This window comes from Ralstonia sp. VS2407 (assembly GCF_052950655.1).
The window spans coordinates 1-55627 of record NZ_JBRFVG010000012.1; the positions used below are offsets into that span (position 1 = coordinate 1).

Consider the following 55627-nt stretch of genomic DNA (forward strand, 5'->3'; position numbering starts at 1 on the left):
AACTACATCGAGATGTTCTACAACCCAACACGGCGCCATTCGAGCGCCAACGGACTATCACCGGTAGAGTTCGAACAACGTCATTCCCAACGGCTCGGGGGTGTCTAGGAAAGTCGGGGCGATTCACACCGCCATGCGCACCCACGGCCAATGCCGACCGGGCATGTTGCGTGAGGAGCTTCAGCACCTCTCCGCACACGCGTTCCCGCCGGCGTTTATCAAAGGCTTTATGGATGCGATTGATGCGTACGTGTCGATGTCGCTCGGAGGGCGCGATGTCGATCCGCAGACGTGGGATGTATTAGCTGCCGTAGAGCGGCGGGGCTACAGCCAATAACAAGAGCTTGACGCATTCCCGTGACGGGCGGGAATGCCTGTGTGGACTCGGCGTGGCAGCGCGTTGGCTGCTGGATTTGCTTGCTTCTGGCCATCAGCGGTCAGTCGACAAGCGAGGCTTCGTGGCCGAAAATCAGCGTGCCAAATGCTGAAACTAAGCTAGACCAGCCGCCCCGAGGGCATATGACGATGGAAATCGTAGTCCGTAGATCGAAGTGGGGGAGGATTAAGCTGCTGATCGGCACCTCCGCGATGGCGGCGGTCTTCATCCTCATTTGCTTTGCTGCTTATCCGTCTTCCTTCGCCGGAGCCTCATCGGGAGTCTTCGGCGTTGTGTTCTGCTTCATCTCGCTTGCACTGATTCTCAACCTCGCGAATGGACGTCCTGACTGCATCATCAGTGACGACGGAATCATGGTGCCACGCTCAGGCTTCTCGCCGCAGTTATCGCAGATACCTTGGACTATGGTTAAAAGCGCGGAGTTGATAGATCTTGCTCCCGCTAGCGCATTGCTTGCGCGGGAGGGAGCATTCGGCGAGCCAGTGGTCCGATTGAATCTGGCGAGGCGATTCACTTTCAGCAATCGCTACTCGATATTGGTGGGTGAGGCGAACCTTCCCGCTGGCGAGATCTACGCCCAAATTCTCAAGAGAATGGCGAAGGACAGCATTAATGAGGGGCGATAAATGCGCCGGAAACTCGGCTTCTTGCTTACTGCTGCGGTCTGCATCATGGCGCACGCCGAAGAGGCCAGTCAGCCAGCTTGGAGCGCCGCCCCGCAAGCGTATGCCACTGTCAGCAACATCTTCGCAGCGGGGGCTCCATTCAATCGGGCGCTTGTTGTTGACCAAGTGTTTGTTGAGGAGACCCCCGGCAAGGACTTGCGTTTCTGGTTCCTCTTTTATGGCCCCAACTACCGGATTTATTCTGAGGCTGGTGAGGCCAGAGCAATCAAACAGGGCGAGTTCTTATACAGCGCGAACGGCGACTCCACCTGCGATTTACTGTTCCGGTTGCGGCCTGAACACACGCTACACATCGAGGGGCGAGCAAGGCATGACGGAACCCAGAGTGCCGCACGATTCTGCCCCCGTCCAATCACTCTTCCCTTCAAGCCCTAGATGCCGGTAAGGACAGTCATGACCACATTCATCGTTATCGCGCTTTTTCTGCTTCTCCTACTATGGTCGGCATTCGTTGGACGGGGGTTGCCTAAACCGTTTAGCCTCAGGGCCTGTCAGGGAACGAGTTGGCGCCGAGCTTTCCCGTCTGCCTCAAAGTTTGAGATTCGCGAATTCTTACTCGTGTTTGTAGGCGCGTTCGCGCTGCCCGACAGGCAGAAGCTGATGCTCCGGCCGGACGATGAAATCCTGGCCATATATCGAGCGCTATATCCATCTCAATGGACCCCTGACGCGCTTGAGCTTGAAGCCTTGGCTAATGATGTCGAGAAGAAGTATGGGTTGGAGTTTCGCCGTATCTGGAACGAAAAGCTGAGCCTCGGAGAGCTGTTTGCGTTGACGCAGCAGCATTCGCATGGGATGCCGGTCAGTCCCCCAAATGCATTCCCGTGACAGGCGGGAATGCCTGGGTTAGGTCGGAGTGGCAGCTAGGCGTTGGCTGGTGAAGCTGTCTACCGAGCATGAATCGCCGCCACGAAAGCCGATAGAAATCCGCGCATTTCGGCTTGCCGCTCAGGCAGCATCAGCAGGGTTTTGATTTCGTCTGGCGTTTTTCCGATCAACGGGATGCGCAGAAATACGTCTTCGAGAAACTGATCGCTGACGGTGGACAGCACCAGCCGGAGCGATGTGAGCATGTCGTCGCCACGATGAGATGCATGGGCGAGCGCAATGGGTTTCCCGATGACTTCGAATCGCGAGACCATCCAATCGATGACGTTCTTGAGCCCTCCCGGAATCGCGCGAACGTATTCGGGGCTGGCAATAATGATGCCGTCGCATCCGGACACGAGTGCCAGGAATTCCAGCACTGCGGTGGGTGTCTGGGGCCCTTCCAGGTCAGGAGAAAAGACCGGCAAGGTGTCGAGGCGATGGAATACCAATAGCTCAACCCCCTCAGGGGCAACGTCTTTCAATCCGAGCAGTAGCGCCGTGTTGACGGAATCGCGGCGGGCACTGCCGGAGATGGTTAGGAGCTTCATCTGGTTTTCCTTTGGAGACATCCTGCTGCGCCCAAGGCAATCCGTTTCGATACGCTCGAAACGTCCCGCCGCCCCTCAGCCAAACTTGCGCGCCGCATCGCGCGCCAGGCCAGAACCGATCCCGCCGAACAAGTCGCCCTCAACGCGCCGCGCCGACGGCAGCACTTGCGCCAGCTGCTCGCGCAGCAACGGCACCCCGCTGGAGCCGCCGGCAAAGAGAATGGTATCGACCGCTTCCGCTGCCACGCCCGCCGTCTTCAGCATGGCCTGCACCGTCGAGACCGTCTTGCCGACCAGCCTCCCGATCGACTGGTCGAAATCGTCGCGCGTAACGGGCTGCTTCAATTCGGGCGCGATGCGGTGCAGGTCGATCTCCGCCACCGGGGCGTCCGACAGCGCGATCTTCGCGGCTTCCACCTGAATGGCCAGCCAGTGGCCGGCGCGCTCTCGGATCAGGCGGATCAGGCGGTCGAGTTTTTCGGTGTCGGCGGCATCTCGGTAGTTGTCCATCACCACCGTCCAGGCCTTGCGCGTGTACACGTGGTTGATGGTGTGCCAGCTCGCCAGGTCGAAATACTGGCCGGACGGCATCGCCTTGCCGTTGCGCAGCGTGCTGTTCAGGCCCAGCAGCGGCATCACGCTGGCCAGGCTCAAGGCGCGGTCGAAGTCGGTGCCGCCAATGTGAACGCCGCCGTTGGCGAGGATGTCTTCGCGGCGGTCAAGGCGTTTCGCGCGGTCGGGCGACAGGCGCACCAGGGAGAAGTCCGACGTGCCGCCGCCAATGTCCGCCACCAGCACAAGTTCTTCCCCGCTGATGCCGGCCTCGTAGTCGAACGCGGCGGCGATGGGCTCGTACTGAAAGGCGATCTCGTCGAAGCCGGCGTCGCGCGCGATTTCAGAGAGCGTGTCTTCGGCGAGCTGGTCGGCCTTGGGGTCTTCGTCGATGAAGAACACCGGGCGGCCCAGCACGGCGCGGCGGAATTCATGGCCGGCCGCGCGCTCGGCACGCCGCTTGAGTTCGCCAATGAAATGCGCCAGCAGCTTGCGAAAGGGCATGGCCTGGCCCATGACCTCGGTGCTGTCGTCCATCATCGACGTGCCGAGCAGGCTCTTGAGCGAGCGCATCAGGCGGCCCTCGTAGCCGGCCAGATAGTCGGCCAGCGCGGCACGTCCGTAGCTGACCGTCGGGTCTTCGGCATGAAAGAAGATGACGGAAGGCAGCGTAGCTTTGCCGTCTTCGAGCGGCAGCAGGGTGGGGGCGTCCGGTCTCAGCCAGCCGACGGTGGAGTTGGACGTGCCGAAATCGACGCCGCAGGCGTTTGACATCATAGGATTGTGGCTTCTGGAGTGCAGCAGGAGGCATGCGCCTGCACGGGATATCAGGAGCGGGTGCCACCGGCGAAGGGGCGCTATTGTAGTGGCTTTGTGCGACGGATCAACGCCGGTGGCCGGTGTTGCGGGAACGGAGTCGCTGCATCGAACGACTGCGGCGAATATTAAGAAGCAGAAACAAAGCGGGCCTTGCCGAAGCGTCCGCGTAAATCGATCCTGACCGTTTCAGCGGGCCGTGTGGTCACGTCGGACGCTTCAAGAATACGGCTTCAATGTGCGCACGGTCGGGCGTGCCGAACTGATCGGCAAAAAACTTGGCCGTGTCGCGGAACTCAACAGCCGTGCCATGAAACGGGTCGCGGATCGATAGATGAAATTGTCCGTTCGCTTCTCGAATGCCGTCCAGCATCACCATGTGCCCGGATTTCCGAAGGATGCATGGCCCCATTTCATTGAGCTTGCTCGCTAGATCGCGCCACGCCTGTTTGCGGCTCGAGTGCACAGCGCCAAACAGGCCCGTCTTGTAGCTGAGGTCGTGTTCCACCAGGATCGGGGTGCATCCGGTACGGCGGCGTAACGAAGCCATCATGTCGGCGGTTTCACGGGTTTTGCCAAGGGCTGCTTCGTAACCGTGGGCGGTCTCCCGGTTGATGTGTCCATGGTCAAACATCATCATCAATTCGCAGGCTTCCGTGCAGTCACGAAAACCCGGCTGCGGGACCAGCACCTTGCCGTTCCCAAGCGGATATGCCTTGAATTGCCAGCCCACTTGAATGGGGCTGACGGCGTTGCCGTTCACCTCAAACGCTGCGTGCTTGGCATCGGCGGCTAGGTTGATGCCGCCCATGCGCTTAGTGACGTACTTGGCCGGAACGTCGTAAATGATCCCTTTCCCCAACTGCGAGAAGTAGCGGTCGTTGTCGCCCTCCGCGCGCGGGAACCGCCGGACGGCACCGTCGCTGCAACGGACCATAGGCTCTGCCATGGGCGCGTACTTGATATCCGGCGGGATGCCATAGGCGGCGGGCGGGCGCTCATACATGGCCCCGACGATTGTCGAGATGCCCCTGAAGTGCGAGAACTCAGCGGCGGGATAGACCGACCGATGCGGCCCTTCGGGCAAGACCGGAGAATTGGGCGGGCTCTGCCGTGACGACGATGCTTCGCCAACGGCCGTTCTGCTGCCACTTGGCAACGTGGCGCTGAGTGGACGTCTTGGCAAAGGTGCCCGGCGACGCATGGGCCCGTCTGCGAGTGAACGCATGCCCGCGCGCCGTCCAGCCGGCATGCCGTCGGGCCGCTGCAGCACGCGCCCAGAGCGCTGCGGAGAATTTGTCGAGACTGGCTGACCTGCAGCGGCGGCATCCTGTTCCAGTTCAAGGCCGCTGATTCTTTGATGAAGCTCGGCGTATGCGGCCGGATCATGCGGCACATGGTTGAACTTGGTGTCCATACGGAAATCCGTCAAGCATGAATGGCAGTCGATGCTGCCACGCAGGCGGGGCACTACGCCCACCCACTGGCGAAGCAAGGGAGCCGTGGGCGAATGGCCCACTGCGATGGGCTACCCGATAGCTCGGTGCGCTGCCGAACACATGCCCCCGACAGGCATACCGCGTGCTGCGCTTGCGAGGTCCGGGGCCGATGACCGCGCCCCGCCAATTCGTTCAACGCGCGGGGGCAACAGATGAGCTACGCCCGTTTCGGAGCCATGATCGTGGTGTCCACGGTCGTCATGTTCGGTCTGATGTACTTGAACACCTACGAGATCGAGCACGTTCTATTCAGTCAGACACGCATGTGGATGGCGCTGATCATGGGGGCGGCAATGAGCGCCATCATGCTCGCGTTCATGTGGAACATGTACGCCAAAGCCGCGGTGAACGTGGCGATTCTGCTCGTGAGTGCGGTCGTGTTTGGCGGCGCGCTGTGGCTAGTGCGGAGTCAGCAGACTGTGGGGGATGTGTCGTACATGCAGGCGATGATTCCTCACCACTCCATCGCCATCATGACCAGTGAGCGCGCGCACATTAAAGACCCACGCGTGCGCAAGCTGGCAGACGGCATCATTCGGGCGCAGGTGAAGGAAATTGGCGAGATGAAGGCCCTGATCGCAGATCTGAAGCAGAACCCGCCGCCTGCCGGTGCGCCCGATATCCCGAGTTACCGCAAGCGCGGAGATCCGCCGCCCCGGCCGGAATGAGCGCTACGCCCGCGAGGATTCTGCAGCGTTGGCCAGTTTCGCCATTGCCTGCGTTGCTGAACGAAGCGCTTTATCGCCCATCTGCTCGGCAAGTTCCGCTCTGGCCGAACTCCACACCGGGAGCGCATCGGCCACGAGCCGACGCCCCGATGTCGTGAGGGTCAACTGCTTTCCAGCCCGGCCGCGTCCGCCGGTGGCATGGAGCAAATCCCGGCTTTCCAGATTCTGGACAGATCGGCTGAGGGTAGTGGGGTCGACCCCGGCCTTATCCGCCAGCTCGACCAGCGTCGTGCCCTCGGCCTCACCGATTCCGACCAAGAGGCTGAACTGCTCCGCCGTGAGCCCGAGCGGCTTGAAACAGGCGTTGTAGTAACGCGTGAGTGCGCGCGCCGTTGCGCGTGCCTGGAAGCCCGGGCACTCCGCTGCAACGTTCTTCAAAGCCTCTGGATCAAAACCCTTCATGCCTACCTCGTTTGACAATCGTGCCTGCCATCAATACTGTATATGCATTATTTAGGAGGCACAATGCCGGCATACGTACACGTCAATCTACGCATCCTCGACGCTGCCAAGCAGGCGGCGCTTGCTCCGCGCTTTCAAGCTGCGCTGCAAGACGCGGGTGGGCGAATCCTGCATTTCGGCCCGGTCGCGCAGGTTCTGGAGGGCGATGAAGACCCGTTGCCGATGGCTGGCGTGTTCGAGTTCCCGACGCTGGCCCAAGCGCTGGCTTTCTACAATTCCGAGACCTATGCGCCGATCAAGGCGGATCGTCAGGAGGCCCAGCAAGCGCGGATGTTCGTTGTCGAAACGCTGTCGTGATCGGCCGCTTCCGGCCAGTCACGTACGTTGTCGGTTCGCTCGAAACATGCAAGCCACTGTGGAGGATGGAAGAATGCCGACGAACTGCTGGGACTACGTTCAGACATGACGGTCGACAGCGCGAGGGAGAAAACATGGGCCGTTCTCGATGTTGCTGGGGGCCGCGATGTCGATCCGAAAACGTTGCATGTGGTAGCCGCCATAAAGCGCAGGGGCGACAACCCATTGCAATGGTTTGACGCCTTCCCGTGACGGGCCGGGAAGGCTGGGGCAAGGTGAGGGTGGCAGTCCCCCCTCCCCACACATCAGAGAGCAGACGTTGGTCCAATGACGTCAGCGCCTCCAATGCTTCAAGAGGCCCGAGACACCCTCAGTTTGCGGAGGCGTCATCCTTGCAGCAGCGGTCCCGCTGAGAATTGTTGAATTGCCTCGGCAGGGCCCTTTCCATAGACTCCGCCCCTGGAAAATTAAGGGGAGGCTCCTCCCTCTCCCTGATCGTCCATGCAGTCCTAGCTAGCCTCGGCCACCCGTCCCGGCCGGGGCCTTTTTTTGTCAGATGGCATGCTGACGCCGCCACCTTCGGCCCCTTCTTCATTGACGCCAGCGGCATCGCTTTCGCTGCATGCGGGAATCGGCTGCTGAATACCTAATCGCAGTTCACGAAAGCTGCATCAGGCAGCTTACGGCCAGGAGCGGCTGGTCGACATCCTCAACGCGGTTCTGGACAACTCCCGTGCAGCCGTTCCCCGAATCTGACTCTGACTAGAATGGGGTCCCGCCTACAGATGACCTCTCGAATGACGACAAAACAAAGAGTTGCCACTGCGCTGCTTGGCGCGCTCGCCTGGATCATCATCGACCAGGCGACGAAGGCCTTGTTCAAGCAAATATTGACGCCTGGCGAAGTCGTGTCATTGCTGTCAGGAAGCCTGCTCGTTCTACCCACCTATAACCACGGCGCGTTCCTAAGCCTGGGGGCGGGAATGTCGGATGCGACGCGCAATATCGTCTTCATCTATGGCGTCCTGGCGATTCTGGTCGGCCTGTTCGTGTGGGTGCTGCGCTCGCCCACGCTCCGCCGTACCGAAGTCATTGCGGCAGCTTGCATTCTGGGTGGAGGGCTCAGCAACCTGTTCGATCGTTGTGTCTACGATGGCCGGGTTTTTGATTTTCTGAACATGGGCATCGGCCAGTTACGAACAGGGGTGTTCAACGTCGCAGACATCGGAATCATGCTCGGCGTGGCGCTCCTTCTCTTCCGTGGTGTAAAGCGCGGACCAACCCTGCCGGGCGCGTCGACGGCCTGAGGGGTGAAGGGCCCGAGCCAACATCGCGTAGGCGAATCGAAACGCCAGCCGGCTATGCGTCTGCACCGCGGTGCTCGCTGTCGAAATTCAGCCTCGCTTCTCGGAAGCGGTCCGCATTCTCGACGATCCAGGTCCACAACGGGACCATGCGAACGAGCAGCTCCATGCCCGTGTCGGACAGCTCGTACTCCACCCTGGGCGGTATCTCTTCAAAGTCGTGACGGACCACCAAGCCGTCACGCTCGAGCTGTCGCAACGTGCGCGTCAACATGCGTTGAGTCACGCCATGCATGCGCCTGCCGATTTCTGCATGGCGCAGTCTGCCGTACACGCCCAGCGTGTGGACGACGCCGAGTGACCAACGGCTTCCGGCATGGGCGAGCACCTCTCGCCGCAATCCATCATCGTCGTCTCTCAGGCCGTCACATACGGTCTGCGAATAGTTGAGAAGTTCGTCTCGATCCAACTGCGTGGCTCCCAGTATCACGCGTGTGCCTTCTTCCACGCACACCCATGCATCGCTAGACTGCCGCAACTCATTCCTTGGCAGGCTAGATGATGAATCAAACAGATCCTAACGCTACGTCCCAAAACATTCTGGTGCTCGGTGCCGGTGAACTCGGTCTCCCTGTACTGCGCAATCTTGCACGCCGCGCGAAGGGCGTGGACGGCGCGAAGATCAGCGTGCTGCTGCGTGCAAGCGCCGTTGAGTCCAGCGCACCCGGCAAGCAACAAGATATCGCTCAGATCCGAGGTCTCGGGATCGAGATCGTCGTGGGCGATCTTGTGAAAAGCTCCATCGACGAGCTTGCCGACGTCTTCGCGCAATATGACACCGTCATCGGCTGCGCGGGTTATGCAGCCGGCATCGACACGCCGATGAAGTTGGCGCGTGCCGCGTTGCAGGCACGTATCCCGAGGTACTTCCCATGGCAGTTTGGCGTGGACTTTGATGTGATCGGTCGCGGCAGTCCGCAGGACATTTTCGATGCGCAGTTGGATGTGCGCGAACTGCTGCGCGGTCAGCACCAGACCGAGTGGGTCATCATCTCGACCGGCATGTTCATGAGCTACCTGTTTGAGCCGGACTTTGGTGTTGTCGACCTGCAAAACCATGCGGTTCACGCCCTCGGCAGCCTGGACACCGCTGTGACGCTGACAACGCCCGATGACATCGGCGCGCTCACTGCCGAGATCGTGTTCGCTCAACCACGTATCCGCAACGAGATCGTCTATCTGGCCGGCGACACCGTGACCTACGGTGAAGTCGCGGACAAGCTGCAAGCGGCCCTCGGTCGTCCCTTCGGCCGCTCAGAGTGGACCGAGCAGTATTTGCTCGACGAGTTGGCACGCGACCCGCACAACATGATGCGCAAGTATCGTGCGGCTTTTGCCCAAGGGCGGGGTGTCGCATGGGACAAGCGCGGGACGTTCAATCAACGCCACGCCATTCCTGTCACTGACGTGGCAGCGTGGATCCATGCAAACCTTGCGTCGGGCCGCAACGCGCAATCGTGAGGCGGGCCGCCGGAGCGTGGCTGTTCAGCGTGCAGCCTTCGAGTTGTCCGCGCCCGGCTGCGAATTCCGTGTGAGTCGGTCGGCACCGTTTTACTCGGATGGCGAGCCTTTCGCGGAATAGCTTGCAAGCAGCGCCATACAGCGCTCCCGCAGAAAGGCACTCAGCGCTTTGATGGCGGGTGTCAGTTGCGCACGGTGGGCGCAAATCAAATGCAGCGGCGCGGGCTCGCCGTATTCCTGCGGAAAGATCTCGACCAATCGGCCGGCCTTCAAATCGTTGATGAGATCCAGTCGCGATTTATAGAGCAGGCCTTCGCCTGCGATGGCCCAGCGGCGCACCGCATCGGCATCGTCGCTGACGCGATTTCCGGTGACTGCCACGGTGCGTTCGCCGCCGGGCAGCGTAAAGCGCCAGCGTTCGTGGACTTGCTCGCTCCAGATGTACCGAAGGCAGTTGTGTTGCCGCAGGTCGTCCACCTTGGCCGGGGCGCCATGTCGTTCGATGTACGACGGCGCTGCGCACAACGCACGCCGGTTGTTGTCGAGCAGTTTGATGGCCAGCAGGGATGAATCGGGCAGCGCCCCGTAGCGCACGGCAAAGTCCAGCGGCTGGCGGATGAGGTCGGCCGACCGGTCGCTCAGTTTCAGGTGCACTGACAAACCGGGGTGCTCGTGCTGAAAATCGTCGAGCCACGGCAGCAGCAGGTTTCTCCCGAAATCGGACGGAGCAGACAGTCGCAACGGGCCGGAGAGTGCTTCCCGGCCACCGGCCAGCGCCTGTTCGCCTTGCTCCCGCGCGCCCAGCATGACGCGCGCATGCGGCAGGTAGCGCTCTCCAGCCTCTGACAGCTGCATGCTGCGTGTGGACCGGGTGAACAGGCGCGCATCCAGCGCCTTTTCCAGCCGCTGCACAGATGCGCTTGCCTGCGCGGGCGCGATGTTCAGCTGGCGGGCCGCCTCGGAGAAGCTGCCGGCGTCGGCCGTGTGCACGAAGATTTGCACGTCATCGAGGCGGATGATTTTCATTGAAATGCCGAAAGTGTTTGGGCGCGTAGCCCGTTTATCCGCATATCGCTGAAAGATAGCATGGCCCTCATTCACTTCCTGGAGAACGTGCATGAAAGCCATCGGTTTCTATCAGAACCACCCGATCAGCCATCCCCAGGCGCTGCAAGACATCGAGTTGCCGACGCCTGAACTTCGCGACCACGATCTGCTGGTGGAAGTCAAAGCGGTGTCCGTCAACCCGGTTGATACCAAGATCCGGCGTGGCGGAGACATTCCAGGAGGGCAGGCGCGTATTGCCGGCTGGGACGCTGCGGGCATCGTCCGCGCGACTGGCCCGCTGGCCACCCGCTTCAAGCCGGGTGACCGTGTCTGGTATGCCGGCGACATTACGCGGCCTGGCACCAACAGCGAACTGCATGCCGTGGACGAACGCATCGTGGGCCCCATGCCGGCATCGCTGGATTTTGCGCAGGCCGCATCGCTGCCGCTGACAGCCATCACTGCGTGGGAACTGCTGTTTGATCGACTGCGGGTCCAGGCGGCCGATCCGACGGAGAACAGCGTGCTGCTGGTGACCGGAGCGGCCGGTGGTGTCGGTTCCATCCTGACCCAGCTGGCACGCGCGCTGACGGGGATGACCGTGATCGGCACGGCTTCGCGGCCCGAAACCCGTGAATGGGTGTTGGCGCATGGTGCACACCACGTCATCGATCACCGTCAACCGTGGGCGCCCCAACTGGCAGCGCTTGGCATTGATCACGTGACGCATGTGGCTGGGCTGAACCAGAGCGCCGCTCACGTACCGCAGATCGCCGCTGTGCTGCGCCCCGAGGGGCAATTCGCCCTCATCGACGACCCGGCGGATCTGGATATCGGCCCGTTCAAGGGGAAATCCATTTCGATTCACTGGGAGCTGATGTTCACCCGCGCCATGTTCACCACCGCCACGATCGCCCGACAACACGCGTTGCTGCGCCGTGTGGCCGAACTGGTCGATCGCGGCGACATCAAGCACACCCTGACGCAGCGTATCGATGGCATCAACGCCGCGAACTTGATCAAGGCGCATGCGCTGGTGGAAGCCGGAAACATGATCGGCAAAGTCGTTGTTGCCAACGGCTGAACCCTGCAGACATCTGACAAGGAGCCTCACCATGACACTCCCTATCGTCCCCACGGCAACGATCAGCCTGGAAGCCGCGCAGGCCTTGTTGGCAGAGGCACGCCGTGCCTGTGCTGCGCGCGGGTTTGCCGCGACCATCGCCATTACCGATGCAGGCGGCCACCTGCGCGCGTTCGAGCGTGCGGACGCCGCGCCTTTCCTGACCGCTGAGGTTGCCATCAACAAGGCATGGACGGCAGCCTCGTTCGGCATGAGCACGCACCAATGGAACCAGTACATGGCCGAGGCCGCCGTTGCCCCGCTGGCGCACCACCCGCGCCTGATGCCGGTGGGCGGCGGCGTGCCGATCTTTTACGAGGGTCGGCTGGTGGGCGGCATCGGTATCTCTGGGGGCAGCGCTGCCCAGGACCACGAGGCGGCCGAGGAAGCATTGCGCAAGGCAGGGCTTCTGTCTTGAGCTGTGAGCCCGCCTACGCGCTGTTCCTCGGCGTTTGCAACGAGGCATGGGCGGTGACAACCCGCCCAGCCGATTACTTCAACCGCGCCTTCAGTTCTTCGCTGGCTTGATGCAGCGCTGCACGCGTTGCCGGCACGCCGGCCAGCGCATTGAGCAAGCCGAAGTCGTGGATCATGCCGTTGTAGCGCGTGGCGGTCACATCCACGCCCGCTGCATCGAGCTTGCGTGCGTAGGCTTCGCCCTCATCGCGCAACACATCCTTTTCGGCCGTGATCACCAGCGTGGGCGGCAGCCCCTTCAACTGATCGGGCGTCGCCAGCAGCGGCGATGCGTAGATCTCCTGACGCTGCACCGGGTCGGTCGTGTAGGCGTTCCAGAACCACTGCATCATCGGCTTCGTCAGGAAGTGCCCCTGCGCAAATTCGTCGTACGACGCGTTCTCGAAGCTGGCATCCGTGACCGGCCAGAACAGCACTTGCGCGCGCAGTGCGGGCGTGCCGTGCGCCTTGGCCATCAGCGCCACCACGGTCGCCATGTTGCCGCCCACGCTGTTGCCCGCAATGGCCAGCCGCTTGCCGTCTACGCCGATTTGCGCGCCGTTTTCTGCCACCCATTTGGTGGCGGCGTAGATCTGGTTGATTGCCACCGGATAACGCGCCTCGGGCGACGGTGTGTAGTTGACGAAGACGGCGACGGCGCCGGAGTCGGCCACCAGGTCACGCACAAAGCGCTCATGCGTGGGGAAGTCCCCCAGCACCCAGCCCCCGCCGTGAACGAAGATGAAGCCGGGTAACGTACCTTTCGCGCCGGCCGGGCGCACGATGGTCAGGCTGATCGGCTTGCCATCCACGGTGATGGTTTTCTGGCTGACGTCAGCGGGCGGCAGCGACACCTTTGCCGCGGCTTGCGCGCCCACCAGTACGGCGCGCGCATCGGCGGGCGACAGCGTTTCCAGCGGCTGTCCACCGCCAGCGGCCAGGGCGTCGAGGAACGCCTGGGTGTTGCGCTCCACGCCGGGGCTGCCCGCAGCAAGGGCGACGCTTGCTGCCAAAGAGAGCAGGGTGCCGGCGGCAAATTTGGTGATGCGGTTCATGGCAGTGCTTCCAATCGGTTGGTTGGGGAATGGTGTGAATGGACGTGCGGGTCAGATCAGGCTCAGGCGCACGTCGATGTTGCCGCGCGTGGCGTTGGAATACGGGCAGACGATGTGCGCGCGGTCGATCAGCGTTTGCGCTTCGGCGCGGTCCATGCCGGGCAGGCTGATCTTCAGGTCCACTTCAATGCCAAAGCCGTTCGGAATGGCACCGATGCCAACGCTGCCCTGCACGGACACATCCGCCGGTACGCGGATCTTGTCGCGCGCACCAACAAACTTCATTGCACCGAGGAAACACGCGCTGTAGCCGGCCGCGAACAGCTGCTCCGGGTTGGTCCCTTCGCCGCCTGCACCGCCCAGTTCGGCGGGGGTGGTCAGCCGGACTTCGAGCCGGCCATCGTCGGTGATGGCGCGGCCATCGCGGCCGCCGGTGGCACGAGCATTGGCACGGTAGAGGACGTTTTCGATCGACATGGTGATTCTCCTTAGGGAGGGGTTGAGGTGCGTGCATCGGCTGTCGAGGCCGTGCCGCATTGCTTGCTATTAAATAGCGTGCTACTTAATGGGTTTAAAAAAACGGACGCGGTCAGGCGCCCGTCGGCGATACGTGTGTGCTCAGGCGGCGTTCTTGAAGAGCCGTCCTCGCAATGCATTCAACTGTGTGCGCAACTCTTCCAACTCGCCGGGCGCACACTCCATGGCCGTAGCCATGCATGCCGGCACTTTCTCGGCCCGCTTCTCCAGCGCCTTGCCGGCCGCCGTGAGCGAGATGATCACGCGCCGCTCGTCCTCGGCCGAGCGTTGTCGCTCGATCAGCCCGGATGCTTCCAGCCGCTTCAGCAGCGGGGTGAGCGTGGCGGAGTCGAGAAACAGCCGCTCGCCAATCTGCGACACCGTCTGCGCATCCTGTTCCCACAGCACCAGCATGACGAGGTACTGCGAGTACGTCAGGTCCAGCGCCTTGAGCAGCGGCCGGTAAGCCTTGTTAATCCCGATCATGGTCGAGTACAGGGCAAAGCAGAGCTGCTCGTCCAGGGCGAGGTCGCGGCGTGCGGAGGAGGGCTTGCGTGTGTTCATGAACGCAAATATAGATAGTGCACTACTGAATTGCAAGCTATTTTTCTGTGAATTGTTCAGTGCCGGATGGGAGCTACGCTTTTGTCTCCTGGTGACAAACAACGATTGCCCGAGAGCACCGTGCCAGATGCGCGGGCGCGCAAGTAGCGCGCCCGCTTGCAAGGCAAACAACGGCCGGTGATGTGGTCAGCCGGCCTGCACCTCGATACGCCGCGGCTTGGCTTCGTCGCGGCGCGGGATCGTCAGCTTGAGAACCCCGTCGCGCAGCTGCGCATCGATGCGCGAAGCGTCAAAGTCGGGGCTCAGCACAAAGGTGCGCGAGAAATGCGGGTGCCGTACTTCGCCGTGCTGCAGCCGCAGCCCCGCCGGTGTGGGCACCATCAATTCGGCATCGACGGTGAGCGTGCCGTCCTGCACGCGAATATCAAGCTTCTCGCGCGGCACGCCTGGCAGGTCTGCATATAGCGTGATGCCCTGGCGGTTCTCGAAGATGTCGACCGGGGGCGCCATGTGGGTCTGCCGGGCGGCCGCCTGTTCAGCCATCTGCTTTGCAGCCGCAGCCTTGCCGGGCTGTGCATGGGTCGCCAATTGGGTGGTGTCGTTCATGATGTGCTCCTTCATGCTTGTCCCGGGCGCGGCTCAGCCTTGCACCGTAATCTGACGCGGCTTCGATGCCTCCGACTTGCCGACGCTGATGGTCAGGCAGCCGTTGACGTACCGCGCGCTGACTTTGTCGGGGTCGACGTCCTGTGGCAGCTCAATCACACGGCGGAAGGCACCCGTGAAGCGCTCGTCGGCATACACGCGCGTCTCTTCGGTGAGCTGGAAATCGGGGCGCTTGCGCTCGCCGCTGATGGTCAGCAGCCCCTTGTCGATCGAGACATCGATCTGCGCGGGGTCGAGCCCCGGGGCGAACGCGACGATCTCGACCGAGTCATCGGTGCTGCCAATGTTGACGGGAGGAAAAGTGCCGAGGCGCGTGGCGCGCAGGCTTGCGGGTGCCCCCGCAAAAAGAGTGGCCATCTGCCGTTGCAGGCGATCGAATTCGCCCAGCAGATCGGTGCCAAAAAACAGATCGCTCATGGCTGGCTCCTGAAGGGCCCGCACGGAGACTGAACCGAACTACGCGCTCCAGTTCATCGGTCCGTGGCGGGCCACTGACAAACAAATCGAAACACGCAGCGCGAAAACCGCGACTGCATTGACGACACCTAAAATAAGGAAGCAAGGAGAAATTTCAAGAGGCCATTGGGTGCTGGACGAAGAACACACGCGCAAACGCGTGCTACGTCGCCCTATCGCCAAAGGCTTGCCAGCCCCCGCCCAAGCACTGGCCCGGTCCAGAGAGGCCCCTATTGCCGGCACATCCGGCACAGGGTAAAAATCGGTCTATTGCCCAATGTCGACCCGGAGTCGCCTACCCCCATGGACCAACCAGCCAAGCTCAATGCCGATTCCCTGGGCGTCGTCGAATCGGTGATCATGGGCATTGCCGGCACGGCACCGGCCTACAGCATCGAGATTACGACTTCCACCATCATCGGGACGGCTGGTACGCAGTCACCGGCGAGCATTCTGGTCTGCGGGTTGATCATGTTTGGCATCGCCTACGCGTTCATCAATATGAATCGCGCCCTGGCGAGCGCCGGCACCTCATATTCGTGGGTGAGCATGGTGTTCGGGCGTGCGCTCGGCTTCCTTGCCGGCTGGGCGCTTCTGGTGCTGTGCTGTGTGTTCATGGTGTCGGCGATGATTCCGGCGGCAAATGCCACGCTGCTCATCTTTGATCGGCCCATGATGAACAACGTGCACTACGTGACGCTGATCGCTGCGGCATGGCTCACGGTTGTCAGCGCGGTGGTCGTCAAGGGCATCAAGCTCACCAGCTACGTGCAGGTGCTGATGACGATTGTCGAGGGCATCATCCTGCTCGTGATCATCGTCGCGAGTTTCATCGTGTTCCCGCATACGCCAGCGCATCCGTTCTCGTGGGTCTGGTTCTGGCCCTTCACGTTCACGCCCCAGATGTTCGCCAACGGCGCGTTGGTGGCCATCTTCTTCTTTTACGGCTGGGACGTGACGATGAACCTCAGCGAAGAGACGCGGGACGCCAACCACACGCCCGGTCGGGCTGCGTTCTGGTCGATGGTGTTCTTGATGGCGTTCTTTCTCATCTTCATCGTCATTACGCAGCTTGGACTGTCCGACACCGAGATCCAGCACTACAACACGAACATCATCTTCGCCATTGCAGAGAAGTTGTTTGGGCCGACCTGGGGCTACGTCGCCATCGTTGCGGTATTGCTGAGCACGGTGGGAACGGTTGAAACCCAGATGTTGCAGTTCACGCGCACGCTGTTTGCCAAAAGCCGCGACGGCGCACTTCACGCGCGCTATGCGCGACTGCATCCTGTTTGGCGCACGCCCCACATCGCCATCTTCTTCATCTGGATTACCGGGCTTGCCTTGCTGTTCGTGTCGTCTTATCTGCCGACGATCAACGTCATCCTGCAGGATTCGATTACCGCCATCGGCTTCCAGATCTGCTTCTACCTCGGGCTTACCGGGCTTGCCTGCGGCTGGTATTACCGCAAGGTGCTGACACAGGGGCCGTGGGTCGCCATCACCCATGTCATCTGGCCGGTCGCGAGCGGGCTCTTCCTGTTTTTCATCGCGCTCTACAGCATCCCGACCTTCGACTGGGTCACCAACCTCGTCGGCATGGGGGGCATCGCCATCGGCGTGATCCCGCTGCTGCTGAACCGCAAAAAGATCTGGGTGGCTTCCAGAGCCTGAGCAGCACTGCACGCACGACAATCGGCGGCGCCGGATGCTGTCAGCCTGCGCTGACAGCGCCTGCGGGATTGACCTACAGAAACAAGGGCACGCCCGGACAAGACAATTGGCGTCCCCTGATAGCGGCGGCCGGGCGCCCCTCCGATACTGAACCTGTCGGCACCCGGCTCTCGATAAAGGTCATTGTCATGGACGACTATTGCACGCTGTGCGGACGGCGCGGGCATTCTGCGTCGCACTGCCCATGGGGTTCGTATATGCGGATCGGTCGCTGTTCTCTGCTTCTGTCGAAGGACGGCCGCTCATCTACGTTTCGAAGACTCCCCACTTGATGCGAGCCCATATGCGTTCGTGGGCAAAGTAGGCGATCGACGTGTAGATATTGCTGGCGATCATGAAACCGACTGCCAGGTGAACCGTACCGGTCAGCAGATAAAGGGTGCCGAAGTCCAGGCACATGATCACGATCCGATATGTCGCGGCCTTGATCACAGAACGACGAGCGCTGACGGTTCGCACCATGATGTTCCCTCCTGATCCCGCGCATCGATGCCTGGTAGCGCCGATCAATGAATGCCTTCCGGTTTGGCTACCGCACGGTCTCGGGGAGCGGTGCCGAACATTGCGCCACCGCTGATCGCTGCCGCAGCAATGTCACAACGCGCGTCGCCAGCACCAAACCGCACGATATGATTCCAGTCATAGTGCGCGGTAGACGGTAACGCCAGACTGCACTGCATCCGACACGGGAGACATTCATGCCGCGCACATCAGTGGCTTATCTACTCGCCGCATTGCTGACGGCAGGAATACTGTCGTGCCCCGCGATTGCCGACACGCCGGCGCGGCAGCAGGAGGTCGCTCAGCGGGGGGCGGACGTCATGCCATTTTCCCTCTCGGCAACCACCCACATCTTTACCAAGACGGCCGACGGCGGTGTCCAGCAGGTCGTGACCAAGCGGGACGATCCCAGCCAGGCTGCGCTGATCCGCCAGCACTTGGCAATGATCGCTCGGCAATTCTCCGACGGCGACTTCGAAGGGCCGGAGCATATCCATGGCAATGCCATGCCCGGATTGGCGGCACTGCGCGCAGCAAAGCCTGGTGAGCTCAAAATAAGCTATCGCGAGCTGTCCAACGGCGCCGAGATCATCTATCAGAGCGGTCAGCGTCGCCTGGTTACCGCGCTGCACCAGTGGTTTGATGCCCAATTGGCCGATCACGGCCATGACGCCATGGCGGGGCACGACTCCGGTTCAAGGCATCACCACGCGATGGGTGCGGAAAAGCCCGAGTAACACTGCCGTGGCCAAAGCCGCCTGGAGGCAGCGTGTTGCTGCGGCATGACGAAGCGGGCAGTGAGTCCATGACATTGCAGGCCGCCGAGTGGGCAACTCCGTCGTCAAAGCGTGCCTGCCCGGCGCCCAATACCGCTGCGACGAAGCGCCGCTCGTCACCGGCAGGGCTTTCTATTCAAGTTCAACCGCTTTTCGCGGAATCGAAAGCTCGATGCGGTACCCGCCGTGTGGCTGCGGCCCTGCGGTGAAAGTCCCGCCCAGGCGGCGCACGCGGTCACGAATGCCCGCGATACCTGATGACGGCGGCCGCCCGGCTGCCGGTTCGGTTGAGCGCGTGAGAACAGCGCCATCGTTGCGAATCGTCAGCTCGCAACTGGACCGGTCGCATCGGAGATCGATCACCACTTCCGTTGCCGAAGTCGCGTGCTGGGCAACATTGGTCAGCCCCTCTTGCACGATTCTGAACAGCGCAGTGGAGGCGGTGTCGTTGAACGCTACCGCATGCGTGTTGCAATTCAGCGCGACCCGCAGGCCGGTATGTTGGCCGAAGTCGGTCACGAGCCAGTCGAGCGCGGGGAGCAGCCCAAGGTCGTCGAGGATGGTCGGCCGCAGCCCAGCGGCCAGACGCCGGACCGACGCCAGTGCATGGTCGATGGCACTGCTCATTGTCTGAGTTCTTTCGCGCGCATACGCCTGGGCTTCTGGCGTGGTGCCTTCATCGGCAAGCAAGCCGGTGATGATCATCTTCAGCGCCGTCAATTGTTGGCCGAGGTCATCATGAAGCTCGCGTGCAATACGCTTCTTTTCTTCTTCGCGAGTGGCCTCCACTCGGGATGCCAGCTCGCTCGCGTATTCAAGTTGCTTGAGCCGCTCACGCTCGGTGAGATCCCGGGTGACTTTGGCAAAGCCGATCAGCTCGCCGTCTTCATCCCGCAGGGCGGTGATCACCACGTTGGCCCAGAAACGCGAGCCGTCTTTGCGTATGCGCCACCCCTCGTCCTCCCAGCGGCCAAGCGCGGCGGCACGCTTGAGCTCTTCGCTCGGATAGTTCTGCGCAATTGCCTCGGCAGGATAGAAGACCGAGAAGTGTTGGCCGATGACTTCATCGGCGCGATAGCCCTTGATGCGTTGGGCACCGGCATTCCAACTGGCGATGTGACCTGTCGGATCCAACAGGAAGATTGCATAGTCCTGTATCGCGTCCACCAAGGTGCGATAACGCTCCTCCACGGGCACGTGAGCGATTGCTGCATCGCTTCCCAGTCTTCGCAATCTGCCTGCGTTGGTATCCATACCAAGCCCTCATCGCAACGGGTTCGAGCGCCCAAGGCAAACCTGTTGGAAGTCGCTTCCCGTGCATCTGCATAAGAATATGCTGCCCGGCGACAGCAATCAAAGCATGCCCGGCCACTGCGATGAGGTGCCAGAAGTGCCTGGCCAAGGATTGGCTGCCCGCACGCATTGCATGCTGTTCAGCATTCGCTTTGCAAGGTGTACGCCGGCGGCCTGGAAGTTGGTCGCCGCTTCCGGCTACGGACGCTCAAACCTGCGCCATCCCGCCATCAACAAACAACTCGATGCCATTGATAAAGCTTGCCGCATCCGAGGCAAGAAACGCGACGGCCTTGCCCACTTCGGCCGGCTCGCCCAGGCGACCCAGCGGTACTTGCGCAGCGAGGTAGTCGAACAGGCCCTGGCGCGTTTCATCCGAGGCCAGGCCGCCAAGGCCGGGCGTGCGGATCGGGCCAGGGCTCACCACGTTCACGCGGATGCCGCGATCCTTCAGATCCATCACCCACGAGCGGGCGAAGTTGCGCACCGCGGCCTTGCTGGCGCTGTAGACGCTGAAGTTGGCCGTGCCCTGAACGGACACCGTGGAGGACGTGAGGATGATCGATGCGCCGTCGGTCAGCAGCGGCAGCGCCTTCTGCACCGTGAACAGCACGCCGCGCACGTTGGTGCCGAAAATCCGGTCGAAATGCTCTTCGGTGATGGCGCCCAGCGGCATCATGTCGCCGCCGCCGGCATTGGCGAACAGGATGTCCAGCTTGCCGGCCACCTTGGCGATCTGGGCATAGACGGCGTCGAGGTCGGACAGCACCGATGCATCGGCGCGCAATGCGGTGGCGCCGGCGCCGATCTCTGCGACGGCGGCATCCAGCTCCGCCTGACGGCGGCCGGTGATGAAAACCCGCGCGCCCTGGGCTGCGAGTTCCTTGGCCGCGCCAAGGCCGATGCCGCTGCTGCCACCCGTGACGAGGGCGATCTTGCCTTCCAGTTGCTTGCTCATGATGTGCTCCATGTCGTGATTTCAGGTTTGGATGAATGACCTCGCGACGGCTTGTGTCTTGCGCTGCCTTACTCTGCGTCGCCCCGTCGCGTTGGGCATGGAGGCACTGTAGGGCTCAGAAACTTTTCGAAAAAGCGCTGCAAATAGAATTACTATCCACAGTTGTGGATAATTTGCGCGGACATTCGAATGGATCAGCTCCTGGCAATGCGCTCTTTTGCGCGGGTGGTGGAAGCGGGCAGCTTCACGCGGGCGGCCGATTCGCTCGACATGCCCATCGCCACGGTCAGCAAGCAGGTGCAGGAACTGGAGGCGCACCTGGGTGTGCGCCTGCTGCAGCGGACGACACGGCGCGTGACAGTGACGCCCGAAGGTGAGGACTACTACGCCAAGAGCATGCGCATCCTGCGCGACTTGGACGACATCGATGCCTCGTTCAGCCTCGCTCGCGGGCGGCCGCGTGGGTCGTTGCGCATCGATGTCGGCGGGTCGACCGCGCGTGACGTGCTCATTCCGCTGCTGCCAGAGTTCGCGTCGCGTTATCCCGAGATCAGGATTGACCTTGGCGTGTCAGACCGCTCGGTGGATCTGATTGCGGACAACGTCGACTGCGTGATTCGTGGTGGCCCGCTGGACAGCGCTTCTCTGGTCGCACGCCACTTGGGCGATGCGCCGCTGATCACGTGCGCCACGCCCGGATACCTCAAGCAGTACGGCACGCCGGCCTACCCCGATGAACTCAAGAATGGCCACCGGCTGGTGAGCTACGTGTTCAGCCAGACGGGCCGGGCGGTTCCGTTCCGCTTCGAGCGCGATGGCGAAAAGACCGAGATCAAGGTCGAGCATCGCATCGGCGTGAACGAAAGCAACGCGCATCTGGCCGCGTGTCTGGCGGGCCTGGGCATCGTGCAGACCTTCGGTTATGCGGCGCAAGCGCCGATCAACGAGGGCGCGCTGGTGGAAATTTTGAAGCCGTGGCGGCCGGCGCCTTACCCGTTTCACGTCGTCTATCCGCAGACGCGTCATGTCACGCATCGCCTACGAGTGTTCATTGACTGGCTGGTGGAGGCTTTCCCGGCGCGGCTTGAGCGGGCGCCGAAGCGGTAACCGCTCAATATCCGTACTCCCACCGCCATGGCGCGCCTGTTTCCCCCAAGATTGCCGCCACCAAACCGGGAAACGCCCGCTCTGCCCGAACGTCGTTGGACAGAAGCACAACGCACCGCGCTGATCGCGTGAGGCAGACGAAGGTATTGCCAGCGAAATCCTCGTGCCCGCCTTTGAAGAAACCGGGCCCTTGCGGCCCATCGAATACCACCACACCGAGGCCCGTTGCGAGATCAGGCCGCCGAAGCGCTGCGGGGAGTTCCGGCTGGAGGGTGGGGAATTCCGTGGCCGTGGTGATTGGCCCCTGTGACGCGGTCATGGCGGCGCGCGATGCCGCCGACAAGCCGTCGCCTCGCACAAGGCCTGCCACAAAGCGGGCGTAGTCCTCGACCGTCGTGTCCATGGAGCTGGCGGCTGCGGCGCGCCGCCGGTGCGGATGACGGCGCGGCTCACCGTTCTGCGTGGTGCCGTCGGCCTGATTGTCGGCATTGGCCTGCTGCCACGTCATGCTGGTGCGACGCATATCGAAGCGCTGGAAAACCCGGCGGCGCAATTCCGCATCGACATCGAGGCCAAGCCCGCGCTCAAGCACGAACTGCAGCAGGTTGATGCCAGCGCCTGAATAGGCAAACCGTGCACCCGGATCGAAGTGCAGATGCACCCGCCTGTCAGGTTCGAGCGCTGGCAGGTTGGGTAAGCCCGAGCGATGGCTGAGCAGCATGCGCGGCGTGATCGCACGCCATCGTTCGTCGCCGGCAAGGCTGCTCCAGGCCGGATAGCTGGGCAGCGGCTGCGGCAGGTAGCGCTCGATTGGCGTGTCCAGATCGATACGTCCTTCATCAACGAGTTGCATGACGAAGTAGGCGAAGACCGGCTTGGTGAGCGATGCCGCCACCATCACTGTGTCGGTTCGCAGCGGTTCGCCGGCCGCGTTGCGGCGCCCGAACGCGTGGAGGTACACGGTTTGTCCAGCGTCGATAACCGCGACCGCCATGCCGTTGGCGGGGACATCGGCCATCGCGTGACGCACAGCCGCGTTGGTTGCGTCGGCCGTGGCCAGTTGGGGCGCTGCGCGATCGGGCGTCTGCGCACATGCGGCGAGCAGAGCCACCAGGGCGCCGCTCGTCAGTGCGCGTTTGAGAGGCATGGTCGTGATTGCCGCTGTGGACATGTGGATATGTGGATAAGCACGTGAAGAACTTCAGGGACAACTGTGTTGGCTGTCCGGGGTCAGGTTGTCCACAGCACGGGAATAACTTTGGTGGTTGCCGGGAGGGTGGGGCGCGCTCTTCACGAGTCATCCACGCGTCGGCACACACTGTCCGATGGGTTGTGCAGTTCGCAAGCCGTTGACGCGAAAGCGTTTTCGGCAGCTATCCACAGAAACGATCCACCGTTATCTACTACTACTATTTTTATATACAGAAGAAATAAAGAAGACAGCAAAGACGGGCGGGGCACACGGGCAAGATGCTTGATCGTTTGACGTGCGTTACGTGAGCGCGGCCGGCAGTGGCTGCGAACTCATCACCAGATTGCGTCCGCCCGCCTTGGCACGATACAGCGCCGCATCGGCAATCTCGACCAGCGTGTCGATGGAGAGGGCGCCGTCGCCCGGTACGGACGTGGCGCAACCGGCGCTGACGGTCACATAGCGCGACGGCGCGGTGGCTTCGATGCGCAGGCGCAGCACGGCTTCGCGCGCGCGCTCGGCAAGGGCTTGCGCTTGGCTTGCATCGGTGTCAGGCAGGACGACGATGAATTCCTCACCGCCGTAGCGCGCGATGAAATCGGCCGAACGGTGCACCACGCCAGCCAGCGCGTGGGCCACGGCTGCAAGGCAGGCATCACCCTTGAGGTGGCCGAAGGCATCGTTGTAGCGCTTGAAGTGGTCGACATCGACCATCACCAGCGAAAGCGGCTGCCCGCTGCGCTGGGCGGTGCTGATCAGGCTGTCGACCTGCTCGTTGAAGTAGGTACGGTTGTACAGGCCCGTCAAAGCATCGCGCATGGACGCCTGCTGCAGCGAGACGTGCGCCTCGAACAGCCGCCGGTACAGCGTGGTCACTTCCCAAACCAATATGCAGACCAGCACCCCGGGCGCGAACATGCTGAACAGGCGCGCGACGTACCAGCCCAGGGTAAAGCGATCGGTGCTCAGCAGGTTGAGTGTGGTGTCCGTCAGGCAGGCCAGTGCGGCAATGGCCAGCCAAACGTCGAGCACCGTGCGCAAGCGGCCGCTGGCCACCACCGCGAGCACGGCAACCGTGTTGATGGCCCACAGGACGACCGCGACAGGGTTGTTGCTATTGCTGGAGCGCAGCGGCGGCGGCAGGTCGGTCAGCACCGCAAAGCTGCACAGCAGGCCGCCCACCACCACCGGCCCGCCGATCAGCAGCGAGGCCCACCGGCCGACACGCCCGTCAGCAACGGCATCGCGCGAGAGCCGATCGCGCATGAGCACCGCCAGGATCACGAACAGCGGAAAGCCGCCGTGCCAGAACACCCACATCCATGCCGCACTGGCGGGGCGGGCGCCAAACAGCCCGGTGGGCGAGAACACGCCCGGGAAGGTCAGCAATTGCAGCGCCACGGCCAGCGCGGTAAAGGCATAGGCACCGCCAAGCGCCCCCAGCATCGGCTGCCGTGTCACGGTGAACTGCGCGCCCAGCAGAAACGCGGCAATGCCGGCCGTGGTGAACACCGTCAAGGCACACATCGGCATGAACGGGTTGATTGCCGGCCATTGCAGGCCCGCACGTGGTGCGGCCATGGCGAGCGTCAACAGGATCAGCAGCGCGATCGCACCGGCAGCCATCGCTTGCCGGCGTGTGGCTCGCTGAATCAGAAAACTTTCCATCGCCCCCCCGGGGTTCGAGATTGTGTGATCCGACCTGCTCGCGTGTCGGTGTGCCTACATCATAGGCAGCGGCCGACGGTGCGAAAAGCCTAGGCAGGGATCGGGATATCGCTACGGCTGGCCCAAGTCGGCGGCCGTGTTCCAAGGGAATTGAAGGGAATCTTCCGTAGTGTGGGCCGGGCATCTCGCCGTTGTTGAATCACTCGGGCCGTTGGCCGACGCTGTATGGAATCACTCAATCACACGCTGTTTCTTTGGCTCAACGCGCCGGACGACGCTTCGGCCACGACCGTCTGGCTGGCGATGGCCTTTGCCGAATACGCGATCTGGCTGGTGCCACTGACGCTTGTGGCCGCCTGGCTATGGGGCGAGCCGACCACGCGGCGCCAGGCACTGCAGACCGGTGTGGCTGCCGCGCTGGCGTTGTCCATCAACGTTGGCTTCGGTCTCGCGTGGTATCACCCGAGGCCGTTTGCGATTGCGCTGGGCACCAATCTGCTGCCGCACGCGCCGGATTCATCGTTCCCCAGCGATCACCTGACCGCGCTGTGGACCGTGGCGTTCAGCTTGATGTGGAACGCACGCCTGCGCGGGGTGGGCGTGCTGCTGGCGCTGTTGGGCTTGCCGATGGCGTGGGCGCGCATCTACCTGGGTGTGCACTATCCGTTCGACATGCTGGGTGCGGCGGCCGTGTCGGCCTTGAGCGCCTGGCTGTGCAGCGGCCGCGTGGCGCATACCCTGTCGGAGCCGCTGCACCGTTTGGGGCTGGCGTTGCATGATGTGGTGCTGGCACCGTGCGTGCGGCGCGGCTGGGTGCGCAAGTAAGCGTGGCTCAGGCGTACCGGCGCCAGGCACGCCAGAAGAGCACGAAAGACAGCGCGGTCGCCCCCACGTTGTAGAGCGTCGCCAGTGCAAACGCGTGGCCGTAGTGCGCTGCGTGCGTGGCGGCGTCCATCGTCACCGCGCCATTTGCGCCATCCACCTGGCCCAGCAGCGAGAACAGCAGCACGCCCACCACCGTCACGCCCACCGCGTTGCCGACGGCTTGCATGGTCGTGACGGTGCCGGCGCCCATGCCGGCCTGGGCCGTTTCCACGCCGCTCAGGATGGTGTTGAGCGACAGCGGAATCACCATGCCTTGCCCAAAGCCGTTGAGCATCAGGGGCAGGATCAGCCAAGCGGTGCCCGCGCCCAGTTGTGCCATTGTCGCCAGTACCACCATGCCCACGGCGAAGATCGCCACGCCAAGCAGCAGGGCGCGCTGCCCGATGCGTTCAGCCAGGCGAGGCGCTGTGAGCGAGCCGGCAAAGAAGGCGATGGCCGCCGGCGTGAACACCAACCCCGCAGCCAGCGCCGACAGGCCGCGCCCGAACTGCAGCAGGATCGTCAGCGCCAGGAAGTACGAGCTGATGGCCGTGTAGAACAGGAAGATCGCCAGCACGCCCAGCACAAAGCTGCGGTTGCGGAACAGCGCCATCTCGATGATGGGAACGCGGCCAGCCGCCGACAGCGCTTGTTCCACCCGCACAAAATGGCGGAACACCAGCAGTGAAGACAGCGGCACCACCCACGACCACCATGGCCAGCCGGACTCGCGGCCCTGCATGATCGGCACCAGCAGCATCGCCAGCGCCACCGCGCCTGCCACGGCGCCACGCACGTCCAGCCGGGCCGCCACCGGCGCACGCGATTCCGCCACGAACGCTCGGGCCGCCAAGATGGCGACAATGCCGATCGGCACATTCACCAGGAACACCGCGCGCCAGCCCGACACGTCGGCCGCCAGTGGATGCGCAATCAACCAGCCGCCGATGATCTGCGAGACCGACGCCGCCACGCCCTGCACCGCGCCCATGGTGCCGAACGCACGGCGACGCGCATCGCCATCAAACAGCACGCGCAGCGAGGCCATCACCTGTGGCATTAGAATGGCCGCCCCCAGGCCCTGGCCGACGCGCATGGCAATCAGCATCCACGGCGTGGTCGCCAGGCCGCACAGCGCGGATGCCAGCGTGAACAACGCCATGCCCGCCAGAAACATGCGCTTGCGCCCGAACAGGTCGCCCAGGCGCGCGCCGTTGAGGAGGAACACCGCATACGCGGCGCTGTAGCCGACCATCACGAGCTGGATTTCGGCAAAACTGGTGTGTAGACCGGCACGGATGTCCGGAATCGCCACATTGACGATGAACAGGTCGAGAATGGTGACGAAGTTGCCGGTGAGCAGCGCCGCCAACGCCGGCCAGTGCCGTTTGGCTGGCGAGGCAACGCCGCCGGCAGCAAGGGATTCCGTTGACATGGGGGATCTCGGTTTATTAATATACGGTCGTACGTATACTAGAGAGCAATCGGCCCACGTCAAGCGCCGATTGCGTTGACCCCACTCACCGATAGGGCATTGCCATGAACGAAACCGACGGCCGCCGCCAGCGTGGCGAACGTGCGCGCGCCCAGGTGCTCGAGCACGCCACCGCCATTGCCTCCACCGACGGGCTGGAGGGCCTGACGATCGGCCGGGTGGCCACGGATGCGGGCGTGGGCAAGGGCAATATCCAAGTGCTCTTCGGCGACAAGGAAACGCTGCAACTGGCCACGCTGGACGCGGGCGTCGTGCATTACCGCGCGACGGTGGTCGAGCCGGCGCTGGCGCTGAAAAGCCCGCTTGCCCGTCTGCGTGCCCTGACCGAAGGCTGGTTCGACTACGTGGCCAGTGGGGCGTCGCCGGGTGGGTGCTTTGTCTGCGCGGCCAGCTACGAATACCGCGCGCGGCCAGGTGCCATCCAGGACCGTGTGCGCGGGCATCGGGAGGCGATGCGTGCCCGCTTTCGCGAGACGATTTCGGCGGCACAGGCCGCTGGTGAGTTGCGCGCCGATGTCGACGTCGACCAGCTCGTCTTCGAAATCGAATCGTTTCGCTCCAACGCCAATGTGGCGTTCCTGATGGGCGACATGGCGGTATTCGAGCGCGCGCGCCGCAGCACGCGGGCGCGCATCGATGCGGCGCTCGCCTGAGCGGACCTCACACAGCGACGCGCACAAGCAACGCCTGTGCGGCGCCGCGGGCGTCCCTCCGCGCCACCTTTGGTTACACTTGTGCGCAGTCGCACAAACACACCAAACACAAGACTCGCGGGGGAATTAGGTATGACGAGCCGAACGATTGCTGCGGCCATCGGAATCGGGGGCACGCTGTGGCTGACCGGCTGCGCAGCGCCTTATGCCGAGCCGCCTGCCGGCGCCAACACGGCCACGGTGGATTTCGTCCGCCCGCTGACCAGCACCAACGCCACCATCCTCGCGTTTGACGACCCAAAGTATTGCGGCAACCCGCGCACCGCGCTCAAGCCGGCTGACGCCACGCGGCCGATCCGCGTCCTGGCGGGTGTGCCAACCGCGCTGGGCGCGAGTTTCATTCGCGCCTCGGGCACGCTCATCTATCGCTGCGGTGTGTCGGCGACGTTCGTACCGCAGGCGGGCAAGCAGTACAAGATGACGGCCAGCTACCCCACCAACGCCCATGTGTGCCGCGCCGGCGTGGTTGAGTCTGACGACGGCCGGTCGTGGCACGCCATCAACGCGCGTTATCGCACCTACCGCATCAACCCGTCGTGGGGCACCGGAAGCTGCCCCGGCCTGACCGACGCAGACGTGGCCTTCATGCGCGACAAGACGCGCTCCGAAGACGGCTCCACCACGCTAAGCGACCTTTCCGATCTGCTGACGCCGCAATGACCCGCCGCACTACCTTCATGATCCGCACGCTCCTGGCCACTGCATCGGCACTGGCAGCGTTGCCGGCGGCTGCGCTGGAGCCAGCCGAAGTGTTCGCCAAGGTCGCGCCCAGCATCTGGGAGGTGCGCGTGTCCAACGCCGCCGGCCAGCCGCTGGCCATCGGCAGCGCGGTGGTGATCGGCGACGGGTTGGCCGTGACCAACTGCCACGTGCTGCGCGGCGGCAAGCAGGTCAGCCTCAAGCGCGGCAACGCCAGCTTTGGCGCGCGCCTGCTGTATCCCGACGTGCAGCGCGACCTGTGCCAGCTTCGCGTTGCCGATTTCCACTACCCCGCCGTCACCATCGTCCCGAGCAGCACGCTGGTGACGGGGCAGAAGGTCTACGCAATCGGCAACCCACTGGGGTTTGACCTGACGATCAGCGAGGGGTTGATCTCGTCGCTGCGGCATGATGAAAACGGCGAGCTCAAGGCGATCCAGACTTCGGCCGCGATCTCGCAGGGCTCCAGCGGTGGGGGCCTGTTCGACAGCAACGCGCGGCTGGTCGGTATCACGTCGCGCATGGTGTCCGCCGTCTACGGGCAGAACCTGAACTTTGCCGCGCCCGCCGAGTGGATCAACGATGTTCCCGCCCGTGCGCAAAAGGCGCTGGCCGAGCGCGCTGCAGCAGCGTCGTCGGTGGCAGCCAATACGACGCCTGCTGCGGCCATCGCTCCACAGCCGCGCAAGCCCGGTGAACTGGGCCCGAAGTCGCAAGCCGCCTTTGGTGCGTACTTGCACAAGCCGTGGCCCAAGATCTTCGTGGCCGCCGACGGCGATCAATTTGTCTACGAATGGGGCCAGAACGCTGAATTCCGTGCGGTGTCGTCGTGCAAGGAGCGTTATCAGAACTGCTCGATCTATGCCCGCGACGACACGGTCGTCGAAGCCAAATAAACGCCCTCGCAACGCTTGATCTCGATTCAGCCCGGTTCAGGTCGGGGCATGAAGACATTAATATGTGACCCGTTTGGCTGCGCGATGCCCGTTTGAGCGAGCCTGCACAGTCACTCAAAACACGTCGAATAGGAACCTGCGAACATGAATTGGACCGCGACCCGACCGATCCGCGTGGTCGTGCTCGATGATCATGCGGTCGTCCGCCATGGTCTGGCTGCGCGCCTGAAGCAGGAGGCCGACATCGAGGTCTGCGGCATGTTTGCGTCAGGCCGCGAAATCGTCCGGGCACTCAAGGACAGCACCTTCGAGGTGGATGTCCTGCTGATGGACTATTCGCTGGGGCCCACTGAGATCGACGGGCTGAACCTGATCCGCCTGATTCGCGTGCGCTATCCGGAGTTGAAGATTCTGGTGGCCTCGGCGCATCACAACAAGGCGACGGTTGGCATGGTCATGCATGCCGGCGCGCGCGGGTTTGTCGGCAAGGAAGAGGAGCTGTCGGAACTGGTGCGTGCCATTCGCACCGTGGCCACGGGCGGCAAGCGCCTGAACGCCGCGCTGGCTGCCGAGATGGAGAGCGACGCGCTTTCTACCGATGCGCCCCCGCCCACCGCGAATGGCAGCAAGTTCTCTGCACTGCTCGACCGCTCCGAGCTCAGCCCGCGCGAGCGCGAAGTGCTGCGCTGCTGCCTCGATGGCATGTCGGTCACGGACATTGCCGAGAAATTCGCGCGCAGCATCAAGACCATCAGCTCGCAGAAGCAATCTGCCTATCGCAAGCTGGGCATCCGAACCGATACCGAGCTGTTCAAGATCAAGCACGAGCTTGAGGGGCAGTGAGCGCTGAGCGGCGCCCAAGCCATGCCCTGCACACCGGCAACGCCGTCGGCTCAGATGACCGAACCGCGAACGCCTGAACTGGTCAGGCGTTGTGCAGCACGCGCAGCAGCAGGTTCTCCAACTGCTTGACCTCGGCCTGCGAGAACCCGCGCAGCAGGTGGTTCAGCACGTCGATGATCAGCGGCCGGATTTCCGGATACAGCGCGCGCCCCTGCTCGGTGAGCGAGACCACGACCGAGCGGCGATCCGCATCACTGGGCGCGCGCTTGACGATGTTCTTCTTCTCCAGCCGATCGATCAGCCGCGTCATCGCGCCCGGATCGTAGTGCAGCGCCCGCGAGAGTTCGGCCGGGGTGGTGGCGAGGTCTTCAGCCAGGTAGATGACGACCGTCCACTGCGCGGCCGTCAGGTCCAGCGATGCCAGGGCACTGTCGATGTGTGTCACCAACGCGTGTCGGACCCGATGCACGAGCCGACCGATGTTGGTATCGCGGTCCATGGTGTCAAGCTGGTAGGCGCCTTCACTGGTGCTGGTGTCGGCGGCCTCAGGTGTCTGTACGTCGATGCTCATGGTGGTGCTCCCCGTTCTGCCGGTGATCCGGCTTGTAAGGCGCGCCGCATTCCCGTAACGCTGGCGTGCTTCATTGCACACTAATCGTCGCTTGCCCAGGCCGTCAAGCCGGGATCGATACCAACGCAGATCGTCAAATCTCGTTGGATATCGCTGCAAAACGATTGCGGCTGCCAAGGGGTGGGATGGTTCGTATCATGGTTGAAACGTGGCAGCCGACGCATGTGGCGCGGCGTGCTCGTCCTCCTCCATATTCCTTTTTTGAACGCCATGGACCTCCACCTTCAGAACAAGCTCGCGCTCGTGACCGGCTCCACCAAGGGCATTGGTCATGCCATTGCTGTAGCACTGGCCGCCGAAGGCGCCCGCGTGATCGTCAACGGCCGTACTCAAGCGTCTGTAGACGACGCAATTGCGCGCCTGCGCACTGAGGCGCCCGACGCCCAGGTCGAGGGCTTTGCCGGTGACCTGTCCAACGCGGAGCAGGCCGATGCGTTGGTCGCCCGCTTTCCCAAGGTCGACATCCTTATCAACAACCTCGGCATCTTCGACCCCAAACCGTTTGAGGAAATCGACGACGCCGAGTGGCAGCACTTCTTCAACGTGAACGTGTTGAGCGGCGCGCGTCTGTCCCGCGCGTACCTGCCCGGCATGCGTGCCCAGAACTGGGGCCGCATCGTGTTCATCAGCAGCGAGAGCGGCGTGCAGATTCCGGTGGAGATGATCCACTACGGCGTCACGAAGACCGCGCTGCTGGGCCTCTCGCGCGGGTTGGCCGAATTGACGGCCGGCACGGCCATCACCGTGAATGCCGTGCTGCCGGGCCCGACGCGTTCCGAAGGCGTGGATGAGTTTGTCGAGAAGCTCTCCGGCGGCCAGAGCTTCGAAGCGTTCGAGAAGACCTTCTTCGAGACCGCCCGGCCGACCTCGCTCATCAAGCGGTTTGCCAGCACGAAGGAGGTGGCCAACCTGGTTGCCTATGTGGCGAGCCCGCTGTCGTCGGCCACCACGGGCGCTGCGCTGCGCGTGGACGGCGGCGTGGTGAAGTCGGCGTTCTAGAACGTCAGCCCTGACGAATGCACCATTCCGGCGTGCGGCCCCGGCTTTTACGCTGGCCGTGCCGCTGGTGCATGCCGGCGGGACAAGCCGGCAGCGCGTCTGTTCGCCCGTATCGTTGAGAACGCAGACCAGCCAGACCGAGCGTGTCCTTGCCCGTGCGTTGGCGGCATTCCTTCCACATTTTCGGAGTGATTGCCATGTCCCACTGCAAGGTCTACGGAACCAAACCTGACAACGGCCCCGGTCAACTGGCGGCCCAGGCTGCGCGCGATCGCGTCAACCAGGCGCACGCCACCTGGGCCGTCACGCTGGCCTACGACAGCGGCACGACAACGGCTGTCTACACTTCCGCAGTCGCCAGCGTCGACGATCTGGAAAAAGCGTTCGAAGCGCAATTTCCGCAGTACACGGTGGTCGGTTACTGAGCCGCCTGCCCCGCCACGTGCCCCGGCATCGTGGCGGGCACGCCCCGGCAACAAACATTGCAATCGGACGGCAGCCCGTCACAATGAAAGTCGGATTGATTTTCGAGGATCGGGATGCAGGGCAAGCGAGCTGTGGGCAGCATGGGTTTGTGGTGGCGGACGGCATGGCTGGGTGCCGTTACGTTGGCGTTCGGTGTTGCGGCCGCTCGCGCACAGCAGCCGGCAACGCCTGCGCCTGCAGATCCGCAGATCGCCTTCTACTACGGCCGCGATGTGCCCGCCGCTGAACTGCAAGCCTTCGACTGGGTCGTGGTGGACCCGGCAACGGCCGGCAGTTTCGATCCGAAGCAGCCATCGTCCACGCTCTGGTTCGCTCGCGTCGACCTGACACAGCAGACTGATGCGATGCGCTCGAGCGCCTGGCCTGCCAATGTGATCGACCAGGTCTTTGCGCCGTTGCTCACGCAAGGCTACCAAGGCTTCCTGCTCGACGGACTGGACACACTCCAAGGCAGCGCTCCCGATGCCGCCAATGCCATTGCGGCATTGATGCCGGCGTTGCATGCGCGCGCACCGAACGCCAAGCTGCTGGCCGGTGGTACGGCCTGGCTCGAGACGCTGGCGCCGCAGTTGTCAGGCGTCGTGACGGCGGGTCTGGTGCGTGAGCGCGCAGGGGGCGAAGGTCTGCGTGATGTGGACGATGCCGAGCGCAACGCGCGCATTGCCACGCTGCGCAACATCGGTGCCCAGTATCACTTGCCCGCGGTCGCGCTCGATTACTGCGTCAACTACAACCGCACGTGTCTGCGTGAGACCGCCGACGTGGCGCGCGCCGCGGGCGTCACCAGCTACGCCACCACACCGGGCGCGGACTTCATCGGCATTGGCCGGCTGGAAGTGATGCCGCGCCGTGTCCTGTTGGTCGAAGCTCAGGAGCCCGGCACCAGCCGCAACACCGCGCCGTCGGTGCTCTATCTGGCCATGCCTATCAACTATCTGGGCTATCGCACCGAATTTGCCGACGCCAACAAGCCGTTGCCGGCCGTCACGCCCGACCGCTATGCCGGCGTCGTCACCTGGTTCGACGCCAACGCATCGCGACCGGGCGCGTGGGCGTCGTGGCTCAGGCGCACGATGGGCGCCGGCGTGCGTGTGGCGATGTTCAACCAGTTCGGGCTGAACATGGATGCCCCTACGGCGCAGATGTTGAATCTGAAAATAATGCCCGGCACGCCGGCGGGGCCGCTTGCCATCGTCTCGCATGATCCGATGATGGGCTTCGAGCTGCAGCCCCATCCCGATCGGCGCATGGCCGTGGGCGTGCAGGTGGACCCTGGTATGACGGGGGCGCAATCGCTGCTGCGGCTCTCCGCCGGCAGCTACACCTATGATGCGGCGGCCATCATGCCGTGGGGTGGCTATGTGCTTCAGCCATTCGGTGTGTTTCGCATGCCCGATGTCGACCAGGCGCGCTGGGTCATACAGCCGCTGGACTTTCTGCGCCGCGCGCTGCAGCTGCCCGCCATGCCGGTGCCCGACACCACCACGGAGAACGGCCGCCGGCTGATGACCGTGCATATCGATGGCGACGGATTCGCCTCCCGCACCGAGTTCCCGCCCGGCGAGTTCTCCGGCCAGGCCTTGCTGCGCGACATTCTGGATCGCTACAAGGTGCCGACTACCGTGTCGATCATCGAGGGCGAAGTGGCGGCCGACGGTGTGTACCCGAAGCTCACGCCGCAGCTTGAGCCGATCGCGCGCAGCATCTTTGCGCAGCCCTATGTGGAACTGGCCAGCCACACGTTCTCGCACCCGTTCAACTGGCTGCGTACCACCAACCCGCCCGACCCGACTTCTGCCGAAACGCCTGAAGGCACCGACACCGCTTTCTCGTTGAGGATTCCCAATTACCGCTTCAGTTTCGACCGCGAGATCGCGGGCTCCATCCACTACATCAACACCAAGCTGGCCCCACCAGGCAAGCGCGTGAAGGTGCTGCTGTGGAGCGGCAACGGCCAGGTGCCTCCGATTGCCGTACAGAAGACCGTCGAGGCCGGCGTGCTGAACATGAACGGCGGCGACACCTACATCACGCGCTCCAACCCGAGTTGGACGGCCGTGGCGCCGCTTGGCGTGGACAAAGGCGATGGCCTCTTCCAGGTATTTGCGCCCGACCAGAACGAGAACATCTACACCAACCTCTGGCACGGCCCGTATTACGGCTTTTCGCGCGCCATCGAAACGTTCGAGCTGACCGAAAAACCGTATCGCTTCAAGCCGATCGGCATTTACTACCACATGTATTCTGGCACCAAGCTGGCCTCGCTCACCGCCCTGCGGCAGGTATATGACTGGGCGGTCGCGCAGCCGGTCATGCCGATCTACGCGTCGGACTACATCCGCAAGGTGCTCGACTTCCGCGCCATGGCCGTTGCGCGTGACGGCGATGCCTGGGTCGTGCGCGGCAACGGCGATCTGCGGACCGTGCGCTGGGCCGGACCCGGCGTACCGCGCCTTGCCGATGCACGCGATGTGGCCGGCTACGCTGCAAGCCCGGGCGGCACCTACATCCACCTCACAAGCGGCTCGGCGCGCTTCACCCTGAACAACGCCGCGCCAGCGCAGCCCTACGTGCGCGATGCCAGCGGCCGCCTGTCGAACTGGCATCGTGGTGTGGATGGCCGTTCGCTGTCGGTCGATGTGGCCGGCTATACGCGGCCCTTCATCCGCTTTGCCAATGCAGCCCGTTGCCGGGCGACCGTGGACGGCCGCGAAGTGAGCGGCTCACATGGCGCTGAGTGGCGCATCGACCTGGGTACGGGCAACCCCGCCAAGCCCGCGCCCCAGCACGTCGAGCTGACCTGCGAAAAATGACGTCCGGAAACGCGGACGAATGTCTTGTTTGCCAGACATAGCGGGAGGAAAAACGTTTGCGCTCAAGCTTTTCCTGGTCGATCCGTTGTTAACCCGACTGACGACCCCCAGGGAAAAAAAGCATGAGAGCGTCTGCGCCCCTTTCTGAAGTTTCACAACCCCCGACCAGTCTCGGTACCCGGCTGGCCGCGATTGGCCTCATCGCCCTGGTGGCGGTGTTCGGCATGTTTGCCCTGGCGAACTCGCAATCGAGCCTGCGCATGCTGGAGGCCAATACCCAATCGGCCATGCACAACCAGGAAGCCGCCATGCGCGACATGATCGGCCTATTCGACGGCACCATGCGCACCGAGGCCGACCGTTTCCTGACCGCCTTTGCCGACGCCGCGCCCGGCCCCTACAGCGTGGACCCGGCGCAGATCGTGCAAGTGGCGGGCAAGCCGACGCCCACCTTCAAGAGCGGCGACACGGTGCTGAACCTCAACTTCACCGTGCCGGACAAGTTCTTCGCGCGCACCGGCGGCACCATCGCCACTGTGTTCGCCCGCACCGGCGACGATTTCGTGCGCGTGACCACCTCGCTCAAGAAGGAAAACGGCGAACGGGCGATCGGCACGCTGCTCGACCGCGCGCACCCGAGCTACAAATCGTTGATGGCCGGCGAGTCCTTCCGCGGCCTGGCCTGGTTGTTTGGCGTGCCTTACATGAGCAAGTACGAACCCGTGCGCGATGCGTCGGGCAAGGTGATTGGCGCGCTGTATGTGGGTGTGGACGTGCGCTCGGAGCTGGCCTTGCTCAAGGACAAGATCCGCTCGCACGGCATCGGCAAGACGGGCGGCTATTTCGTGGTTGACGGCAAGCCCGGCGCCGATCAGGGCAAGGTGCTGATCGACCATACGCAAGCCCGCGAAGGCAAGAACCTGCTCGACGCCAAGGACGCCGCAGGCCAAGCCTGGGTGCGCGAGATGATCGCGCGCAAGGATGGCACGCTGCGTCATACGCTGGCCGACACGGAAGGCGGCACCGCCCGGGAGCGCCTGACCGTTTTCACGCAATACCCGGATTGGCAACTGGTGATTGCGGGCACGGCGTATGTGGATGAACTCAACGCCGACCTGGTGGCCGCCCGCAATCGCTTCCTGCTGCTGGGCCTGGCACTCGGTGCGCTGCTGGCCGGCGGGCTGTACTGGATGCTGCGCCGTACTGTGAGCACGCCGCTGGCCGAGGTGGTGAACGTCGCCCAGCGTGTGGCTGCGGGTGATCTCACGCACCGGCTGCCCACCACCCGCCGCGATGAGATCGGCCAGGTCATGCGCGCCGTCAACGGTGTCGGCGACGGCCTTTCAGGCATCGTCGACAAGGTGCGCGCCAGCGCCTCCACCATCGCATCGAGCACCGGCCAGATCGCGGCCGGCAATGCGGATCTTTCCGCACGCACCGAAGCGCAGGCCGGTAATCTGGAGCGCACCGCATCGAGCATCGAACAACTGGCCGCCACCGTGCGCCAGAACGCCGAAAGCGCCCACCACGCGCATGACATGGTGCAGTCCGCCAGCGAGGCGGCCAACGCTGGTGGGCAGACCGTCGAGCGACTGGTCGGCACCATGTCTGGCATCCACGCCACGGCGCAGAAGATTGCCGACATCACGGGCATCATCGACGGCATCGCTTTCCAGACGAACATCCTGGCGCTGAACGCTGCCGTGGAAGCTGCCCGCGCAGGTGAACAGGGCCGGGGCTTTGCCGTCGTGGCCGGCGAGGTGCGCAGCCTCGCCCAGCGCAGCGCAGCCGCCGCCAAGGAGATCAAGGAATTGATCAGTCGCTCGGTTGAAGAAGTGCAGGCAGGCAACGAGGCCGCCCGCGGCGCCGGGGACGCCATGCAGGACATCGTGACGCGCGTGGAGCGCATCGCCGGTCTGATGGGCGAGATCAGCCACGCCTCGCGAGAGCAGTCGCAAGGCATCGAAGAGGTCAACCATGCGGTCACGTCGATGGACGAGGTGACGCAGCAGAACGCTGCGCTGGTCGAAGAAGCGGCCGCCGCCGCCGAAAGCCTGCGCCAACAAGCCCAGGAACTGCGCGGCGCGGTGGACGTGTTCCGGCTCGCCTGAGCCGCGGGGCTGTGCGCCCGGTTGGCGAGATAGAAAAACCCGGGCTTTAACCCGGGTTTTTTGTTGGCGCCTCCTTCGTGCGCGGCGATCTAGTGCAGGATCACCCGCCGCACCAAGGCGACCAGGGGCGGCCGAATCGAGCGCTCGAAACCCGGACGCAGGCGCAGTGGCTTGAGCAGCATCTTGGCAGCCATGTCGAGCGGCAGATAAGAGCGCACCAGGGCACTCACGCGCGAGTTCAGCGCGCGGACATCGGCTTCGGGCACATCTTCCTGGCTGCGCTCGATGCGCAGCACATTGCGCAGGGCGATCATCGAATCTTCATTCTTGATTTCACGCAAGCGCGACGCGAGCGCCTTGAGCACGCGCGCGCGGCCCACGCCCTCGCTCGCGTTGCATTCGTTGAAGAAACGCAGGAAGTGTTTGTAATGTCGGACTTCATCGGCCGAGATGCGGCTGGCGAGGTCGCGCAGCACCGGTTCATCGGCTTCAGCCGCGGCTTGGGCGATGGCCCGATAGAAAGTGGCGGTGCCCATTTCGACGACGCAGCGCGCGACCATTTCCAACGCCTGCGTGGGCTCGAACTGGTCGACCGAACAGGTGACCGAGTATTCATCGAAGAAGCGGGCGTAGCCGCGCTCCCAGTCGAACTCGGGCCAGACAGTTTCAACGTAGCGGCGCAATGCACGGCCGTGCTGAAGCTCTTCGCGTTCCCAATGGTGGATCAGCCAGTGCGCAGTTTCGGGGCGGTCGGCGTAGTACTGAGCGAGGTTGCCGGCATAGAGGTCGGAGCCGCTTTCCACAAACGACGCACTGGCAACGAGGTAGAACAGCGTGCCGTTTTCGCGTACGCGTGCGACGTCGATGCTGTCGTAAGCGATCTCCTGGACCGACCACGGCATGCGCTCGCTCTCAGATGTTTCCAGATGAACCTGTGACAAGGCGCTTCCTCCGTCGGCAATCTCGCAAAAAGCGGACCGCCTCTGCTATGAGAATGAAACATCACGTTCCATGTTTCAAGACAGATGTGCGCTTCCAAAGGTTCCTAAAAGCAATCTCTTGCTTTCAAAGTGGTGAATGCGTCATGGCGATTGCGTCACCCCTGTACGCGACGCAGCGGTGGGTACGGTGCGTTTTCGCGCGTTCCGCAAGCCGTAGGCGAAGGCCCCGAGCGCGACGAGAGCAGCGCCAACCATCGCCCATTCCACTGCAGCATAGCCGCCGCTCGCCCGCCAGAGCAGTGCGCCCAGCCATGGGGCGCTGGCCTGTGCCAGCAGCACGGGCGTCATCATCAGGCCGTTGAGCGTGGCGTACTGGTTGGGCGAAACCAGTTCCGGCATCGCAATCGCGCGGACCATCGTGTTGATGCCGTTGGCTGCGCCATAGACGAGCGCAAACACGATCAGCAGCGGCCCGCTGGACAGCGCCAGCAAGCCGAGCGCGCCAGCCATGGCGCCGTACGTCCACGGTGCAATGCGTACCGGGTGCGCCGGGCGTGAACGCATCATGGCCAGCCGCCCGAGCACTTGGGCGGGGCCGATGAGCGCGGCGATCAGCAACTGGCGACTGGTCGGCACGCCTTTCTCCGTCAGCAGCGGAATCAGGTGCGCGCCGAGCACGGTGGCGATCAGGCTGGTGGCCACGAAGGCCAGCACCACCGCCCAGAACACCGGCAAGCGCAACACCATGCGCCATGCCGAGGCATGCACCGGTGCCGTCGGGTCGAGCGCCTCGGCTGGCGCGTGCACGGGCGGCCGCACGCGCAGGCGCGCATGGATCGGCAGGCAGATCAGCACATGCGCCAGCGCAAAAAGCTGCAGCGTATGCCGCCAGCCGAGGTGTTCCACGCCCCATTGCGCGAGCGGAATGCACAGCGTGCTGGAGAACCCTGCGATCAGCGTGAGGCCGATGATCGGGCGCTGATACGCATCGCCAAACGCCTGGCGAAGCACGACAAAGGCCGGGTCGTAGAGCGTAGTGGCCATCGCCAGGCCCATCGGCAGCCAGAGCAGCAGGAAGGCCGCCTCACTCGAGACGAAGGACCACGCCAGCAGGCCGCCCGCCGCGAGCATGGTGCCTGCACCCATCACGCGGCGCGCAGGCCAGCGGTCCAGCGCGCGCCCAACCCAGAACGAGCACAGCGCCCAGACCAGCAACCCGAGCGAGAACCCGCCCGCCAGAAACGGCCGGGCCCAGCCGAGCGTCTCGTGCATCGGCCCCAGAAACACGGTGAAGGTGAAGTACAGCGTGCCCCAGGAGACCATTTGTGCCAGGCCCAGCAGCAACACAAGGCGCCGGCCTTCGGGCGAGCCTGGGGAGAACATGGGGTTCATGAAGATGGGAGCGGTGGGGGGCAGATCGGCGCAGCAAAAAACCATTCTATCGGCGGAGATTGCGGCGCGCGTGCCCCATGCGCAGGGCACGCTCAGGAAGCGTGCCCGTCCATCAGCCGCCGCAAAGCTGCCGTGTCGACGATCTCGACCGTGCGGTAATGGCAGCGGATCCAGCCCGCGCGCTGCCAGGCCTGCAGGTACTTGGAAATCGTCTGCCGCGAGCGTGCCAGCATGCGGCCCAGCTCTTCATTGCTGGCGGCCACGGTGCGGCCATCGCCGGCGCGGGCAAGCTGCAGCAGTCGTTGGGCGAGGCGCGCATCGGCGGGCATTTCGCTGGCGTGTTCGAACTCGTCGAAGATCAGGCGGATGCGCTGGCAGAGCTGCTGCATCAGCGCCCACATGCCGGCCGGGTAGGCCGACACCACGCGCGCAAACGCCGCGCTGCCCAGCAGGACGAGCGTGGTGGGCCCTTGCGCATGGGCGCTGTGCGTGCGGCCGCCCCCGTCGATGAGCGCGATCTCGCCAAACCATTCGCCCGCGCGCAGCACGCCGTAGACGAGTTCGCTGCCGCCGTCCGTCGTCCGGCTGATGCGCACGCGGCCACGCACGATCAGGAACATGCCCTGCGCCGGGCCGCCGTGCGGGTGGATGCACTCGCCGTCAGGGTAGGTGACCAGGCGCGCGGTGGGCGCGATCTCGGCCAGCAGGTCGGCGGGGGCGTCGCGCAGCCAGCCCTGCGCGAGCTGCGAGGGCGTAGGAGCCGGGGCGGTATGGGAGGCGTCTGCGGGCATGGCGGCAGGATGCGGCGAGGGCGGTCCGATCATTGTCAAGCGCTTGACAGTCTGCATGCAAGCGCCGGGCAGAGAATGGTTCGCCAGCCGCGCACCACCATTCAATCAATACGACGCGGCACCGACGCGACCATTCCGGCGACGAAGGAGACACCCCCCAATGACCCATCCCCAACACACCGCCCCGCGCGCGGCGTTCTCTCACATGGAGCACGGCACGCGCGAAGACTGGGCCGCCATCTCGGCCGAGTTCATGCCCTTTGCCCGCGCATTGCCCGATCGCGTGCTCGCGCACCTGAAGCTGCTCGACGGCGATTGCGGCGGCTTCCCGATCGATCGTCTCGCGCATTCCCTGCAAACCGCCACGCTCGCCCACCGCGACGGCCGCGACGAGGAATACGTGGTCTGCGCGCTGCTGCACGATATTGGCGATACGCTGGGCAGCTTCAACCACCCGGACATCGCCGCGGCCATCCTCAAGCCGTTCGTGAGCCCCGAAAACCTGTGGATGGTCGAGAAGCACGGCATCTTCCAGGGCTATTACTTCTTCCACCATCTGGGGCTCGACCGCAACCTGCGCGAGCAATACCGCAACCAGCCCGAGCTGTTTGAGCGCACCGCCGAGTTCTGCGCCAAGTACGACGCCGCGGCCTTCATGCCCGATTACGACAACCTGCCGCTGTCGTTCTTCGAGCCGATGGTGCGGCGCGTGCTGGCCAAGCCGCGCAACTCCATCTACGTGAAGGAAGGGGAGAGCGAACTATCGCAGCCGAAGGCCGTGGCAGCGTGATGTGCCGGCCTAGGCTTTCACCACATTGACGGGCGCGCCTGCCGCCCACGCCGCCACGTTGGCGAGCGTGGTGTCGGCAATGCCCGCCAGCGCCTCGCGCGTGAAGAACGCCTGATGCGCGGTCACGATGACGTTGGGAAAGCTCAGCAGCCGCGCCAGCACGTCATCCTGCAGCACGTCGGCGGAGCGGTCTTCGAAGAACAGATCGGCTTCTTCTTCGTACACGTCCAGCCCGAGGTGGCCGAGCTGACCGGTCTTGAGGGCGTCGATCAGCGCGGGGCTGTCGACCAGACCGCCGCGGCTTGTGTTGATGAGCATCGCGCCCGGCTTCATGCTGGCGAGCGCGCTGGCGTCGATCAGGTGATGCGTATCGGCGTTGAGTGGACAGTGCAGGCTGACGATATCGGCCTGCGCCAGCAATTCAGGCAGCGGCACGTAACGCACGCCCAGCGCCGCAAGCGACGCCTGCGGAAACGGATCGAATGCCAGCAACTGGCAGCCGAAGCCCGCCATGATGCGCGCGAACACCTGCCCGATCTGCCCCGTGCCGACCACGCCGACGGTCTTGCCCGACAGGTCGAAGCCCAGCAATCCATCCAATGAGAAATCGCCTTCGCGCGTGCGGTTGCAGGCACGGTGCAGCCGCCGGTTGAGCGTGAGGATCATGCCGACCGCATGTTCGGCCACCGCGTGCGGCGAATACGCCGGCACGCGTACCACCGTCAGCCCCAGGCGCTGTGCGGCGGGCAGGTCGACATGGTTGAAGCCTGCCGAGCGCAGCGCGATCAGCCGCGTACCCCCCGCTGCCAGCGCTTCGAGCACCTCCGCATCGAGGCAATCATTCACGAACGGGCACACCGCTTCAAAGCCCGCTGCGAGGGGCGCCGTTTGCGCTTCAAGGTGCGCGCGCTGGAAAACGAGGTCGAAGCTATGACCGCCGCGCGCGAGTGAGGCGCGGAAGCTGTCTTCGTCGTAACGGTGGCTGCTGAAAAAGAGGATGCGCATGGCGGTGGGGCAGGCGGACGTGATGCCTGCAGCTTACTCGCACCGCCGGGTGGCGGCACTCAGAGCGTCAGGACGATGCGGCCATCCACCTTGCCGGCCTTTAGGTCGGCGAACACCTGGTTGATGTTGTCGAGCTTGTCGCGGTGAATGTGTGCGCGCACCAACCCCTCAGCGGCAAACTCCAGGGACTCTTGCAGATCACGCCGCGTGCCGACAATCGAACCACGCACTGTGATGCCGTTGAGCACCGTGGAGAAGATCGGCAGCGGAAAATCGCCCGGCGGCAGCCCATTGAGCGAGATCGTCCCGCCGCGCCGCACCATGCCCAGCGCTTGCGCAAAGGCACTGCGCGACACCGCCGTCACCAGCACGCCGTGCACACCGCCGATCTCTTTCTGAATCACGGCCGCCGGGTCTTGCTGGGAGGCATCGACGACCAGCTTGGCGCCCAGCTCGCGCGCGAGCGCAAGTTTCTCTGGCGCCACGTCGACGGCCACCACGTGCAGGCCCATCGCAATCGCATATTGCACCGCCACGTGGCCCAGGCCGCCAATGCCGGAAATGGCGATCCACTGGCCGGCCCGCGTATCGGTCATGCGGATGCCTTTGTAGACGGTCACCCCCGCGCAGAGGATTGGTGCGATCTCTTCGAAGCCGACCTGCGCGGGCAGGTGGCCGACGTAGTTCGGGTCAGCCAGTACGTATTCGGCATAGCCGCCGTTGACGGAGTAGCCGGTGTTCTGCTGCTCGTGGCAGAGGGTTTCCCAGCCGCTCAGGCAGTGCTCGCAGTGGCCGCAGGCGGTGTAGAGCCAGGGCACGCCCACGCGGTCGCCTTCCTTGACGGCGGTCACGCCTTCGCCGACGGCCGCCACATAACCCACCCCTTCGTGCCCGGGGATGAACGGCAGGCTTGGCTTGACGGGCCAGTCGCCATCGGCGGCGTGCAGGTCCGTATGACAGACGCCCGAGGCCGCGATCTTGACAAGAATCTGCCCGCGCCCAGGTGTGGGAACCGGCACTTCCTCAATGCGCAAGGGTTCGCCAAACGCATGGACTACCGCGGCTTTCATCGACTGGGCCATGAGACATCTCCTGGTTGGGGGGAGATACCAGTCTGGTCGACGCTTGGCGGGGGTGGGTTGATGTGAGTCAACCGCCGAGGAGGGCGTGCGGGATGGGCAACACTGTTAACATGCCGGCATCTTCAGTGTTTTCGAGCGAGCTGCTGCCTTGCCTGTCACTTCCACCTTTCTCTGGCACGACTACGAAACGTTCGGCGCCGTGCCGCGCCGTGATCGCCCCGCGCAGTTTGCCGGCATCCGCACCGATGCCGAACTCAACGAGATCGGCGAGCCGGTCGAACTGTTCTGCCAGCCCTCCAACGACTGGCTGCCCGATCCGGTGTCATGCCTCATCACCGGCATCACGCCGCAGCAGTGCGCCCGGCAAGGCATTCCGGAATACCGTTTCGCGCAGGCGATCGAGCGCGAACTCGGCACGCCCGGCACCATCGGCGTCGGCTACAACACCATCCGTTTTGATGACGAGGTGACGCGCCACCTGTTCTGGCGCAACCTGATCGACCCGTACGCACGCGAGTGGCAGAACGAATGCGGGCGCTGGGATCTGCTGGACGTGGTGCGCACCACGTGGGCGCTGCGCCCGGAAGGCATCCAATGGCCCACGCATGAAGACGGCAGGCCGAGCTTCAAGCTGGAGCATCTGTCCAAGGCCAATGGCTTGGTGCACGAGGCGGCGCACGATGCGGTGTCCGACGTGCGCGCGACGATCGCGCTGGCGCGCCTGATTCGCAACGCGCAGCCGCGCCTGTTCGATTTCTGCCTGGCGCTGCGCAAGAAAGACCGCGTGGTGGCCGAGATTGGCGATGCGCCGCGGCCGCTGCTGCACATCTCCGGCATGTACGGCGTCGAGCGCGGTTGCATGGCCGTGGTGTGGCCGCTAGGTGGGCATCCGACCAACAAGAACGAACTGATCGTGTGGGACCTGGCGTTCGACCCGTCCGAGCTGTTCCACATGGATGTGGCGACGATCCGCGAGCGCATGTTCACGCGCACAGCCGATCTGGCCGAAGGCACCACGCGACTGCCGATCAAGTCGATCCACATCAACAAGTCGCCCATCGTTATCAGCAACATGAAGACGTTGCAGCCCGCGCAGGCAGAACGCTGGGGCATCGACTTCGCCACGATCGAACGCCATGCCGCCATCGCGCAGGGCGCGCCCGACATGCGCGAAACGTGGCGTCAGGTATACGCCCGCGAACTGGAGCCGATCGAAGACGTCGACCAGAACCTCTACGGCGGATTCGTCGGCAACGACGATCGCCGCCTGCTCAACGAGCTGCGCACGCTCAGCGGCGAACAGCTCGCGCGTCTGCATGCAGAGTTTGCCGACGCGCGTCTGCCTGAATTGCTGTTCCATTACCGCGCACGCAACTTTCCCGACACGCTGAACGAAGAGGAATACGAGCAGTGGGAGCAGTTGCGCGCCGAGCGCCTGTTTGAGGGCCGTGACGGCTATATGACGTTCGAAATTTTCGGCGAACGGCTTCAACACCTGGGCGCGGAAGCGGCGGAGAACGGCGACACGCGTGCGCAGACCATCCTGCAGGATCTGTACGACTACGCGCAGCAGATCGTGCCGGGCTGACGAAGCCAGCGCACATCAAGAAAAACGGAGGCCGAAGCCTCCGTTTTTTTCATGGTGATGCTGAATGCTTGGCGCCGATCAGGCTGCCCGCTGTGCCGCCGCCGGATCCCGCCACTGCGTCAGCAGCTTGTTCCAGCGAATGCGCGCCGCCGCCAGGTTGGCCTCCTTCACATGGCCGAAGCCGCGGATGTCCTCCGGCAGGCGGGCCAGTTCCACGGCCTGCGCCAGCTTCTGCGCGGTCAGGCTCTTCACCAGTTCATCGACCAGCGCGCGGTATTCGCCGATCAGCGCGCGCTCGGTGCGGCGTTCTTCGGTCTTGCCGAAGAGGTCGAACGCCGTGCCGCGCAGGCCCTTGAGCTTGGCGAGCACCTTGAAGATGCCCATCGTGCTCGGGCCGAAGCGCTGCTTGACCAGGTGGCCCTTCTCGTCACGCTTGGCGATCATGGGCGGCGCGAGCCAGAAGTTGAGCTGGTAGTCGCGGCCGGGTTCGCCTTCGAACTGCGCACGCAGCTTGTCGAGGAACGCCGGGTCGGTGTACAGGCGGGCGACTTCGTATTCGTCCTTGTACGCCATCAGCTTCGACAGGTTGCGCGCCACCGCTTCCGTGAGCGCCAGGGGTTGGCCCGCACCCACCACGGCGGCCTCTGCTGCACGCACGCGTTCCACCACCGCGCGGAATTCTGCGGCATACGCTGCGTTCTGGTACGCGGTCAGCAGATCGACACGGCGGGCGATGAGCGTGTCCAGCGAGGGCAGGGCGATGACGTCGGCCTTGGCACGCGGGGCGTCGCCTGCCAGCTTGAGCACCGCCTCGCGGTCTTGCGCGAGGTGGCGGCCCCATTCGAAGGCGGTCTTGTTCTTCTCGACGGCGACGCCGTTGAGTTCGATCGCGCGGATGAGCGCGTCGTACGTCAGCGGAACCCAGCCCTTCTGCCACGCAAAGCCGAGCACGAGCGGGTTGGTGAAGATGGCGTCGCCCAGCAGGCGCACGGCGAGTGTGTTGGCGTCTTCAAAGGCACAGGCGTCGCCGACGGCCGCGCGGATGTCCGCCTCGGCCGAGCTGCCCGGGAAGCGCCAGTTCGGGTTCTTGATGAAATCGGCCGTGGGCGATGCCGTGCTGTTGATGATGGCGCGCGTCTGGCCGTGCTGCACCTTCGACAGCACTTCGTCCGACGCCGAGACAATCGCGTCGCAGCCGATCACCAGGTCCGCCTCGCCCATGGCGATGCGCGTGGCATGGATCGAATCGGGGCGTTCGCCGATCTGCACGTGCGAGAGCACCGCGCCGCCTTTCTGCGCCAGGCCTGCCATGTCGAGCACGGTCACGCCCTTGCCTTCGATGTGCGCTGCCATGCCGAGCAGGCCGCCGATGGTGACCACGCCCGTGCCGCCCACACCGGTCACCAGCACGCCATACGCGCGCTGGATGGCGGGCAGCTCAGGATGCGGCAGCAGCGGCAGGCCCTCCATCGACACGCCGTGCGATTCCGGCTTGCGCACCTGCGCGCCTTCGACCGTCACGAAGCTCGGGCAGAAGCCGTTCACGCACGAGAAATCCTTGTTGCACGACGACTGGTTGATCTTGCGCTTGGTGCCCAGCTCCGTGTCCAGCGGTTCGACCGACAGGCAGTTCGACTTGACCGAGCAATCGCCGCAGCCTTCGCACACCGCGTCGTTGATGAACGCGCGGCGTGCCGGATCGACCATCGTGCCGCGCTTGCGGCGGCGGCGCTTTTCCGTCGCGCAGGTCTGGTCGTAGATCAGCACGCTGGTGCCTTGCACCTCGCGCAGCTCGCGCTGGATCGCGTCGAGGCGATCGCGGTGATGCACCGTTACGCCTTCGGGCAGCTTGATAGCGGCGTTGTACTTCTCGGGCTCGTCCGTGACGATGACGATGCGCGAGGTGCCTTCGGCATGCACCTGCGCGGCAATCTGCGGCACAGACAGCGGGCCGTCGACCGGCTGGCCGCCCGTCATGGCCACGGCGTCGTTGTAGAGGATCTTGTAGGTGATGTTCACCTTGGCCGCGATCGATGCGCGGATCGCCAGCAGGCCAGAGTGGTAATACGTGCCGTCACCCAGGTTGGCGAACACGTGCTTGTCGCCCGAGAACGGCATTTGGCCGATCCACGCCACGCCTTCGCCGCCCATCTGGCTGAAGGTGTCGGTGCGGCGGTCCATCCACACGGTCATGTAGTGGCAGCCGATGCCGGCCAGCGCGCGCGAGCCTTCCGGCACGTTGGTCGATGTGTTGTGCGGGCAGCCCGAGCAGAACCACGGCTTGCGCTCGGCAGTGACGCGCGGCTTGGCGAGCGCCTTTTCCTTGGCGTCGATGATGGCGATGCGCGAGGCAATGCGTGCGCGCACGTCCGACGGCAGCTCGAACTTTTCCAGACGCGTGGCGATGGCGCGCGCGATCAGCGCAGGCGACAGTTCGTAGTGCGCCGGCAACAGCCAGTTGGCCATCGGTACCGACCATTCGCCGCCGGCGTTGTCGCGCTCGTCAAACTTGCCGTACACGCGCGGACGCACGTCGTCGCGGTAGTTGTACAGCTCTTCCTTGAGTTGGTATTCGAGGATCTGGCGTTTCTCTTCCACCACCAGGATCTCTTGCAGCCCTTCGGCAAACGCGCGTGCGCCGTGCGCTTCCAGCGGCCACACGCAGCCGACCTTGTACAGGCGGATGCCGATGCGGCGGCAGGTTTCCTCGTCGAGGCCGAGGTCGACCAGCGCCTGGCGCACGTCGAGGTACGCCTTGCCGGCGGTCATGATCCCGAAGCGCGCCTGCGGCGAGTCGAGCACCACGCGGTCCAGCTTGTTGGCGCGCACATACGACAGGCCGGCGTACCACTTGTAGTCGAGCAGCCGCGCTTCCTGCACCAGCGGCGGATCGGGCCAGCGGATGTTCAGGCCGCCCTGCGGCATGACGAAATCTTCGGGCAGGATGATCTGCGCGCGATGCGGATCCACATCCACCGACGCCGACGATTCCACCACGTCCGTCACGCACTTCATCGACACCCACAGGCCGGAATAGCGGCTCATCGCCCAGCCATGCAGGCCGTAGTCGAGATATTCCTGCACGTTCGACGGATACAGCACCGGAATGCCGGCCGCCTTGAAGACGTGCTCGGACTGATGCGCCAGCGTGGACGACTTGGCGGCGTGGTCATCGCCGGCCAGCACCAGCACGCCGCCATGCGCGGACGAGCCCGCCGAGTTGGCGTGCTTGAACACGTCGATGGTGCGGTCCACGCCCGGCCCCTTGCCGTACCACATGCCGAACACGCCGCTGAACTTGGCGTTCGGGTACAGATTGACCTGCTGCGAGCCCCAGACCGCCGTGGCGGCCAGGTCTTCGTTGAGCCCCGCCTGGAAGACGATGTTGTGCCCGGCCAGATGCTTCTTGGCCTTCCACAAGGCCTGGTCCAGCGCGCCCAGCGGCGAGCCGCGGTAGCCGGAGATGAAGCCCGCCGTGTTCAGCCCAGCGGCGCGGTCGCGCTCCTGCTGCAGCATCGGCAGACGCACCAGTGCCTGCGTGCCGCTGATGTAGATGCGGCCACGCTCGAGCGTGTACTTGTCGTCCAGGGAAACGGTTTCGAGCGCGCGGCGTAGCGCGTCGTTCAGAGGGGCATTCATGCGTGCTCCGGGTGGGTGTGTCGGGATCACCGACAGCAGGTCTCTTTTGGTGCTGCCTGCGCCGCTTCTTGTGGAAACTGGCATGCAGCCGTGGGTCGAGGCATCGTAGCATCGCGTGACATTCCGAACACCGTGCAACGCAGCAAGAATGGGGGTGGGTTTTCCCTGGGTTGTGGTGTCCGATGCACGCATGCAGGGGGATGGAAGCGGTGGTTGCACCGGTTGTGCGGTGCATGCAACGTTTGCGGAAAAGTCTAGCGGGCGACTGCCGGGCTGGTGAGTCAGCCTCTCACGCTCTCGATCACGTCGTGCATGCGCAGGACCAATCCGTCCATCGCTTCGGCAGGCACGTTGCCGTAGCCAAGCACGAGGCCGTTGTATTGCGCGCTCAGCGTGCCCGGCAGGCAGAAGCGCGACAGCGGCCGCAGCACCATCCCGCGTTCCCGGGCGGCGCGGCTGACCTCCGTGTCTGGCACCGGCGCGTCGAGCCGCGTGGAAAGATGCATGCCGCCCGCACCGCCCGATACGGTGACGATGCCAGCCAGGTGTCGCTCGATCGCGGCCTGCAGCGCATCGCGGCGCTCGCCATAAAGGCGACGCATGCGGCGCAGGTGCCGCGTGAAATGTCCCGCCTCGATGAACTCGGCCAGCGCGAGCTGCTCGGCTACGCGCCCGCGCAGCATCAGCGCACCCGCCGTCTTTTTCAGCGCGGGCGCCAGTGCCGGCGGTACCACCATGTAGCCCAGGCGCAGCGCCGGAAACAGCATCTTGCTGAACGTGCCGAGATAGATGACGGGCGCATCTTCGGTCAGGCCTTGCACGGCGGACAGCGGCGCGCCCGTGTGGCGGAATTCGCTGTCGTAATCGTCTTCGATGATCCACGCGCCGGCTGCGCGTGCGTGCTGGATGAGCGCAAGACGGCGCTCAAGGCTCATCACCGCGCCCAGCGGGTATTGGTGCGACGGCGTGATGTAGATGAGCCTGGGTGGCGTGTCGCGCCAGTCTTCAGCGCGGGGGGCGAGGCCATCGGCGTCGACGCTGATCGGCACCAGGCGCATGTCGGCCGCCTGCAACGCGGCGCGCGCTCCGTAGTAGCCGGGGTTCTCAATCCATGCAGTGTCGCCCGCATCGGCGAGCGTGCGTGCGCACATGTCCAGGCTGTTCTGCGTGCCATCGGTGACGAACACCTGCGTCGCATCGCAGCGCACCCCGCGCGAAACACGCAGGTATTCCGCCACGGCTTGGCGCAGCGCGACGTTGCCTTCGACAGGGCCGTAGCCCATCTGCCCCGGGCCGATGCGACGCCACCCGCGCTCCATGCAGCGGCGCCATTGCGCCAGCGGGAATTCATCCAGCGCAGGCGTGCCCGGCAGGAAGGGCAGCAGGTCGCTCATCTCGCCGCGCGGGCGTTCGAGGTCTTTCACGCGGTGCGACAGCTCGGGCGCGGCTTCGGGCGCCTGCACGGGCGTCTGCTGCAGGCCAACGCGCGCCACCACTGTGCCTTGCCGTCGGCTGAGCACGAAGCCCTCCGTGGCGAGCTGCTCGTAGGCGTAGAGCACCGAGTTGCGCGCGATGCCCAGCTCTTCGGCCAGCGTGCGCGATGGTGCCAGGCGCGTGCCTTCCTCGATCTGCCCGCTCAGGATGGCCGCACGCAGGCAGGCATACAGCCGATGCTGTTGTGAGGTGCGCGCTGCGCCTTCGCCGTGCATCGCCGTGCGTTCGTAGTTCGACAGCAGGACGCCGTAGTCCATCGTGGCTCTATGATTTTGGATTTTTGTGGGTCTATGCATGGTGCCACGATTTTTTTATCGTCGGCATATCGATTGACGATTCGGAGCCCCCGCATGTCCACCACAGAACCCACATCGCCCACCGCTCGCACCCGTGTGCGCCGCGTCGCGCACCGCGGCCACTACGACCGCACCACGCTGCACGCCATCCTCGACGAGGCTTACGTCTGCCACATCGCTTTCGCCGACGAGCATGGCGTGCACTGCATTCCCACCGCGTGCTGGCGCGAGGGCGACCACCTTTACATCCATGGCTCCAACGGCAGCCGGATGCTCAAGCTGGCGGGCAGCGGCGCGCAGGTCTGCGTGACCATTACGCACATCGATGGCCTGGTGCTGGCACGCTCGGCATTCAACCATTCGATGAACTACCGGTCGGCCGTCATCTACGGCGCGTTCGAAGTCGTGCCGGAGGCGCAGAAGACTGCGGTGCTCGATACCTTCATGGAAGTGCTCGCGCCTGGTCGTTCACGACAGGCGCGGCCGGGGAATGCCAAGGAACTTGCTGCCACGACCGTGCTGCGCATTCCGCTGGATGAGGCAGCGTGCAAAGTGCGTACGGGCGGGCCGAAGGATGATGCTGAAGATCTTGACCTGCCTGTGTGGGCTGGGGTGCTGCCGATGGCGCTGTTGCCGTTGCCGCCCGTTGTGGAGGCTGCGCCGGCGGGTACGCCTGACTACGTGCGGGAGTGGAGGGACAGTGCTCGCGGCCAGGCGGTGGATGTGGTGATGTCGTGACGGCAGTTGTCGGCACGGTCGGTGCAAAAACCCAGACCCGCACGGCGTGGTTGCTGCTGGGCGTGGTCGCCCTGGCGTGGGGCATCAACTGGCCCGTCGGCAAGGCGATGCTGGCCTACCTGCCGCCGATCTGGGCGGTGGCGCTGCGCTCCGCCGTCGGCACGCTCGCACTGCTGATGATTTGCGCGGCGCGCGGCCGCCTTGTGGTGCCCAAGGCGGGCGACATTCCCGTCATCCTGAGTGTGGGTGTGTTGCATATGACGGCATTCTCGGCACTGGTCAGCCTGGGACTGCAGTTTGTGCCTGCGGGCCGTTCCGTGGTGCTCGCCTACACCACACCCCTGTGGGTTGTGCCTGGCGCATGGCTGTTGCTTGGCGAGCCGCTGACGGTGAGACGACTGTTCGGCGTCGGGCTCGGGCTGCTCGGTTTGCTGCTGATCTTCAATCCGCTGACGTTCGACTGGCATGCGGAGCGTGCCGTGTTCGGCAATGGCCTGGTGATGCTGGCAGCGCTCTGCTGGGCCGCGAGCATCCTCTACGTACGGTCGCATCGATGGGTGACGCCGCCGTTTGAGTTGGTGTTCTGGCAGGCGTTGTTGGCGACCGGGATGCTGATTCCACTGGCACTGCTGCACGACGGGGTGCCGTCGATCGATTGGCAGCCTTCATTGATTGGGTTGCTGCTCTACGGTGGGCTATTTGGGATTGCGTTGGCGTATTGGGCGGTCACCACGGTGAATCGCGTGCTGCCGGCCGCGACGACTTCACTCGGGCTGCTGGGTGTGCCGGTGTTCGGGATTGGTTGTTCTGCTGTCGTGCTTGGGGAGACCATCAGCCCTGCGCTGCTTGGGGCGATTGCGTTGATTCTTGGGGGGATCGTGCTGGGGGCCTGGGGGAGGCGTTAATGGGTTTCGTTTTGGTTTTAGTGGTGCATCCCTTGTTTCGTCTCAGGCAGGGAACGAAAGGGGGGGATGGACCAGAGGCCAAGAAACCTCAGTGCACCAACTGATTGATCTCAATAATCGGCATCAACACCGCCAACACGATCAACAACACCACCACACCCATCGTCAGAATCAGCGCCGGCTCAAGCAAGCCAGTAAGAAACAGCGTCCGGCGCTCCAGCTCTTGCGCTTCCCCTTGCGCAGCCCGCTCCAACATCGCAGGCAGATTCCCCGTCGCCTCACCCGAGCGGATCAAATGCACCAGCACAGGCGGAAACTGGTTCTGCGCCGCCAACGCCCGCGCCAGCGAAGTCCCCTCCCGCACGCGCGTGGACGCATCTTCCACGTTGGTCTTGAGCGCCACGTTGTTCAGCGTTTCACCCGCTGCCTGTAACCCACGCAAAATCGGCACACCGGCACTGGTCAGGATCGCCAGCGTGCTCGCAAACCGCGCGGTGTTGTAACCGCGAACGAGCTTGCCGAACAGCGGCGCTGTCAGCAGCCACTTGTGCCACGACAACCGCAATGCCGGCTGCTTGAGCAGATTGCGGATCAATACGCCGATCACCACCAGCACGATCGCTGCCAGCCATCCCCAGTTGCGCACGAAGTCGGACAGCCACAGCATGATGATCGTGAGCGTCGGCAGCTTCTGCTTGGTGTTGGCAAACACGCTCACCACCTGCGGCACCACGTACGACAGCAGGAAGATCACGATCGCAAATGCCACCACCGTGACGATGGCCGGATACGTGAACGCCAGCTTGATCTTCGATGTGAGCGCGTTGCGGCTCTCGATGTAGTCGGCCAGGCGGGAGAGGACGAGGCCGAGGTTGCCGGAGTGCTCGCCCGCTGAAACGAGGGCGCGATAAATGTCGGGAAAATCCTTCGGATGCTGTGCCAGCGCGACCGACAGCGAGCTGCCGCCCACCACTTCCGCGCGGATGGCGGCGAGCAGTTCGCCGACGTACGCGCGTTCGGCCTGATCGGCCAGCGCGGCCAGCGCTTCATCGAGCGGCAGGCCCGCCACCAGCAGGCTGGCGAGCTGACGGGTGACAAGCGCGTTTTCCTGCGCCGAGAGCCGCTTGCCGAAGCTCGACCCGCCGCGCTTGGTGGCTTGCGCGCCCAGCGCGTCGACCAGCAGCGGCGTCAGCCCACGTGCACGCAGTAGCGTGCGCGCCTGACGCGCGCTGTCGGCTTCGATGACACCCTTGTCGGTCTTGCCGGTGGCGTCGGCGGCTTCGTAGCGGAAGGCTGGCATGCGCTATTCGTGTAATCGCGGCTTAGTCTCGTGTGACTCGCAGCACTTCTTCCAGCGACGTGGCGCCCGTGTCGATCCAGCGCTGTGCATCCATGCGCATGGTCTGCATACCCTGCCCGATGGCGAACGCCTTGATCTCGGATTCAGCGGCCTGGCGGTGGATCATCGTCTGGATCTCGGGGGTGACGGTCAGCAGTTCGTACACGCCAGTGCGGCCCTGATAGCCGGATTGGTTGCAACGGTCGCAGCCGACGTGGTGCCACACCGATTTGCGTGCCGGTGCAGCGGGTGCCACGCCATCGGCAACCGGCGTGCCGGCCACGGCTTCCACCTCGGCAGGCGTGAGTTCGAGCACTTCTTCGCGGCGGCAATGCACGCACAGGCGGCGTACCAGACGCTGCGCCAGCACACCCAGCAGCGACGACGACAGCAGGAACGGCTCGATCCCCATGTCGATCAGGCGCGTCACGGCGGAGGCCGAATCGTTCGTGTGCAACGTCGCCAGCACCAGGTGGCCCGTCAGCGAGGCCTGCACGGCAATCTGCGCGGTTTCCAAGTCGCGGATTTCCCCGATCATCACCACGTCCGGGTCCTGGCGCAGGATGGCGCGCAGGGCCTTGGCGAACGTCATGTCGATCTTCGGGTTGACCTGCGTCTGGCCAATGCCGTCGAGGTCGTATTCGATCGGGTCTTCCACCGTCATGATGTTGGTGGAAGCGGAATCGAGCCGCGACAGCGCCGCGTACAGCGTGGTCGTCTTGCCCGAACCCGTCGGGCCGGTGACGAGCACGATGCCGTGCGGCTGGTTGATCAGGTGGTCAAAGCGCGCCAGCGTGCCGGCGCCCATGCCGAGCTTGCCGAGATCGAGCCGGCCGGCTTCCTTGTCGAGCAGACGCAGCACTGCGCGCTCGCCGTGGCCGGTGGGCAGGGTGCTCACACGCACGTCCACCGGGCGGCCGCCCACGCGCAGTGTGATGCGTCCATCCTGCGGCAGGCGTTTCTCGGCAATGTCGAGCTGCGCCATGATCTTGATGCGCGAAATGAGCGCGCCGTGCAGCGCCTTCTTGGGGCGCACGACGTCGCGCAGCGTGCCGTCCACACGGAAGCGTACGACGGAGGCATTCTCGAACGGCTCGATGTGGATATCCGAGGCACCTTCGCGCGCGGCCTGCGTGAGCAGCGCGTTGATCATGCGGATGATCGGCGCGTCGTCTTCGGATTCGAGCAGGTCTTCCACGGCTGGAATGTCCTGCATCAGGCGCGAGAGGTCGACTTCGCCTTCCACTTCGCCCACCACCTGGGCCGCGCTGCCGTCCTGCGCGTTATAGGCCGTTTGTGTGGCCGTGGACAGCGCCGCAGTGCTAAGCGTCACCAACTGCAGCGCGCCGAACACGCGGCCGAGTTCAGCCAGCGCCGTGCGCGAGGTTTCGGGGCAGACCCACACCTCCAGCGTGTCGACGTCCTGGCGGGCGACGAGCAGCTTGGCGTCGCGCGCAAACGCATACGGCACCAGCCGCACGGCGGACTGCGAGGGCGGCTCGAGCGTGCTGACGTCGGTGGTGGGAGCTTGCGTTGCCATGGTTCGTTGTCCGTTGTCAGCCACCGTTGCGCGGCGCGTTGCCGTCGTAGCCGCCCGACGTGGGCGCCGCGAAGTTCTGCAGGCGCGGCTGGCTGCGCGTGGTGCCTTGCGGCATCGGCATCGGGGCGCCCGGGGGCACCTGCGTGCCGGCCGGGCCCTTCGGCACGATCGACACATCGCCGTAGTTGTCGGCCGGGCGCATGGCGTTGGGCGAGGGCAGCACCGGCGTGTCCTTGTCCGACGTGGTCGGCAGCATGTTCGGTGAGACAAAGCCCTGCTGCGTATCGCGCATGTAGTTGTAGCGGTTGTCTGACAGCGCGCCCGTGGCATCGGCCGTGCGCAGGATGATCGGGCGCAGGAACACCAGCAGGTTGGTCTTCACGCGCGTCTTGTTTTCCGAGCGGAACAACGCGCCCAGGATGGGGATGTCGCCCAGGCCCGGCACCTTTTGCTCGCCGTCCTGGTAGTTGTCTTCGAGCAGGCCGCCCAGCACGACGACCTGGCCGTCATTGGCCAGCACGTTGGTCTCGATCGAGCGCACGTTGGTGGTCGGGCCCTGCGTCGCATTCTGCGTGCCCGGCACCACGGCCGACGACTCCTGGAAGATCTGCATCTTCACCAGCCCGCCGTCGGTGATCTGCGGCTTGACGCGCAGCGTGATGCCGACGTCCTTGCGGTCGAACGTCTGGAACGGCGTGACCGAAGCGGACGTGCCCGTCTGCGCATACGAGCCCGTGGTGATCGG

General features: G+C 64.2%; 54 protein-coding genes and 1 pseudogene (1 of these 55 cut by a window edge). 27 read left to right on the plus strand and 28 right to left on the minus strand.

Annotated elements, in window-relative coordinates:
- The 5 genes and pseudogenes from ACU8YE_RS18565 to ACU8YE_RS18585 all read left to right on the plus strand — a co-directional run.
- The coding region (locus ACU8YE_RS18565; RefSeq protein ID WP_322018241.1) for an IS3 family transposase at window positions 1-108 on the plus strand (108 nt) is incomplete at its 5' end.
- A 19-nt stretch (window positions 109-127) separates the two neighbouring features.
- Window positions 128-337, plus strand: a pseudogene (locus tag ACU8YE_RS18570) (hypothetical protein); the annotation flags it as partial.
- 182 nt (window positions 338-519) lie between these two features.
- The gene (locus ACU8YE_RS18575) at window positions 520-1023 is read left to right on the plus strand and encodes an STM3941 family protein (protein WP_316870583.1); all 504 of its coding nucleotides are present in this window, start codon (window positions 520-522) and stop codon (window positions 1021-1023) included.
- Entirely contained in the window at window positions 1024-1458 is a 435-nt protein-coding gene (locus ACU8YE_RS18580; protein ID WP_446929316.1) for a hypothetical protein, read from the plus strand.
- 18 nt (window positions 1459-1476) lie between these two features.
- Window positions 1477-1911 (plus strand): hypothetical protein, encoded by a 435-nt coding sequence (locus tag ACU8YE_RS18585; RefSeq protein WP_316870585.1) that lies wholly within the window; start codon window positions 1477-1479, stop codon window positions 1909-1911.
- A gap of 59 nt (window positions 1912-1970) precedes the next feature.
- On the opposite strand, the gene ACU8YE_RS18590 is transcribed toward ACU8YE_RS18585, so the two are convergent.
- From ACU8YE_RS18590 to ACU8YE_RS18600, 3 genes are all read right to left on the minus strand, one after another.
- Window positions 1971-2501, minus strand: coding sequence for an NADPH-dependent FMN reductase (locus tag ACU8YE_RS18590; RefSeq protein WP_316870587.1), 531 nt, complete (start codon window positions 2499-2501; stop codon window positions 1971-1973).
- Window positions 2502-2576: 75 nt separating this feature from the next.
- On the minus strand, window positions 2577-3830 hold the full coding sequence (locus ACU8YE_RS18595) for an Hsp70 family protein (protein ID WP_446929317.1): 1254 nt from the start codon (window positions 3828-3830) through the stop codon (window positions 2577-2579).
- Between the two features lie 244 nt (window positions 3831-4074).
- The gene (locus ACU8YE_RS18600) at window positions 4075-5286 is read right to left on the minus strand and encodes a hypothetical protein (protein ID WP_316870589.1); all 1212 of its coding nucleotides are present in this window, start codon (window positions 5284-5286) and stop codon (window positions 4075-4077) included.
- A gap of 234 nt (window positions 5287-5520) precedes the next feature.
- Here ACU8YE_RS18600 and ACU8YE_RS18605 point away from each other — a divergent pair, with 234 nt between their 5' ends.
- The gene (locus ACU8YE_RS18605) at window positions 5521-6036 is read left to right on the plus strand and encodes a DUF305 domain-containing protein (protein WP_446929318.1); all 516 of its coding nucleotides are present in this window, start codon (window positions 5521-5523) and stop codon (window positions 6034-6036) included.
- Between the two features lie 3 nt (window positions 6037-6039).
- Here the strand turns inward: ACU8YE_RS18605 and ACU8YE_RS18610 are convergent, their stop codons facing one another.
- On the minus strand, window positions 6040-6498 hold the full coding sequence (locus tag ACU8YE_RS18610) for a MarR family transcriptional regulator (RefSeq protein ID WP_440076368.1): 459 nt from the start codon (window positions 6496-6498) through the stop codon (window positions 6040-6042).
- A 63-nt stretch (window positions 6499-6561) separates the two neighbouring features.
- Between ACU8YE_RS18610 and ACU8YE_RS18615 the strand changes: the two genes are divergently transcribed.
- Window positions 6562-6855 (plus strand): DUF1330 domain-containing protein, encoded by a 294-nt coding sequence (locus ACU8YE_RS18615; protein WP_232041318.1) that lies wholly within the window; start codon window positions 6562-6564, stop codon window positions 6853-6855.
- Between the two features lie 797 nt (window positions 6856-7652).
- Window positions 7653-8162: a signal peptidase II gene (gene lspA / locus ACU8YE_RS18620; RefSeq protein WP_433865637.1), complete on the plus strand. Its 510-nt coding sequence runs from the start codon at window positions 7653-7655 to the stop codon at window positions 8160-8162.
- A gap of 52 nt (window positions 8163-8214) precedes the next feature.
- On the opposite strand, the gene ACU8YE_RS18625 is transcribed toward lspA, so the two are convergent.
- A complete protein-coding gene (locus tag ACU8YE_RS18625) occupies window positions 8215-8628 on the minus strand; it encodes a winged helix-turn-helix transcriptional regulator (RefSeq protein WP_446929379.1) in 414 nt (137 codons plus the stop codon).
- 92 nt (window positions 8629-8720) lie between these two features.
- Here ACU8YE_RS18625 and ACU8YE_RS18630 point away from each other — a divergent pair, with 92 nt between their 5' ends.
- Window positions 8721-9680 carry an aromatic alcohol reductase gene (locus tag ACU8YE_RS18630; RefSeq protein ID WP_446929380.1) on the plus strand — a complete coding sequence of 320 codons (960 nt, stop codon included), beginning with the start codon at window positions 8721-8723 and terminating at the stop codon, window positions 9678-9680.
- Window positions 9681-9770: 90 nt separating this feature from the next.
- On the opposite strand, the gene ACU8YE_RS18635 is transcribed toward ACU8YE_RS18630, so the two are convergent.
- Window positions 9771-10700, minus strand: coding sequence for a LysR family transcriptional regulator (locus ACU8YE_RS18635; protein WP_446929381.1), 930 nt, complete (start codon window positions 10698-10700; stop codon window positions 9771-9773).
- A 97-nt stretch (window positions 10701-10797) separates the two neighbouring features.
- Here ACU8YE_RS18635 and ACU8YE_RS18640 point away from each other — a divergent pair, with 97 nt between their 5' ends.
- Together ACU8YE_RS18640 and ACU8YE_RS18645 are read left to right on the plus strand one after the other, a co-directional pair.
- The gene (locus ACU8YE_RS18640) at window positions 10798-11811 is read left to right on the plus strand and encodes a zinc-binding alcohol dehydrogenase family protein (RefSeq protein ID WP_414561243.1); all 1014 of its coding nucleotides are present in this window, start codon (window positions 10798-10800) and stop codon (window positions 11809-11811) included.
- Window positions 11812-11842: 31 nt separating this feature from the next.
- Complete coding sequence (locus ACU8YE_RS18645; RefSeq protein ID WP_446929319.1) at window positions 11843-12268, plus strand: GlcG/HbpS family heme-binding protein; 426 nt, start codon at window positions 11843-11845, stop codon at window positions 12266-12268.
- 73 nt (window positions 12269-12341) lie between these two features.
- On the opposite strand, the gene ACU8YE_RS18650 is transcribed toward ACU8YE_RS18645, so the two are convergent.
- The 5 genes from ACU8YE_RS18650 to ACU8YE_RS18670 form a co-directional block, all read right to left on the minus strand.
- On the minus strand, window positions 12342-13361 hold the full coding sequence (locus ACU8YE_RS18650) for an alpha/beta hydrolase (RefSeq protein WP_446929320.1): 1020 nt from the start codon (window positions 13359-13361) through the stop codon (window positions 12342-12344).
- Window positions 13362-13412: 51 nt separating this feature from the next.
- Window positions 13413-13838, minus strand: coding sequence for an organic hydroperoxide resistance protein (locus tag ACU8YE_RS18655; RefSeq protein ID WP_232041310.1), 426 nt, complete (start codon window positions 13836-13838; stop codon window positions 13413-13415).
- A gap of 141 nt (window positions 13839-13979) precedes the next feature.
- Complete coding sequence (locus ACU8YE_RS18660; RefSeq protein WP_232041309.1) at window positions 13980-14441, minus strand: MarR family winged helix-turn-helix transcriptional regulator; 462 nt, start codon at window positions 14439-14441, stop codon at window positions 13980-13982.
- A 186-nt stretch (window positions 14442-14627) separates the two neighbouring features.
- The gene (locus ACU8YE_RS18665; protein WP_260803908.1) at window positions 14628-15047 is read right to left on the minus strand and encodes an Hsp20/alpha crystallin family protein; all 420 of its coding nucleotides are present in this window, start codon (window positions 15045-15047) and stop codon (window positions 14628-14630) included.
- Between the two features lie 33 nt (window positions 15048-15080).
- Window positions 15081-15524, minus strand: a complete 444-nt coding sequence (locus ACU8YE_RS18670) for an Hsp20/alpha crystallin family protein (protein ID WP_232041307.1) — start codon at window positions 15522-15524, stop codon at window positions 15081-15083.
- 342 nt (window positions 15525-15866) lie between these two features.
- Here ACU8YE_RS18670 and ACU8YE_RS18675 point away from each other — a divergent pair, with 342 nt between their 5' ends.
- On the plus strand, window positions 15867-17237 hold the full coding sequence (locus ACU8YE_RS18675) for an APC family permease (RefSeq protein ID WP_232041306.1): 1371 nt from the start codon (window positions 15867-15869) through the stop codon (window positions 17235-17237).
- 306 nt (window positions 17238-17543) lie between these two features.
- On the opposite strand, the gene ACU8YE_RS18680 is transcribed toward ACU8YE_RS18675, so the two are convergent.
- Window positions 17544-17759 carry a DUF2061 domain-containing protein gene (locus ACU8YE_RS18680; protein ID WP_232041305.1) on the minus strand — a complete coding sequence of 72 codons (216 nt, stop codon included), beginning with the start codon at window positions 17757-17759 and terminating at the stop codon, window positions 17544-17546.
- Window positions 17760-17995: 236 nt separating this feature from the next.
- On the opposite strand from ACU8YE_RS18680, the gene ACU8YE_RS18685 reads away from it, so the two are divergent.
- Window positions 17996-18535 (plus strand): aspartate carbamoyltransferase, encoded by a 540-nt coding sequence (locus ACU8YE_RS18685; RefSeq protein WP_440818903.1) that lies wholly within the window; start codon window positions 17996-17998, stop codon window positions 18533-18535.
- A 171-nt stretch (window positions 18536-18706) separates the two neighbouring features.
- On the opposite strand, the gene ACU8YE_RS18690 is transcribed toward ACU8YE_RS18685, so the two are convergent.
- Window positions 18707-19828, minus strand: a complete 1122-nt coding sequence (locus ACU8YE_RS18690) for a PAS domain-containing sensor histidine kinase (RefSeq protein WP_446929321.1) — start codon at window positions 19826-19828, stop codon at window positions 18707-18709.
- Between the two features lie 247 nt (window positions 19829-20075).
- Window positions 20076-20825 (minus strand): SDR family oxidoreductase, encoded by a 750-nt coding sequence (locus ACU8YE_RS18695; protein ID WP_260803904.1) that lies wholly within the window; start codon window positions 20823-20825, stop codon window positions 20076-20078.
- Window positions 20826-21014: 189 nt separating this feature from the next.
- Here ACU8YE_RS18695 and ACU8YE_RS18700 point away from each other — a divergent pair, with 189 nt between their 5' ends.
- Window positions 21015-21932: a LysR substrate-binding domain-containing protein gene (locus ACU8YE_RS18700; RefSeq protein ID WP_440818901.1), complete on the plus strand. Its 918-nt coding sequence runs from the start codon at window positions 21015-21017 to the stop codon at window positions 21930-21932.
- A 4-nt stretch (window positions 21933-21936) separates the two neighbouring features.
- Here ACU8YE_RS18700 and ACU8YE_RS18705 read toward each other — a convergent pair whose 3' ends face one another.
- The gene (locus tag ACU8YE_RS18705; RefSeq protein WP_446929322.1) at window positions 21937-23103 is read right to left on the minus strand and encodes a serine hydrolase domain-containing protein; all 1167 of its coding nucleotides are present in this window, start codon (window positions 23101-23103) and stop codon (window positions 21937-21939) included.
- 321 nt (window positions 23104-23424) lie between these two features.
- Window positions 23425-24792 (minus strand): sensor domain-containing diguanylate cyclase, encoded by a 1368-nt coding sequence (locus tag ACU8YE_RS18710; protein WP_446929323.1) that lies wholly within the window; start codon window positions 24790-24792, stop codon window positions 23425-23427.
- Between the two features lie 225 nt (window positions 24793-25017).
- Here ACU8YE_RS18710 and ACU8YE_RS18715 point away from each other — a divergent pair, with 225 nt between their 5' ends.
- Entirely contained in the window at window positions 25018-25617 is a 600-nt protein-coding gene (locus ACU8YE_RS18715) for an undecaprenyl-diphosphatase (protein WP_446929324.1), read from the plus strand.
- Window positions 25618-25624: 7 nt separating this feature from the next.
- Here the strand turns inward: ACU8YE_RS18715 and ACU8YE_RS18720 are convergent, their stop codons facing one another.
- Window positions 25625-27091 (minus strand): MFS transporter, encoded by a 1467-nt coding sequence (locus ACU8YE_RS18720; protein WP_446929325.1) that lies wholly within the window; start codon window positions 27089-27091, stop codon window positions 25625-25627.
- A gap of 104 nt (window positions 27092-27195) precedes the next feature.
- Between ACU8YE_RS18720 and ACU8YE_RS18725 the strand changes: the two genes are divergently transcribed.
- From ACU8YE_RS18725 to ACU8YE_RS18740, 4 genes are all read left to right on the plus strand, one after another.
- Window positions 27196-27804, plus strand: a complete 609-nt coding sequence (locus ACU8YE_RS18725; protein WP_433865616.1) for a TetR family transcriptional regulator C-terminal domain-containing protein — start codon at window positions 27196-27198, stop codon at window positions 27802-27804.
- Between the two features lie 132 nt (window positions 27805-27936).
- Complete coding sequence (locus tag ACU8YE_RS18730) at window positions 27937-28524, plus strand: hypothetical protein (protein ID WP_260803897.1); 588 nt, start codon at window positions 27937-27939, stop codon at window positions 28522-28524.
- Window positions 28521-29459 (plus strand): trypsin-like peptidase domain-containing protein, encoded by a 939-nt coding sequence (locus ACU8YE_RS18735; protein WP_433865614.1) that lies wholly within the window; start codon window positions 28521-28523, stop codon window positions 29457-29459. The genes ACU8YE_RS18730 and ACU8YE_RS18735 overlap by 4 nt, the downstream gene beginning before the upstream one ends.
- A 144-nt stretch (window positions 29460-29603) precedes the next feature.
- Window positions 29604-30302: a response regulator transcription factor gene (locus ACU8YE_RS18740; protein WP_322018680.1), complete on the plus strand. Its 699-nt coding sequence runs from the start codon at window positions 29604-29606 to the stop codon at window positions 30300-30302.
- A gap of 82 nt (window positions 30303-30384) precedes the next feature.
- Here the strand turns inward: ACU8YE_RS18740 and ACU8YE_RS18745 are convergent, their stop codons facing one another.
- The gene (locus tag ACU8YE_RS18745) at window positions 30385-30873 is read right to left on the minus strand and encodes a MarR family winged helix-turn-helix transcriptional regulator (RefSeq protein WP_045206711.1); all 489 of its coding nucleotides are present in this window, start codon (window positions 30871-30873) and stop codon (window positions 30385-30387) included.
- A 270-nt stretch (window positions 30874-31143) separates the two neighbouring features.
- On the opposite strand from ACU8YE_RS18745, the gene ACU8YE_RS18750 reads away from it, so the two are divergent.
- The 4 genes from ACU8YE_RS18750 (at window position 31144) to ACU8YE_RS18765 (ending at window position 37342) form a co-directional block, all read left to right on the plus strand.
- A complete protein-coding gene (locus ACU8YE_RS18750) occupies window positions 31144-31932 on the plus strand; it encodes an SDR family NAD(P)-dependent oxidoreductase (protein ID WP_343619382.1) in 789 nt (262 codons plus the stop codon).
- 197 nt (window positions 31933-32129) lie between these two features.
- Window positions 32130-32357 (plus strand): hypothetical protein, encoded by a 228-nt coding sequence (locus tag ACU8YE_RS18755; RefSeq protein ID WP_232041292.1) that lies wholly within the window; start codon window positions 32130-32132, stop codon window positions 32355-32357.
- Window positions 32358-32471: 114 nt separating this feature from the next.
- The gene (locus ACU8YE_RS18760) at window positions 32472-35231 is read left to right on the plus strand and encodes a hypothetical protein (protein ID WP_446929326.1); all 2760 of its coding nucleotides are present in this window, start codon (window positions 32472-32474) and stop codon (window positions 35229-35231) included.
- A gap of 122 nt (window positions 35232-35353) precedes the next feature.
- Window positions 35354-37342 carry a Cache 3/Cache 2 fusion domain-containing protein gene (locus ACU8YE_RS18765; protein ID WP_440476284.1) on the plus strand — a complete coding sequence of 663 codons (1989 nt, stop codon included), beginning with the start codon at window positions 35354-35356 and terminating at the stop codon, window positions 37340-37342.
- 89 nt (window positions 37343-37431) lie between these two features.
- Here the strand turns inward: ACU8YE_RS18765 and ACU8YE_RS18770 are convergent, their stop codons facing one another.
- The 3 genes from ACU8YE_RS18770 to ACU8YE_RS18780 form a co-directional block, all read right to left on the minus strand.
- Window positions 37432-38244: a ferritin-like domain-containing protein gene (locus ACU8YE_RS18770; protein WP_446929327.1), complete on the minus strand. Its 813-nt coding sequence runs from the start codon at window positions 38242-38244 to the stop codon at window positions 37432-37434.
- A gap of 180 nt (window positions 38245-38424) precedes the next feature.
- On the minus strand, window positions 38425-39675 hold the full coding sequence (locus ACU8YE_RS18775; RefSeq protein WP_446929328.1) for an MFS transporter: 1251 nt from the start codon (window positions 39673-39675) through the stop codon (window positions 38425-38427).
- 92 nt (window positions 39676-39767) lie between these two features.
- Window positions 39768-40523, minus strand: coding sequence for a Crp/Fnr family transcriptional regulator (locus ACU8YE_RS18780; protein ID WP_446929329.1), 756 nt, complete (start codon window positions 40521-40523; stop codon window positions 39768-39770).
- A gap of 103 nt (window positions 40524-40626) precedes the next feature.
- On the opposite strand from ACU8YE_RS18780, the gene ACU8YE_RS18785 reads away from it, so the two are divergent.
- Entirely contained in the window at window positions 40627-41256 is a 630-nt protein-coding gene (locus tag ACU8YE_RS18785; protein ID WP_446929330.1) for an HD domain-containing protein, read from the plus strand.
- Between the two features lie 9 nt (window positions 41257-41265).
- On the opposite strand, the gene ACU8YE_RS18790 is transcribed toward ACU8YE_RS18785, so the two are convergent.
- Together ACU8YE_RS18790 and adhP are read right to left on the minus strand one after the other, a co-directional pair.
- Window positions 41266-42261: an NAD(P)-dependent oxidoreductase gene (locus ACU8YE_RS18790; protein ID WP_440840107.1), complete on the minus strand. Its 996-nt coding sequence runs from the start codon at window positions 42259-42261 to the stop codon at window positions 41266-41268.
- A gap of 59 nt (window positions 42262-42320) precedes the next feature.
- Window positions 42321-43343 carry an alcohol dehydrogenase AdhP gene (gene adhP, locus ACU8YE_RS18795; protein ID WP_446929331.1) on the minus strand — a complete coding sequence of 341 codons (1023 nt, stop codon included), beginning with the start codon at window positions 43341-43343 and terminating at the stop codon, window positions 42321-42323.
- A gap of 148 nt (window positions 43344-43491) precedes the next feature.
- On the opposite strand from adhP, the gene sbcB reads away from it, so the two are divergent.
- Window positions 43492-44931 carry an exodeoxyribonuclease I gene (sbcB, locus tag ACU8YE_RS18800; RefSeq protein ID WP_446929332.1) on the plus strand — a complete coding sequence of 480 codons (1440 nt, stop codon included), beginning with the start codon at window positions 43492-43494 and terminating at the stop codon, window positions 44929-44931.
- A 78-nt stretch (window positions 44932-45009) separates the two neighbouring features.
- On the opposite strand, the gene ACU8YE_RS18805 is transcribed toward sbcB, so the two are convergent.
- A complete protein-coding gene (locus tag ACU8YE_RS18805; protein ID WP_446929333.1) occupies window positions 45010-48570 on the minus strand; it encodes an indolepyruvate ferredoxin oxidoreductase family protein in 3561 nt (1186 codons plus the stop codon).
- A gap of 281 nt (window positions 48571-48851) precedes the next feature.
- Window positions 48852-50321, minus strand: a complete 1470-nt coding sequence (gene pdxR / locus ACU8YE_RS18810; protein WP_446929334.1) for a MocR-like pyridoxine biosynthesis transcription factor PdxR — start codon at window positions 50319-50321, stop codon at window positions 48852-48854.
- Between the two features lie 93 nt (window positions 50322-50414).
- Between pdxR and ACU8YE_RS18815 the strand changes: the two genes are divergently transcribed.
- Both ACU8YE_RS18815 and ACU8YE_RS18820 read left to right on the plus strand, forming a co-directional pair.
- Entirely contained in the window at window positions 50415-51098 is a 684-nt protein-coding gene (locus ACU8YE_RS18815; protein WP_433865595.1) for a pyridoxamine 5'-phosphate oxidase family protein, read from the plus strand.
- The gene (locus ACU8YE_RS18820) at window positions 51095-52003 is read left to right on the plus strand and encodes an EamA family transporter (protein WP_433865593.1); all 909 of its coding nucleotides are present in this window, start codon (window positions 51095-51097) and stop codon (window positions 52001-52003) included. Before ACU8YE_RS18815 ends, ACU8YE_RS18820 begins: the two co-directional genes overlap by 4 nt.
- Before the next feature lie 88 nt (window positions 52004-52091).
- On the opposite strand, the gene gspF is transcribed toward ACU8YE_RS18820, so the two are convergent.
- The 3 genes in view from gspF to gspD are tightly spaced (at most 22 nt apart) and all read right to left on the minus strand, a layout consistent with a single transcriptional unit that may run on beyond the window.
- Window positions 52092-53303, minus strand: a complete 1212-nt coding sequence (gene gspF, locus ACU8YE_RS18825) for a type II secretion system inner membrane protein GspF (RefSeq protein ID WP_316870625.1) — start codon at window positions 53301-53303, stop codon at window positions 52092-52094.
- A 22-nt stretch (window positions 53304-53325) separates the two neighbouring features.
- On the minus strand, window positions 53326-54882 hold the full coding sequence (gene gspE / locus ACU8YE_RS18830) for a type II secretion system ATPase GspE (protein WP_316870626.1): 1557 nt from the start codon (window positions 54880-54882) through the stop codon (window positions 53326-53328).
- A gap of 16 nt (window positions 54883-54898) precedes the next feature.
- A protein-coding gene (gene gspD, locus ACU8YE_RS18835; protein WP_446929335.1) for a type II secretion system secretin GspD crosses the window boundary here: on the minus strand, window positions 54899-55627 show its 3' end. Its footprint extends 1686 nt past the window's final position; the window shows 729 of its 2415 coding nt (coding positions 1687-2415); the start codon falls outside the window, past its right edge; its stop codon occupies window positions 54899-54901.

Bases quoted from the DNA above. Each gene is read 5' to 3' on its own strand.
- ACU8YE_RS18575 (WP_316870583.1), top strand. From the start codon at position 520: ATGACGATGGAAATCGTAGTCCGTAGATCGAAGTGGGGGAGGATTAAG.
- ACU8YE_RS18580 (WP_446929316.1), top strand. From the start codon at position 1,024: ATGCGCCGGAAACTCGGCTTCTTGCTTACTGCTGCGGTCTGCATCATG.
- ACU8YE_RS18585 (WP_316870585.1), top strand. From the start codon at position 1,477: ATGACCACATTCATCGTTATCGCGCTTTTTCTGCTTCTCCTACTATGG.
- ACU8YE_RS18590 (WP_316870587.1), bottom strand. From the start codon at position 2,501: ATGAAGCTCCTAACCATCTCCGGCAGTGCCCGCCGCGATTCCGTCAAC.
- ACU8YE_RS18595 (WP_446929317.1), bottom strand. From the start codon at position 3,830: ATGATGTCAAACGCCTGCGGCGTCGATTTCGGCACGTCCAACTCCACC.
- ACU8YE_RS18600 (WP_316870589.1), bottom strand. From the start codon at position 5,286: ATGGACACCAAGTTCAACCATGTGCCGCATGATCCGGCCGCATACGCC.
- ACU8YE_RS18605 (WP_446929318.1), top strand. From the start codon at position 5,521: ATGAGCTACGCCCGTTTCGGAGCCATGATCGTGGTGTCCACGGTCGTC.
- ACU8YE_RS18610 (WP_440076368.1), bottom strand. From the start codon at position 6,498: ATGAAGGGTTTTGATCCAGAGGCTTTGAAGAACGTTGCAGCGGAGTGC.
- ACU8YE_RS18615 (WP_232041318.1), top strand. From the start codon at position 6,562: ATGCCGGCATACGTACACGTCAATCTACGCATCCTCGACGCTGCCAAG.
- lspA (WP_433865637.1), top strand. From the start codon at position 7,653: ATGACGACAAAACAAAGAGTTGCCACTGCGCTGCTTGGCGCGCTCGCC.
- ACU8YE_RS18630 (WP_446929380.1), top strand. From the start codon at position 8,721: ATGAATCAAACAGATCCTAACGCTACGTCCCAAAACATTCTGGTGCTC.
- ACU8YE_RS18640 (WP_414561243.1), top strand. From the start codon at position 10,798: ATGAAAGCCATCGGTTTCTATCAGAACCACCCGATCAGCCATCCCCAG.
- ACU8YE_RS18645 (WP_446929319.1), top strand. From the start codon at position 11,843: ATGACACTCCCTATCGTCCCCACGGCAACGATCAGCCTGGAAGCCGCG.
- ACU8YE_RS18650 (WP_446929320.1), bottom strand. From the start codon at position 13,361: ATGAACCGCATCACCAAATTTGCCGCCGGCACCCTGCTCTCTTTGGCA.
- ACU8YE_RS18655 (WP_232041310.1), bottom strand. From the start codon at position 13,838: ATGTCGATCGAAAACGTCCTCTACCGTGCCAATGCTCGTGCCACCGGC.
- ACU8YE_RS18660 (WP_232041309.1), bottom strand. From the start codon at position 14,441: ATGAACACACGCAAGCCCTCCTCCGCACGCCGCGACCTCGCCCTGGAC.
- ACU8YE_RS18665 (WP_260803908.1), bottom strand. From the start codon at position 15,047: ATGAACGACACCACCCAATTGGCGACCCATGCACAGCCCGGCAAGGCT.
- ACU8YE_RS18670 (WP_232041307.1), bottom strand. From the start codon at position 15,524: ATGAGCGATCTGTTTTTTGGCACCGATCTGCTGGGCGAATTCGATCGC.
- ACU8YE_RS18675 (WP_232041306.1), top strand. From the start codon at position 15,867: ATGGACCAACCAGCCAAGCTCAATGCCGATTCCCTGGGCGTCGTCGAA.
- ACU8YE_RS18680 (WP_232041305.1), bottom strand. From the start codon at position 17,759: ATGGTGCGAACCGTCAGCGCTCGTCGTTCTGTGATCAAGGCCGCGACA.
- ACU8YE_RS18685 (WP_440818903.1), top strand. From the start codon at position 17,996: ATGCCGCGCACATCAGTGGCTTATCTACTCGCCGCATTGCTGACGGCA.
- ACU8YE_RS18690 (WP_446929321.1), bottom strand. From the start codon at position 19,828: ATGGATACCAACGCAGGCAGATTGCGAAGACTGGGAAGCGATGCAGCA.
- ACU8YE_RS18695 (WP_260803904.1), bottom strand. From the start codon at position 20,825: ATGAGCAAGCAACTGGAAGGCAAGATCGCCCTCGTCACGGGTGGCAGC.
- ACU8YE_RS18700 (WP_440818901.1), top strand. From the start codon at position 21,015: ATGGATCAGCTCCTGGCAATGCGCTCTTTTGCGCGGGTGGTGGAAGCG.
- ACU8YE_RS18705 (WP_446929322.1), bottom strand. From the start codon at position 23,103: ATGTCCACAGCGGCAATCACGACCATGCCTCTCAAACGCGCACTGACG.
- ACU8YE_RS18710 (WP_446929323.1), bottom strand. From the start codon at position 24,792: ATGGAAAGTTTTCTGATTCAGCGAGCCACACGCCGGCAAGCGATGGCT.
- ACU8YE_RS18715 (WP_446929324.1), top strand. From the start codon at position 25,018: ATGGAATCACTCAATCACACGCTGTTTCTTTGGCTCAACGCGCCGGAC.
- ACU8YE_RS18720 (WP_446929325.1), bottom strand. From the start codon at position 27,091: ATGTCAACGGAATCCCTTGCTGCCGGCGGCGTTGCCTCGCCAGCCAAA.
- ACU8YE_RS18725 (WP_433865616.1), top strand. From the start codon at position 27,196: ATGAACGAAACCGACGGCCGCCGCCAGCGTGGCGAACGTGCGCGCGCC.
- ACU8YE_RS18730 (WP_260803897.1), top strand. From the start codon at position 27,937: ATGACGAGCCGAACGATTGCTGCGGCCATCGGAATCGGGGGCACGCTG.
- ACU8YE_RS18735 (WP_433865614.1), top strand. From the start codon at position 28,521: ATGACCCGCCGCACTACCTTCATGATCCGCACGCTCCTGGCCACTGCA.
- ACU8YE_RS18740 (WP_322018680.1), top strand. From the start codon at position 29,604: ATGAATTGGACCGCGACCCGACCGATCCGCGTGGTCGTGCTCGATGAT.
- ACU8YE_RS18745 (WP_045206711.1), bottom strand. From the start codon at position 30,873: ATGAGCATCGACGTACAGACACCTGAGGCCGCCGACACCAGCACCAGT.
- ACU8YE_RS18750 (WP_343619382.1), top strand. From the start codon at position 31,144: ATGGACCTCCACCTTCAGAACAAGCTCGCGCTCGTGACCGGCTCCACC.
- ACU8YE_RS18755 (WP_232041292.1), top strand. From the start codon at position 32,130: ATGTCCCACTGCAAGGTCTACGGAACCAAACCTGACAACGGCCCCGGT.
- ACU8YE_RS18760 (WP_446929326.1), top strand. From the start codon at position 32,472: ATGCAGGGCAAGCGAGCTGTGGGCAGCATGGGTTTGTGGTGGCGGACG.
- ACU8YE_RS18765 (WP_440476284.1), top strand. From the start codon at position 35,354: ATGAGAGCGTCTGCGCCCCTTTCTGAAGTTTCACAACCCCCGACCAGT.
- ACU8YE_RS18770 (WP_446929327.1), bottom strand. From the start codon at position 38,244: ATGCCGTGGTCGGTCCAGGAGATCGCTTACGACAGCATCGACGTCGCA.
- ACU8YE_RS18775 (WP_446929328.1), bottom strand. From the start codon at position 39,675: ATGAACCCCATGTTCTCCCCAGGCTCGCCCGAAGGCCGGCGCCTTGTG.
- ACU8YE_RS18780 (WP_446929329.1), bottom strand. From the start codon at position 40,523: ATGCAGACTGTCAAGCGCTTGACAATGATCGGACCGCCCTCGCCGCAT.
- ACU8YE_RS18785 (WP_446929330.1), top strand. From the start codon at position 40,627: ATGACCCATCCCCAACACACCGCCCCGCGCGCGGCGTTCTCTCACATG.
- ACU8YE_RS18790 (WP_440840107.1), bottom strand. From the start codon at position 42,261: ATGCGCATCCTCTTTTTCAGCAGCCACCGTTACGACGAAGACAGCTTC.
- adhP (WP_446929331.1), bottom strand. From the start codon at position 43,343: ATGGCCCAGTCGATGAAAGCCGCGGTAGTCCATGCGTTTGGCGAACCC.
- ACU8YE_RS18805 (WP_446929333.1), bottom strand. From the start codon at position 48,570: ATGAATGCCCCTCTGAACGACGCGCTACGCCGCGCGCTCGAAACCGTT.
- pdxR (WP_446929334.1), bottom strand. From the start codon at position 50,321: ATGGACTACGGCGTCCTGCTGTCGAACTACGAACGCACGGCGATGCAC.
- ACU8YE_RS18815 (WP_433865595.1), top strand. From the start codon at position 50,415: ATGTCCACCACAGAACCCACATCGCCCACCGCTCGCACCCGTGTGCGC.
- gspF (WP_316870625.1), bottom strand. From the start codon at position 53,303: ATGCCAGCCTTCCGCTACGAAGCCGCCGACGCCACCGGCAAGACCGAC.
- gspE (WP_316870626.1), bottom strand. From the start codon at position 54,882: ATGGCAACGCAAGCTCCCACCACCGACGTCAGCACGCTCGAGCCGCCC.